The sequence below is a fragment of the Bradyrhizobium sp. 132 genome (assembly GCF_023074185.1).
Lineage (GTDB): Bacteria > Pseudomonadota > Alphaproteobacteria > Rhizobiales > Xanthobacteraceae > Bradyrhizobium.
In genome coordinates this window covers 1-41186 of record NZ_JADPKY010000086.1, presented here as the reverse complement: position 1 = coordinate 41186, position 41186 = coordinate 1, and the positions used below count along the sequence as shown (strand labels likewise).

Annotated in this window: 37 protein-coding genes, 1 tRNA gene and 4 pseudogenes; 27 read left to right on the top strand and 15 right to left on the bottom strand. The window is 59.6% G+C overall.

From position 1 onward, the window contains the following. Positions 1-257 (bottom strand): annotated as a pseudogene (locus tag IVA74_RS14775) (IS110 family transposase); the annotation flags it as partial. A gap of 248 nt (positions 258-505) precedes the next feature. Between IVA74_RS14775 and IVA74_RS14770 the strand changes: the two are divergent. The 3 pseudogenes from IVA74_RS14770 to IVA74_RS14760 all read left to right on the top strand — a co-directional run. Next, positions 506-748: pseudogene (locus tag IVA74_RS14770) on the top strand (IS256 family transposase); the annotation flags it as partial. A 34-nt stretch (positions 749-782) separates the two neighbouring features. Further along, positions 783-1378: pseudogene (locus IVA74_RS14765) on the top strand (ISNCY family transposase); the annotation flags it as partial. Positions 1379-2060: 682 nt separating this feature from the next. Further along, a pseudogene (locus IVA74_RS14760) lies at positions 2061-2324 on the top strand (IS5/IS1182 family transposase); the annotation flags it as partial. A gap of 501 nt (positions 2325-2825) precedes the next feature. Here the strand turns inward: IVA74_RS14760 and IVA74_RS14755 are convergent. After that, positions 2826-3635 carry an effector protein NopP gene (locus IVA74_RS14755; protein WP_247290864.1) on the bottom strand — a complete coding sequence of 270 codons (810 nt, stop codon included), beginning with the start codon at positions 3633-3635 and terminating at the stop codon, positions 2826-2828. Between the two features lie 1401 nt (positions 3636-5036). On the opposite strand from IVA74_RS14755, the gene IVA74_RS14750 reads away from it, so the two are divergent. Then, the gene (locus tag IVA74_RS14750; protein WP_247344799.1) at positions 5037-5300 is read left to right on the top strand and encodes a hypothetical protein; all 264 of its coding nucleotides are present in this window, start codon (positions 5037-5039) and stop codon (positions 5298-5300) included. Positions 5301-5424: 124 nt separating this feature from the next. Then, complete coding sequence (locus IVA74_RS14745; protein WP_247344797.1) at positions 5425-5844, top strand: IS110 family transposase; 420 nt, start codon at positions 5425-5427, stop codon at positions 5842-5844. Between the two features lie 40 nt (positions 5845-5884). Here the strand turns inward: IVA74_RS14745 and IVA74_RS14740 are convergent, their stop codons facing one another. Further along, positions 5885-7840 (bottom strand): HrpF/NolX family T3SS translocon protein, encoded by a 1956-nt coding sequence (locus IVA74_RS14740; protein WP_276577015.1) that lies wholly within the window; start codon positions 7838-7840, stop codon positions 5885-5887. Positions 7841-8424: 584 nt separating this feature from the next. Here IVA74_RS14740 and IVA74_RS14735 point away from each other — a divergent pair. The 6 genes from IVA74_RS14735 (at position 8425) to sctV (ending at position 13101) form a co-directional block, all read left to right on the top strand. Beyond that, entirely contained in the window at positions 8425-8610 is a 186-nt protein-coding gene (locus IVA74_RS14735; RefSeq protein ID WP_247290861.1) for a hypothetical protein, read from the top strand. A 66-nt stretch (positions 8611-8676) separates the two neighbouring features. Next, complete coding sequence (locus tag IVA74_RS14730; protein WP_247344795.1) at positions 8677-8961, top strand: hypothetical protein; 285 nt, start codon at positions 8677-8679, stop codon at positions 8959-8961. Between the two features lie 126 nt (positions 8962-9087). Further along, positions 9088-9978: a hypothetical protein gene (locus tag IVA74_RS14725; protein WP_018458379.1), complete on the top strand. Its 891-nt coding sequence runs from the start codon at positions 9088-9090 to the stop codon at positions 9976-9978. A gap of 36 nt (positions 9979-10014) precedes the next feature. After that, a complete protein-coding gene (locus IVA74_RS14720; protein ID WP_247344792.1) occupies positions 10015-10551 on the top strand; it encodes a hypothetical protein in 537 nt (178 codons plus the stop codon). Positions 10552-10553: 2 nt separating this feature from the next. Then, complete coding sequence (locus IVA74_RS14715; protein ID WP_018458377.1) at positions 10554-10997, top strand: hypothetical protein; 444 nt, start codon at positions 10554-10556, stop codon at positions 10995-10997. Further along, positions 10978-13101: a type III secretion system export apparatus subunit SctV gene (gene sctV / locus IVA74_RS14710; protein ID WP_247344790.1), complete on the top strand. Its 2124-nt coding sequence runs from the start codon at positions 10978-10980 to the stop codon at positions 13099-13101. The genes IVA74_RS14715 and sctV overlap by 20 nt, the downstream gene beginning before the upstream one ends. 973 nt (positions 13102-14074) lie before the next feature. On the opposite strand, the gene IVA74_RS41055 is transcribed toward sctV, so the two are convergent. From IVA74_RS41055 to IVA74_RS14690, 4 genes are all read right to left on the bottom strand, one after another. Then, positions 14075-14539 (bottom strand): ATP-binding protein, encoded by a 465-nt coding sequence (locus IVA74_RS41055; RefSeq protein ID WP_346730948.1) that lies wholly within the window; start codon positions 14537-14539, stop codon positions 14075-14077. 991 nt (positions 14540-15530) lie between these two features. After that, positions 15531-15812 (bottom strand): transposase, encoded by a 282-nt coding sequence (locus tag IVA74_RS14700; protein ID WP_247344788.1) that lies wholly within the window; start codon positions 15810-15812, stop codon positions 15531-15533. Between the two features lie 37 nt (positions 15813-15849). Continuing rightward, positions 15850-16056 carry a transposase gene (locus IVA74_RS14695; RefSeq protein ID WP_247344786.1) on the bottom strand — a complete coding sequence of 69 codons (207 nt, stop codon included), beginning with the start codon at positions 16054-16056 and terminating at the stop codon, positions 15850-15852. 349 nt (positions 16057-16405) lie between these two features. Continuing rightward, positions 16406-17101: a nodulation protein NolW gene (locus tag IVA74_RS14690; protein ID WP_247344785.1), complete on the bottom strand. Its 696-nt coding sequence runs from the start codon at positions 17099-17101 to the stop codon at positions 16406-16408. 185 nt (positions 17102-17286) lie between these two features. On the opposite strand from IVA74_RS14690, the gene IVA74_RS14685 reads away from it, so the two are divergent. Genes IVA74_RS14685 through IVA74_RS14635 form a run of 11 tightly spaced genes read left to right on the top strand, consistent with a single transcriptional unit; the run spans position 17287 to position 25696 of the window. Next, positions 17287-17766: a nodulation protein NolB gene (locus tag IVA74_RS14685; protein ID WP_247344784.1), complete on the top strand. Its 480-nt coding sequence runs from the start codon at positions 17287-17289 to the stop codon at positions 17764-17766. A 9-nt stretch (positions 17767-17775) separates the two neighbouring features. Beyond that, the gene (sctJ, locus tag IVA74_RS14680) at positions 17776-18642 is read left to right on the top strand and encodes a type III secretion inner membrane ring lipoprotein SctJ (RefSeq protein WP_247344783.1); all 867 of its coding nucleotides are present in this window, start codon (positions 17776-17778) and stop codon (positions 18640-18642) included. Positions 18643-18655: 13 nt separating this feature from the next. After that, complete coding sequence (locus IVA74_RS14675) at positions 18656-19288, top strand: nodulation protein NolU (RefSeq protein WP_247344782.1); 633 nt, start codon at positions 18656-18658, stop codon at positions 19286-19288. After that, a complete protein-coding gene (gene sctL, locus IVA74_RS14670; protein WP_247344781.1) occupies positions 19285-19905 on the top strand; it encodes a type III secretion system stator protein SctL in 621 nt (206 codons plus the stop codon). The genes IVA74_RS14675 and sctL overlap by 4 nt, the downstream gene beginning before the upstream one ends. Positions 19906-19952: 47 nt before the next feature. Next, a complete protein-coding gene (sctN, locus tag IVA74_RS14665; protein WP_247344804.1) occupies positions 19953-21263 on the top strand; it encodes a type III secretion system ATPase SctN in 1311 nt (436 codons plus the stop codon). Beyond that, on the top strand, positions 21239-21772 hold the full coding sequence (locus IVA74_RS14660; protein WP_247344780.1) for a hypothetical protein: 534 nt from the start codon (positions 21239-21241) through the stop codon (positions 21770-21772). The genes sctN and IVA74_RS14660 overlap by 25 nt, the downstream gene beginning before the upstream one ends. A 26-nt stretch (positions 21773-21798) precedes the next feature. After that, positions 21799-22884 (top strand): type III secretion system cytoplasmic ring protein SctQ, encoded by a 1086-nt coding sequence (gene sctQ / locus IVA74_RS14655; protein WP_247344779.1) that lies wholly within the window; start codon positions 21799-21801, stop codon positions 22882-22884. Next, positions 22877-23542 carry a type III secretion system export apparatus subunit SctR gene (gene sctR / locus IVA74_RS14650; RefSeq protein ID WP_247300634.1) on the top strand — a complete coding sequence of 222 codons (666 nt, stop codon included), beginning with the start codon at positions 22877-22879 and terminating at the stop codon, positions 23540-23542. The genes sctQ and sctR overlap by 8 nt, the downstream gene beginning before the upstream one ends. A gap of 2 nt (positions 23543-23544) precedes the next feature. Continuing rightward, positions 23545-23820: an EscS/YscS/HrcS family type III secretion system export apparatus protein gene (locus IVA74_RS14645; RefSeq protein WP_018458364.1), complete on the top strand. Its 276-nt coding sequence runs from the start codon at positions 23545-23547 to the stop codon at positions 23818-23820. Positions 23821-23831: 11 nt separating this feature from the next. After that, a complete protein-coding gene (gene sctT, locus IVA74_RS14640) occupies positions 23832-24662 on the top strand; it encodes a type III secretion system export apparatus subunit SctT (RefSeq protein WP_247344778.1) in 831 nt (276 codons plus the stop codon). Beyond that, positions 24659-25696 (top strand): EscU/YscU/HrcU family type III secretion system export apparatus switch protein, encoded by a 1038-nt coding sequence (locus IVA74_RS14635; RefSeq protein WP_247344777.1) that lies wholly within the window; start codon positions 24659-24661, stop codon positions 25694-25696. The genes sctT and IVA74_RS14635 overlap by 4 nt, the downstream gene beginning before the upstream one ends. A gap of 43 nt (positions 25697-25739) precedes the next feature. On the opposite strand, the gene IVA74_RS14630 is transcribed toward IVA74_RS14635, so the two are convergent. From IVA74_RS14630 to IVA74_RS14620, 3 genes are all read right to left on the bottom strand, one after another. Further along, positions 25740-26402 carry a CpaD family pilus assembly lipoprotein gene (locus IVA74_RS14630; protein WP_018458361.1) on the bottom strand — a complete coding sequence of 221 codons (663 nt, stop codon included), beginning with the start codon at positions 26400-26402 and terminating at the stop codon, positions 25740-25742. Positions 26403-26412: 10 nt separating this feature from the next. Further along, positions 26413-27834, bottom strand: a complete 1422-nt coding sequence (locus IVA74_RS14625) for a type II and III secretion system protein family protein (RefSeq protein ID WP_247282082.1) — start codon at positions 27832-27834, stop codon at positions 26413-26415. Between the two features lie 73 nt (positions 27835-27907). After that, positions 27908-28597: a response regulator transcription factor gene (locus tag IVA74_RS14620; protein ID WP_247344776.1), complete on the bottom strand. Its 690-nt coding sequence runs from the start codon at positions 28595-28597 to the stop codon at positions 27908-27910. A 3077-nt stretch (positions 28598-31674) separates the two neighbouring features. Between IVA74_RS14620 and IVA74_RS14615 the strand changes: the two genes are divergently transcribed. Together IVA74_RS14615 and IVA74_RS14610 are read left to right on the top strand one after the other, a co-directional pair. After that, positions 31675-34053 carry a hypothetical protein gene (locus IVA74_RS14615; protein WP_346730947.1) on the top strand — a complete coding sequence of 793 codons (2379 nt, stop codon included), beginning with the start codon at positions 31675-31677 and terminating at the stop codon, positions 34051-34053. A 729-nt stretch (positions 34054-34782) separates the two neighbouring features. Beyond that, entirely contained in the window at positions 34783-34944 is a 162-nt protein-coding gene (locus IVA74_RS14610; protein WP_247300649.1) for a hypothetical protein, read from the top strand. Here IVA74_RS14610 and IVA74_RS14605 read toward each other — a convergent pair. Beyond that, entirely contained in the window at positions 34931-35272 is a 342-nt protein-coding gene (locus IVA74_RS14605; protein WP_247344772.1) for a chorismate-binding protein, read from the bottom strand. The two genes, IVA74_RS14610 and IVA74_RS14605, sit on opposite strands and share 14 nt — an antisense overlap. 136 nt (positions 35273-35408) lie before the next feature. Here IVA74_RS14605 and IVA74_RS14600 point away from each other — a divergent pair, with 136 nt between their 5' ends. After that, on the top strand, positions 35409-35606 hold the full coding sequence (locus IVA74_RS14600) for a Dabb family protein (RefSeq protein ID WP_083926520.1): 198 nt from the start codon (positions 35409-35411) through the stop codon (positions 35604-35606). A gap of 762 nt (positions 35607-36368) precedes the next feature. Here the strand turns inward: IVA74_RS14600 and IVA74_RS14595 are convergent. The 3 genes from IVA74_RS14595 to IVA74_RS14585 all read right to left on the bottom strand — a co-directional run bounded on the left by IVA74_RS14595 (position 36369) and on the right by IVA74_RS14585 (position 38621). Next, positions 36369-36443: transfer RNA gene (locus IVA74_RS14595), tRNA-Val, on the bottom strand. A gap of 155 nt (positions 36444-36598) precedes the next feature. Next, positions 36599-37897, bottom strand: coding sequence for a hypothetical protein (locus tag IVA74_RS14590; RefSeq protein ID WP_247344769.1), 1299 nt, complete (start codon positions 37895-37897; stop codon positions 36599-36601). Positions 37898-38015: 118 nt separating this feature from the next. Next, positions 38016-38621 (bottom strand): DUF1134 domain-containing protein, encoded by a 606-nt coding sequence (locus tag IVA74_RS14585; protein ID WP_247344767.1) that lies wholly within the window; start codon positions 38619-38621, stop codon positions 38016-38018. Between the two features lie 139 nt (positions 38622-38760). Between IVA74_RS14585 and IVA74_RS14580 the strand changes: the two genes are divergently transcribed. Then, a complete protein-coding gene (locus tag IVA74_RS14580) occupies positions 38761-39246 on the top strand; it encodes a YHS domain-containing (seleno)protein (protein ID WP_247344802.1) in 486 nt (161 codons plus the stop codon). Here the strand turns inward: IVA74_RS14580 and IVA74_RS14575 are convergent. Beyond that, positions 39236-40069 (bottom strand): 3'(2'),5'-bisphosphate nucleotidase CysQ, encoded by an 834-nt coding sequence (locus tag IVA74_RS14575; protein WP_247344764.1) that lies wholly within the window; start codon positions 40067-40069, stop codon positions 39236-39238. The genes IVA74_RS14580 and IVA74_RS14575 overlap by 11 nt on opposite strands. A gap of 171 nt (positions 40070-40240) precedes the next feature. Between IVA74_RS14575 and IVA74_RS14570 the strand changes: the two genes are divergently transcribed. Beyond that, the gene (locus tag IVA74_RS14570; protein WP_247344761.1) at positions 40241-40894 is read left to right on the top strand and encodes a histidine phosphotransferase family protein; all 654 of its coding nucleotides are present in this window, start codon (positions 40241-40243) and stop codon (positions 40892-40894) included. Positions 40895-41186 lie beyond the last annotated feature (292 nt).

Here is a 41186-nt window from a genome sequence, read left to right as displayed (position 1 = left end):
GCCTGGGCGATCGCCTTCACCTGCAGCGGATTGGCGATAATCACCCGTGCCACGAACGGTGCCAGAACCCGCGATACCGCCATGCTGTTGCCGGTCGCTTCGACCACCACCTCATCACTGGCCAGCAGGGTCTTGCCAAATCCCTCCAACGCAGTCCGCGTCATATCAACCCGGCCCGCATGTCGGAGCCTGCCATCCTCCCAAATCACCACCTCCCCGAAAGTTCGGTGGACCTCGATGCCAATCACCCGTCGCATTCGCACCTCCTGCCAATCAGACCACATGACGGGAGCTACGGGCGACACGACAACTACGGATTCGCGCTCTCAGCGCAACCGGGCGAGTCGCAGAGGCGGCCAGCTACTAACTCGAGCTCGCGGCTCATCGAATGCATCGGCCTGCCCGCACATCGTGCTCCCGGTGCCTCTGTCCCGATGGTCGCACCATACGCCACGACGCAGAACACCGCAGCGGAACGTTGGCACCGAGAAATCTCATACCGATTACCAACCCCATCGAAAGCACCTTCGCCACCGTTCGCCACCGCACCATCCGATCGAAGGGCTGCCTGTCCAACAAGACGGCACTCGCGATGGTCTTCAAACTGCTCGAGGCCGCGCAGAGAAGCTGGCCTCGTCTCGATGGCCACAACCAGTTGCCAAAACTCGTTGTCGGTGTGACATTCAATGATGGGATCGAGGTCATCGCCAAGCCGACCGACCGTCAGCCCATAACCGCCGCCGCCTGACCGGCTCCGGCCGTCACCAAAATTTGGCGATAGCTCGGCTGCGTTGCTCGCAGAACTCTATCGCTCAGTGCGCCTGTTCGTGAACTTCTTACAGCCGTCATTCAAGCTGATAGCGCGATGGCGCACGCGTCCGTAAATCTAATAGTGGCACCGACGCCGCCGCATGAGCGGCTGACAGCTAACCCACATACCTCCGATGCGGTTCTGGCCCGACTGCAGGAAATCTGCTTCAGCTTGGACCCGGTCGCGTTGCTCCGTAACATTCGGTCTGCGCAGCAACGTCTGGCCGACCTTGCCGACGTGAAGTCGTCGGGCGATTCCATTACTGCGGCCCCGCCCATCGACTTCTTCCTCGACAGCTTGCGAACGGCTTGGAAAGAGGGCGCATCTCGACGGACGGACCGTCCGATCCTCAAAGCGAAGCGAGGTCGTCGTCCCCTGATCCGCTCGTTTAGGCGACCCCACAGCTGCAGGAGTGGTTCAAGGCCGAGCCGTGGCGAAACGGCGCCGAGCTCCTGATAAGGCTGCAGGCGGAATATCTGCTATCCGGATAAGTTGCTGCGAACGCTTCAGCGCCGCGTCAAATCCTGGCGCAGCGAGGAGGCAAGCGCGCTGCTGTTTGGATCGGAAGATCATCCAGGGCGGTTCGATGAGGAGGGAGGCCGGTCGTTGCGCAACCCGGCCAGCTGGACCGGCCTCCCAGGTACCGGCCGTCCGTCTTCTCGGGAGCAAAATAAATGAGCCAACGATCGCTTCTTCGGGAACACTCCTCCATGAGGCATACGGCAGTACCGCTTCATTGTCGCGCAGTGTCAATCAGCGCTTGCCAAGCCGGCGGCCAGCGTCAATTATCGCTTAACTTGGCCGCCTTGTCTCAAGTTGATTGACGCGCCACAAAGTCCGGACATGGGGCCAGGAGCGTTGTTAACGCCGGCGCTCCGCGCGGGCTTTCCATGTGGACAACAACGGGATCTCTCAGGTTTCCTGGTGACCCATCCCGCACCTTTCCCCTGATCCGAGACCCCGGCCGAAGTCGATGAGCCTGGCCATAGCGGCTTTCCCGGTGCTGCCCCCAGATCGAACACGGCGAAGGCTTCAGCACGACCATTGATTTCGAGGCGTCCGGTCGAAAATCCGGGCCAGACCGTGGATCGCATGGCGTCCGAGCTGCAGATGGAGGCGTTCCGTTGAGCCGCACCGGGCCAGGCTTCGGCCTCGCCCGATTTTCGTTCGCCATTCAGGGCCCATCCCTCCGAGGACCGGCCTTTCGCGGTCGTGGCAAGCATCGTGTCGATCACAGGCGGAGCATGGCCGCTCCGGCGTCTTCGGCGTCATCGAGCGCGAGCTCCGGCGCCGTTCAGCCATCGAGCCCATCATTGCCCACATGAAGAGCGACGGCCACCTCGGCCGCTGCGATCCCAAGGGGCGTGTGTGCGATGCCAGCAACGTCATCCTCACCGCCGTCAGCCACAACCTCCGCCGCGTGATCGCCTGGCTGAGGGATTTGCTGACATCAATCCTGATCATCCTGTGGCAAGCAGGTGTCCGGTCGCAGGCGCTCAAACCGCCTTCTTAGCGGCGACGATTCCACGATGCTTGGCGGCAGCGAGTCAGTCCGAGCCTGATGAGATTTCCGCCGATCAGGCTAGCTTGGCTCCGAAGCCGCCGCACACAAGCTTGTCGAGATCGCATCTGGCATTAAGCCGGTTCAGGACGGGCCACATCGCGCCGGTCAACACGTCCGTCCTTTAAGGTCGGCGGCAGCGGCGCAGAGCTTAGCGCCAGGATCAGAGCGCATGGCTGCTGTGGCTCAATTCGCTCGACATCTCTCCTGATTTGGTGTCTTCGACCGAATTGGCCGAGACACCCTATCTCCCTCAGATTGGCGCATCAAACGGCGAAATCACTTCGGACGGGCCTGATGGTGAACATTGGTGCCTTGTTACAAAGTACCTCGCGGATCCAGTCGAATTGTCGGTTTCGCTCGGCTGAGGCTTGACCTTTGCCGCAGCTCTCCGTTTGCCTGCGCTCCTTGCTCCACCGCCTGCCCAAACATGAATGCCTGCGGATCTGGGCATTACATAAAGTCACCATCCTCTTCGGAATCTGCTGCAACCTCAGTATCACTATCGACCTTGGAGAGATAAAGCTGAGATTTAGTTGCCCGCTGCCATTCACCGAGGCTGTTTTTTGTCCACTGGGCGGACTGAGTGGGGTCAAGTACCATGTCGTCCTCGTCCACTTCAACGAAGCCCATTGTCTCTGCGCGGGCCTTCGCTTCTGCATTAGCAGGACGCCAGTTCACCAATGGTCGTTCGCCGTCTTGCCGAAGTTGATGTTCGAGCAGAATATCGCCGGCGTTCGCGACAAGCGGATGAGCAACCTGAAAATCAACAATTGAGGTGACTTCACTTCGTCCAGGGAACTGTTTTCGCCACTTATCGCTTTCGAACTCAGTCATGTTGAATCCGGCCTCCGTTCTTTGGAGGCCAACGCTCACATTTCCTAATTGGTAGCTGTAATATCGGGCGTCTTCTGAATCTCTTCTGATACCGTATTCCTTAGCGACCTCTGCTGTGCGCTTAGCTCTTGCGGATACAAATTCCGAGTACTCGTGTGGATTGTTGGCGATGCGGTTGATTGCGTCGCCATGAAAGGTCCTCACTTCTGTCCTGAAGGTAGCTCTGTCGATCTCGACCACAGGAGGTTTTCGAACGAGGGAATAACTCGGTTGCGAAGGTGAGCTGCCAGCGGACTCCTGCAATCGCGTTCTAGCGAACGCATCCGCGAAGCCCTGGCTTTCGGCACCCGCTTCCTCAGCGTTTGCTGCCCGATGATATCTTTCTTCGGCCGGAATATCGGGCCAATTGTTAACTCGACCGTACATGACGACTGCACCTGGATCATACGTCTTGCATTGCTTCAGGTCGTTAGACCTTACCCGCTTGATAGACAGCTTAGCTGTCCGTAAGCTGACGCCAGCGCATAAAGGGAAAATCCGACCCCTTTGGGCAGCTCGACCGCGTATCGTCGAGGCGTTGCGCGATGCAGGCTTCCACGTTGTCCACCCAGCACGAGGCGAGGAGGTGCTGGACTGGTGCAAGCGGCACGTCGCAAGGGGAACATGATGCGGGGCACTCGGACCCGCCGAGGCGTCGAGCTCGCCGCGAGGAAAGCGACTTCCACCGCCGCCCGAGCGTCTCGTGCGCTGGATGGCTTGCTCGACCTGGTGGCACTCCCAGTCCGAGGCAGCGAACTGCACGCAGTGTCGACTGGATATTCGGGTGGGCGCGTGGCGCGCAACGCGATCGCGAGAGTGACTCCGGATGACGTCGCCTACTACGTGGCACTGCCGTTCGACGAGCGCCTGAACGGCGGTTGGCGTAGGAAGGGGCGCGCCGTGCTCGAACTCATGGAAGCTCCGCCTTCCGAAGCCGAGTCGAGAAGACAGGCAGCCGGAGCTGAGCCATCGACTACCACGCCCGCGGCTCGTCTTCCGGTCTCGAGCCAGCTCTGCTGGATCAGTGGCGGACGACGGTCTGGCCGCCGGCGAAGTGGTAGATTACCTGAGCGCAAACGCAGCTCTTGTGCTCGCCGAAACGCTCTCGCGGAAGCCGCGCACTGCTCGTGGCGATCGCCTTCGCGACCAAGATGGCTCGGACGATTTGGGCCATGGCCACCCGGAAGGTGGATTATCGGAACCCAGCGCAGGAGGTGACGGCATCATGACGAATGCAGCACGAAATAGCCTGACGTTGGTGAAGGGTGTGAGAAGGGGACGACCCTAATGGGCGGAACGATCGAACAGATCTGGATCAGGAAAACCAGTTAGAGCTGAAGAGTCGAGGTGCTCGGAGATGAGAATTGGACTTGATCCGCGGATCACCATACCGGCCAGCGGCTTCTGAGGACGCCGTAAAGGAAGGCCTGACAGAAGAGCGCATCGTCCACACGCCGAACGGGTCAGAAACTTCTTGCATCACGGGCGGCAACGACAGAAGGCTCTACACGAAGTACCGTCAGCCCGCCAGTGGCCGCCGCCAAGGCGTCGTTTAGTCCGTCAACCGCGTATCGGACCCAGAACAACCCCGCCTACCATCGCAGAAGAAGGGTGGCGCGGCCGTCGCCGGCCGGACCGGTTGGCCGATGTGTTTTGAGTCAGAAGTGGTGCCGATGCTCGAGGCAGCCCGATATCACCGATGCGCAGTGGCTGCAGCGGCTCCATTCGTTTGGGCTGTCGCGAGCCAGCTTTCGGCCCAAAGGACAGATTGCGGAGCTGCGAGCCTACGTGCGCCAGCGCGAGCGTCTGATTGGGTACGCGGCCTCCCACATCAAGCATATGCACAAGGCCTTGACGGAGATAATCTTCAACTCCCAGGTCTCGCCGACATCACCGGCGCCACCGGCTGCGCCTCATCCGCGCGATCCTGAGGCGCTGGCGTGCTTGCGCCATTACAGTTGCCACGCTAGCGCGGAGACGATCGTGAACGCGCTCACCGGAAGCTATCGCGCCGAGCGCCTGTTTGCGCTCGAGCAGGCACTTGCGCTTTAGGACCCCTACCACGAGAAAGCATCTGTCTGCGACGCCCCGGATCGAAGCCGTGTTGAAGGCGCGTCGGAATCGAACCGATCAGGCGAACGCTCTAGCTTACGAACGTCCGCGTGGCGCTGTTCCGTTGCTCGGAAAGGACATCACCACGCTCGACGGCCTCGGTCCTTACCTCTCGCTGAAGCTGATCGCTGAATGGGGCGACGACCTCTCCTCGTGGCGAAGTGCAAAGCATTTTACCTCCTGGCTGGGACTGGCGCCGAACGACAAGGTGTCCGGCGGCAGAATGCTCTCGTCCCGAACGCGCGGATCCGGCGCTAGGGCGGCGGCACTTCTTCGCCTTGCTGCCGTAACCGTGGGCCGTACAAACACCGCGCTCGGCGGCTTTTACAGGCGACTTTCATCGCGCGTGGGGTGCGCCTCGAGTGCAGCGCGCGTTCTTCCGCCGCTTGCCGAGCGGCGGCTTCGCCCTGATGACGTGGCACATACCGACTTTCTCGAGGCCGTACTGTCGAGCGGCGCAGAAGTTGCAAGCGTCCGTCCCTGAAAAGGTAGATACGAATCGCACCTTACCCGCAACTGGCCTTTCAGGCCTCCTTCTGAGACGACGGCGGCGTAGCGACCTGACTCGGAACGCCTGCGGCCTGCATGGGCTCGCTAAGGCGTGCCTTCAGGTCGTCCAAATGGTCCTCGGCATAGGACTGCACTTTCGAGATCGCCGTATCGAGGCCGAACTGCACGGTCTGTTCGAGCATCTCCTTTGCGAGGCCCTCGCGCAGCGCGAATTTGACCTCGGGCCCAGCGACAAAGCTAATGGCCTGCCCCGCAAGATTAAGGCCAACCTCTTTCAGAGCCTGTTTCATATCACCTCCGCTAATGCCCGTATGCAGAAGGCTCAATGCTTGCGACTCGAGCTCGAGCACCATCGATATGCCATCGGCCAACTCGCCCAGTCCCGGAACGACGCCGAGCAGGCCTACTGCCGTGGCCTCCCAGTCGAGCACCTTCGAGCCCACCTTGGCTACGTCGTCGACCGCATGCATGAGGACCCCGCCATTCTTCTTCGGAGACGCGACATCGGGTTGGTCGGATACCCCCATCAACATGTCTGTGACTGCATTTTGTTCAGCGGCGGTCTTGGTGACATGGGTCTTGATCTGCTGAACGGTATGGTTCGCAGGTGACATGTTGCTATAGAAGTGCCTGAAGTCGTTGTTGCTGATATTACCGGAGTCGACCGTATGCCCGCCGCCTAAATCGAAGAACTCCTGATGGGTCTTGTAGCCCGTAATCGAATTGTTTAGCAAACGGAACAAGATCGGGTCCGAAAGCAGTTGCGATGCCGCTTCTCGTATCTTCGGGTCGAGAGTCTTGTCCTCGACCATACTCGCCAACTTGTGTCGTGTCAGGTCACCGTCCCCGAAGAAGGCGTTCTGATTCTTGTTGATCGTGTCGAGCGTGTTCAGCTCGCTTTGCGTGGAATTCATCGACGAGGAGGCGACTTGCAAGAAGTCTTCCTTGTGGATTTTATCAGTCGCACCACCGCACAACTGCTTCCAGGCGTCCGGGTGCTCGAGGAAGTGTTGAGCCGCCGCGATCAGCTGAGGCGGACACTTACCGATGTCGGCTTTGCCGTCGACGATCCGCTTGAAATCGCCCAGGCTCAAATTCTTGGGCAGGTAGTCAGAATACTTGTAAAGCTCGCGCAATGCATCATTCAACGTCATGACCGATGCTTGTCCATTCGAGGTGCCGTCGGATGGAATATAGTTCTGCTCGTAGCTTTGCGCTTGCTGCTCCTGGAATGTAGCAACCTGCGAATGGCTGGCGGAAAACTCTGACAGATCCTTGGCCTTGATCTTGCCGCCGCAGCGCCCGTCCCCTTGGGAGCCAATCGCATAGAAGAGCTCTGGATCGCGTCGCAATCCTTCGATCGCCTCCTTCAGATCCGGGGGCGTCGACGGATCGCTGGCCTTGGCTGCCATCGAGTCCCAGCTGAGTGGGCATTGGTCCTTGTGCCGGTTCAGCACTGCCACGATCTGCAACTCGGCATTGGTGAGCGTGCCGCCGTTCCACGTGATCCTAGAGCTTGGGATTGGAGTGCTCGGTACGTCAGGCGATGGAGCAGCCGTCGACGATGCGTCTGCACCAGGGGTGTCGACCGAAGAGGAATCGACCGAGGAGGAATCGACCGAGGAAGAAAAAACCGGATCCTTCATCACCGCCTCGATCGCCGCCTTCGAGTGCGCTGACAACTGGTCCAGCGAATCCTGCGGGATCTGTCGCTCTGATTGCAGTAGATCCGGTGGCGTGGAGGGAACGTCGGATTTCTCTTCCCGCGAGCAGATGGATACCATCGCCTCGAACATCGAAGGTTCGCCTTCCCGAATCTGGCCGGGGGTCTGCGCGGATGATCCCAAGGCCGACGAAGCCCCCGGAACAAGCCCGAACAGAGCTGGATCTGCACTGGCGGGCAGCGAAACGCTGTTGAGCTGCATTAGGTTCATTTCCATTCCATTGCGGTAAATACTTGGCATCGACATCGTAAGATCGAGGCTTTCAGGTTAAGGGGGCGAGCTTTCGAGAAGCTGACGACTTTTAGACGGAGCAGGACGAGCCAATGTCGGTCGTCTTAACATCCCGGAGAGGCGTCATCGTGCTCATGAAACTCATCTCCGGCTCAGAGCATGTGCAGGCACGACGCTGCTCCGACGCTTTCGCAAAGCAGGTGCCTGCGGTCGTGAGTCCCGAGTGACGATCGCTGTGGGGCCACGAAACAACATCACCACCGATTCCCGCGGTAGCATTTCCAACTGCGCGCGGTTTTGCCTCTGACTTGCCATCACACCATTGCTGATCGAGCAATGTGATGAGGTGCGTTGGGCCGGCGCCGCGATCTGGCGCTCGTCGGCATTATGTAGAGATTGAAAGTGGGGCCGAGAAATTGGCGCGGTGGCAGTCGCGGCATGTACCTGCGAATGCGCGCTCTCAGCTGGGTTCACTTGACGATAGTGAGGTTGTTCTCATTCTCGTCAGCTTCTCGACAGCTAGTCCCAGTAGCGTGAGCAATGTGAATCGCTCGGTGGTGATACCACCGTTTTGGCGGAACTGAAGTGAGAGGCACCAGATGGCCGGGGCAATCGAAGGCGTGATCCATACCAATTCTGACACTGGCAGCTCGCAGTCGGTAGCTGATCGTCAGAAGTTCGAATCGGCGTTCGGTTCGGTTCTTGCCAACGTCGCGATGCAGGCGATGGAGCGAAACATGTCAAATCTTCGCGAAGCTATAGCTGAAACAGAAGAGGATACCTGACGCCGGTTCTTCGACGTCAGTGGAGTGTTGCCATTGATGGCAGCAAAAAACGGAAGGTGAAGCGATATGACCAAAACAAGCTCTACTAGCCCTTCTACTGGTGGTGTCCACGACTCCCATGATAGCAAGACTGATGGCAAGACTGCTAGCAAGACTGATACCAAGTCCGCGGGTCCCGGCGTCGGTAACTCGGCGACCGATAACGTTGGTGGGACGGGTACCTTCGAGAAACTGATCGACGAATTGAAGGCGGTTAACCAGCAGGCCATGGTGCAGGACATAAAGTTGCGTGCACTGACGACCGAGCTCTCGAGTGAGAGGAAGGCGGCCAGCGAGCGCGTCAACGGATAACGGTGAAAGGCGGGGCGAATCTCGCCCCGCCGTTCCGGTCGTCGGGGTGATGTGAGTGGTGCGGCCTAGGAATGAGTCGTGCGACCAATCGCCCTGCCGTGCTCCTCATAGTTCGGAGAATTGTCCGTGAATGAGGCCGCCTCCTTACATTTCGAGGTACTGTCGGGACCTTATGCTGGGCTAAGCGGGAAGGCGGCTGTCGGAACGAGCCTTATCGGTAGCGGCCTCGACGCGGATATGGTTTTCGTCGAACAAGGGCTTGAGCCGCATCACCTACGTATCACCCTCGTTGGCAATTCAATCGAGCTTGAAGCTCTTGCGACCGTAAGCACCCCAGAGGGCGAAGGGGATATCGCCGCAGGTGAGCGTGTTGTTCTTTTTCTTCCCGCCGTCATTCGTGCGGGCGCCATGTCTATTCGCTGGTCGATGCAGAATGCGATTGAGGCTCGGTCGATCAGCCTCTCGCGCGTTTGGATTTCAGCTCTCGCCCTCGTGCTCCTCAGCTTTCTTGGCGTAGGCAGTCTCTCGACGATTTTCTTCAAAGCCAGCGGAAGTGCACCGACCGGCATTGCTCCGCCTGCCGCAGAGCTTGTACCCAAGCTGGGTATGAACCGGCCTGACGATCGGCGAGCTCAGGCTGCGGCCGAAGTGCTGAAACAGGAAATTGATAAGGCGGGCCTGCTCGATATCAGGGTTGGTTCGGGGCCGGGTTTTGTTAGCGCTGAGGGAAAAGTCACGCCTGCAACCGTTGCGAAATGGCAGGAGCTCCAGCAATGGTTCGATGGTCGTACATACGGTGCGGTGACACTGGTGAACGGAGTGATCGTCAAGGAGGAAAAGCAGCCATCCTCAATCGCGATCGAAGCTGTTTCGCGCGGACCCCAGCCCTATCTCCTTGTCGGTGGGCAGAAGTATTTCGTCGGCGCTCTCTTGGCCGACGGATGGGCGGTCACTCGAATCGAGGATGGGCGTGTGCTGCTAAGCCGCAATGGCCGCGTTGTTGCCGTTCCGTATTAGGGTTTCCGGGCCCGAAGGAAGGATAAGGAGATCGTCATGTCAAAGGTGTCCCGCTACGATGTCGGGCCTGGCACTGCTTCGCAGAGACTCAGCGAGCACCATCATCAACCAGTGATAGGGCCGACCATCCAACCCAATAAAGGTGAGGCGGACGGTGCTCGTGCAAACGGCGAGAAGGAGCTGGCGTCGATCTGGGGCGATCTGAACACGCGCTATATGCCGCTGGATCTAGCGATCGAAGCCGCATCGGAGGCCAAAGATATTGATGCAGTCGGGCGTGTCAGTCTCAACGAGATGCGCACTCGCATTTATGAGCTCGAGCAACGCGCTGGGATGGCATCGCTCTACGGGCGCGATATCGCGCACGATCTACTCTCCTTCGTCACGCCAAGCCTTCGTCATCCGGACATGCTGCGGGCGGAGCGGTATAGCATTGTTCTGGAAGGTCTCGTCCATAAGCTGGCGGCCGCGCCTGCGGATCCGATAGCTGGGGGCGGTATCGTCGTCCTACGGCAGGGACTGCACTGGCTAGCGCTGCTCCGCCGGAATCGGAATAGCTTGATCGAAGCCTAACAATGTTCAACTCCGATGGAGCGCAACGGACGACCAACGTTTCCAAATCCGATAACGACTCACTGAGTTCCGGGCAGGAGCGCGATTTGCTCTGTACACTTTCGTATCTTCACCTTGCATGTGGGCAGAGCGCAGAATGCGTGGCTCTCTTACGACTCATCGTCGGCAAGGACTCGCGAGATGTCGATCTATTACGGATTCTCGCCTATGCCCTCATCTTGGAAGGTCTCGGAGGTGAGGCGTTGCAGGTCATAGATAGGCTGAACACACTTGATGACGAACCCTCGGCGCGTATCTCTTTGATGCTGTTGCGTAGCCACGCCCTGCGGCGGGCCGGCCTCATAGACGAGGCGCTCGCCGCTTTCCAACGCTATGTCTCGTTGCGTGACGGCACTGGCCTGATCAATCAACGATCGGAAGGTCCCCATGACCAGCGTCCTGCGTAAGATCATTGCGCGCGCGTCGGCCAGCTCCGATTTGATGGTCGCGTTGATGCTGCTTCTGACGGTCGGCATGATGATCATGCCGATCCCGATAGTGGCGATCGATACGCTCGTCGGCTTCAATCTGGGCTTCGCCATATTGCTGCTGATGGTCGCTCTCTATATTAGCACTCCACTTGATTTCTCGTCCTTGCCAGGCGTCATTCTGATTTCCACGGTATTCCGTCTGGCGCTCACCGTATCAACGACGCGGCTGATCTTGGCTGAGGGGGATGCGGGCAGCATCATTCGCACGTTCGGTGATTTCGTCATATCGGGGAATATCGTCGTTGGTATTGTCATATTTTTAGTCGTGACCATGGTGCAGTTCATCGTCGTGGCCAAGGGGGCTGAACGCGTGGCGGAGGTGGCGGCGCGGTTCACGCTCGATGCTCTGCCAGGCAAGCAGATGGGAATCGATGCGGAATTGCGCAATGGCCATATCGATCAGAACGAAGCCCGCAGCCGGCGCGCTACATTGGAGAAAGAAAGCCAGCTTTACGGGGCTATGGATGGCGCCATGAAATTCGTAAAGGGCGACGCCATCGCAGGATTGGTGGTTATCTGCGTCAACATGCTGGGCGGGATCACCATCGGCCTGCTCTCCAAGGGCATGTCTTTCCAGGCGGCGCTGCATCAATATACCCTGCTGACCATAGGTGATGCGTTAATCTCACAAATTCCCTCGCTGCTGCTCTCGATTACAGCTGCGACAATCATCACTCGTGTAAATGGGGTCGTAAGGCTCAATCTTGGGACCGACATCGTTAACCAGCTCACAGCAAACTCGCACGCATTGCGGCTGTCTGCCTGCGTCCTCGTTGTAATGGGGGCTATTCCGGGTTTTCCGCTCCCTGTCTTTCTCGTCTTGGCTGCAGTCTTTGCGGCAGCGAGCTTTGCCGACGGTGGGACCCAAAGCGGCAAGAAAAGCGCTGATGTCTCTCGCCCGGCTCCCACAGAGTCTAACAAGGAAATCGTGCCTGCGGAGGCGCTTCCCATCGCGTTGTTCCTTGCGTCAAGTCTGACACGGGCGATCGACAAAGAAGAATTGCAACAGCACATTGCACGCGTTTCGGGACTGATCTCGTCTGATCTCGGCATCACAATTCCGCGCATCCCCATCGAGGTCGACGAGCGCTTGCCAGACCTGCAGTACAGGGTGGATGTCGAGGGCGTGCCCGTCGAGCAGGAGTTAATTGATCCAACCCAGCTCGCACTCCACGACGATCCGGCCAACATTGAATTGAGTGGCATCCCGTTTCGGCATGACCGGGAGACGGATCAAATCTGGATTGAACAGAGCAATGCACCGGCTCTCAAAGCAGCCGGCATCGGGCACCACCGTCCCATTGAAATCCTGGCCTTGCGCGTCCATTCGGCGTTGACCCGCTATGCACAGTGCTTGGTGGGTATCCAGGAGACGCGCCAGTTGCTGGGCCGCATGGAGACGGAATATTCCGATCTGGTCAAGGAGGTGTTGCGTACGACGCCGATCCCTAAAGTAGCCGACGTCTTGCGGCGCCTCCTGGAGGAGGGTATTCCGATCCGGAACACACGGCTGGTTTTGGAGGCATTGGCCGAATGGAGCGGACGTGAACAAAACGTCGTCTTGCTCACGGAACATGTTCGCTCCGGTCTGAGACGGCAAATCTGCCACCGGTATGCCAACGCACACCGCGTCGTGCCGGTCTTTGTCATCGAACGTCAAACCGAGGATATCGTGCGCAGCGCGGTTCGAGAGACTGCCAAAGGACCCTACTTGGTTTTGAGCGACGGGCAAAGCGAGGCGCTGCTTTCAAAAATGCGTCACATCCATTCGAACGTAGTTCGGGCGCAGATCAAGCCGGTTATCCTTGCTTCGATGGATATTCGACGCTTTGTCCGCGGCTTTCTCACCCGTAATGGGATCGATCTTGCTGTTCTATCCTATCAGGACCTTGCCTCGGACTTCACAATCCAGCCTGTTGGATCCATTACACTCGCAGCTGCAAAGGACGACGACGCCCCGTCCGAGGAACTCAGCAACACGCTCCTTGCGCCCGATTCACAGGCGCAGCAGTCAATTTAAGAAGGACCGCATGAATTCACCTCGTAAGGCAGCGCGGTGGCGCTTGGGTTCATTTTGTCTGCTTTCGTGCTCGGCTCTCTTCGCCACTCTGGGGCTCTGCAGTTGCGCTAGCTGGGATAGACCAGCTCTTCAAATGCAAGAGCGGCCGGCGCCAAAGTTGCTCGGCGCCAAAGATATCGATCCAGCTATGCGCGAACGCATTGAGTGCGCGATCGGCCGGACTCCTGACCAGGAGCTTTGCGCGACGCGTTGAAGCAAAAAAGCTCGGAAGATCAACGCAGCGGATCGGTCTTGCGTGTCGATGCGAAAGCGCCTCGCATTGATTGCTCGTCAACGTCTGCCTGGACCTGCGACCTATATGCGCTCAAGACTAAATGCGTTAACTTGAGAACGTGGGACGCTTCGTGAGCCACAACCGCAATACAAGCAATCGCGTCAGCGCAGCGTATTCCGATTGCGCGGACCAAATCACGTTGTCCGCAACGATCGGTGCACGATATCGCGCAATGCAAGCACCCGCCCGCTGCGCTGGCGCTGCCGCCCTACACAAGTGACCCGGGCATACCTAATAGTAGCGGACGTATTGGTTCTGTTGTCTCTTGCTCGAGGTCTCGCCGGCCGGCTATCACGCCTGGCGCGAGCGTCCGGACAGAGCACGCACGACGACCAATGCTGCGCTCTCGACTGATATCTCATCAGGACAGCGGCGCTCGGGGACGGCAACCCACGGGTCTATGCCGCGCTGCGGGCACAAGGACCTGGCGCCAGCCATGGCCGGATCGAATGCCTAATGCATCGGCAAGGCATCGGCGCCATGATGGCCCGGCCGCACCGCGTTGCCGACAGCCGTCATGGCCTGCCGATCGCGCCAAACCTCATCGATCGCAACTTTAGGGCCGCAGCAGCGAACCGGATCTGGCTCGCCGACATCACTTACGTTTCGACTGCAGATGGCTGTTGTACCTGGTGGCGATCATGGACCTCTGTCAACGGGCAGCGAACTTTCCGTGAGAATGTCCAGATTTCCCTGGGTGACGGCGATTGTGCTTCGGGGATCAGCCGCTAAGTCATTGGTCCTTCCAGGCGGGCGGCCGCGGCGCTTGGGCTGCGGCGGGTTGGCGAGCGGACGTTTTCCGAGACGAGAGCGGCGTGCTGGCGGAGCCGATAGCTCGATCCCTCGATGTGATAACAATTGCGTGGGGAAGCAGTCCATCAAGCACTGCTGTGGCCAGTTTGAATTGAGGATCATCGCGCCCTTGTCATAGCGGGCGTCTTCCAACTGGAAGAACAGATTGCCGCCGCCAGGCGCGACCGGGAGGTAACCGATTTCGTCGACGACAAGGAGGGAGGCGCGGGCGAGGAACCGCAGGTGCTGGCGCACGGTGGTCGTCACGATGTCCGCGATCGTGGCGAACGCGACGCTCTTTCCCGCCTTCACGGCCTCGACCGCGAGTGCCGGCGTGAGATCGCTCTTGCCGGTGTCGCAAGCAGATGAATTTCAATTGGGCAAGCGCCAGAATGCGATTGCGATCGAGCTGGAATGCGAAGTCGAAGCCAGCGAGCCTTTTTGACCGTGGTCAGGCGAGACATTCTCAGCGCGGTGCTGACACCGCGACTGTCGCGCACGGTCAGCTCCTCGATAAGCGTTTCGAGCGCCTCAATCCAGGTGACCTCACCCTCTTTCAATCCGCCGCAGCGTGGTGTCCAGCATTCTGAGCGCACCTGGCATGTTGAGTGCGACTAGGCCTTTCTTGACGCTGTCGATCGCTGCCGGCTGCGCGTGGATGGTTATGGCCGGCCTTCCGATTGGGGGAGGCGCTTGCGACACCTCGGTAACACCCAGCGACCGCCTTGGCATGTGATCGCCTGCCCGATCGACGAGGGCTTCGGATACGCCTGGTCGCGACCTAGACCGGTTGACCGCCTGTCGATGCTCGGGCGCGACGCGAGTTCGCCGGCGGCCTTCTCTAGAACGGGATGGACGGCAACGATTGCGCTTGATCGAGAATGGGATTACATCGGGCAATTGCTGCACCTCGACACTGCGCCGCGTATGGTCGGGTATGCTGTAATAGTTCCCACTGATCCACACGAGCCCGTCGTGGCTGACACGGGTGGCGTTCGGCATTGGACTGGACCCCCGATCGGCATCCAAAAGGGGCTCTGACTCATGTGTGGAACGGCCCGGGCTGCAAGATCGTTCTCTGGTCGAACAAGGGATGACGGTGCGGTCATAAACGCGGCGCCCGGCCGCTGGCCACGATGATATCCGCGGAAGCAATCGGCCAATCAATTTCTCGCGCTCGAAGCGCAGTAAGCCAGGCGGTCTGATTGCGACCGGGAATGTCGTCATTCGGGGTTCATCCAGATTTGAACCTTGCCTCCTCGGCAGCTTTCTTCTTCCGCCGGAGACTTCTTAAGATTAGGTTTCAGCATTGCACGCGACGCATGATAGATGCCGCCTCTGACCAGCAAGGCCCATATGGTGCGCGCAAGCTATTGGCGAACTCCACCGCTATGAGCTTGACGGCCCGTCTTTGCAGCATGGTCCGAATCCAGAGCGGGACTTTCGAGCCTCGCTTGCCAAGCTTGATGATTGAGGTCGCACCAACGATCAAGTGCGTCCGTAGTTGCCGATTTTCAGGCTTTGATACTGCCCCGAGCCTTTCTTTCCCGCCGCTCGACTGTGCCCTCGGTGTTAACCCGTCCAAGCCGCAAAATGCGGTGCAGTCGCAAAACCGGGGCCATTCAAGACTGCTGTCCGAACGCCAGCGCCGCTACCAGTGCCTTCTCCGAGCGCTGATAGCGTTGAACAGCTTGGTCGAGAACCGCCCCTGACGGTCCTGCGGCACCTTCACCCGGGGTGATCAGCGAGCGGGTATAGTAGCCGGAGCGATAGCCCAGCCGCGCCTCGCCCAGCGCCTCCGCCATCGTGGCTTCGAGAGCTTCCTGCACCGCACCCCGGATTAGCGGTTTCAGGATCCCTTTCCGACGCAATAAGCTGTTTGACGGTAGAGCCATCCGTCCTAATCTTCGTCACGGTCTTGGTGGCCTTGCTCCGCTAGGGGCGGTGATCTTCGCAAGCACCGGATTTACTATGACCGCTTCAGCCGCTAGCTTTTGCAGAACCTCCCGCACACTACCACCGGATATCCCGATACTGGTGGACAAGGTCGCGCAGCGACAATTCTCGTGTTCTGGAGCCGATTTACGACACGTTCGTCTCGCCCTGCTTGTGCGGCGTCTGATCAGACGATCGGTCCAGCCTCCTTGCACACCCCGCGTAACGGCTGATTGAGCGGTATCATCTTGGGCCCGGCCCTTGCGCAGGCAAGGTACCCTCCTGACGCGGCAGGTCTGAAGAGTACGGGGCTTCAGTTCGCCCATCCCGAACGATCGTCGCGGAGGCGCCGCGATATAACATCAGCACAGATTCCCGAGACGGCATCTCGATGGAGCGAGGTCGCGCCTGCGCCTCCGCCACGAGACCATTGAGCGTCTGATCCACGAGTGCGATGAAGCGTGGTGGACCGGACGCAAGGACTAGGCCATTTCCCGGAGCCGATCTCATGATGTAGCGTTCGTCGGAAATGGCGAGCGCATCGAGGGTTGCCTTGAGCGCGTCGCAGCTGATTGAAGTTAGCAGAAGCAGACGAGTTTGCGCTTCCTTTGCGGTAGAGACGTAAAGCACGAGCCCATCGTAATACCATTGAAGATTGTAGACTTGAGTCAGATGATCAAGGAACTCGCGCGGTGGCAGGTCCGGCATGTGCCCGCGAATCCGACCCTTCACCTCGGCGCTGATGGTGACTTTAATATTGAGGTTGTTGCCGAATTCCTGCAGCGCGGCAGAAAGCTCCTGATCCAGAACCGTATATCGATAAGGGGTCGAGGGCAGCGACAGGGGAGCGCCGCGCGCGATCTGTGTTCCGCCGGAAACGAAAACGGCGACACACAGAACTCCGTTCAAAACGTGCGGGATTATGGATCGGATGAGCATTCATGGTTCTCTTTGACTTAAACTAACAGGAGTACGTTCGGTACGTGAACGCGAAACGTGATCTTTAGATGGCGATGTGCGGGCGAACTCGTCAGCTTGTCGTCAGCTGGCCTGTCTAGGACATTGAGCCGCTAATCGGCTTGAACGGCTGGTCGTATCACATCTCGATGAGAGCGAGTCTTTCCATGATGATGTTAGGCGCTGCGCCGATCTCTCACAATCTAGAAGGCCTGTCCAAGGCCTGTTCGGCAACAGCGGTCGACGAGCAGGTCCAGTTTCAGCAGAGTCTCTTGCAAGCGGCTTCGGTTCAAGACCTTGCGCCTCCAGTAACGGGAGCGGCGGCGGTTCCGCCGACATCCGAGGTATCGCGTGCAACAACACAGGCGAGCCCGCTGGGCGATCGCATCCTCCAGAATCTTTCTGCGATGTATCCGGTCAATGCAGTTCCAAAAGGTGCGGAGACCGGGTCGACGTCGGAGCCCCTTTTGCTGCAACCGGGCAAAGCGGAAGCAGGTGTGCCGGGCGCCCCCAGTGGCGCAGGTGACTTCGAGGCGATGTTGGCGAATCTGAAGGATGTTTCTGACAGCGTCATCCAGGTAACACTCATTTCAAATGGCATCGGTAGCCTCGGTTCATCTCTGAATAAGCTGATATCGGCGGGCTGAGTGGGGCGAATGATTGGTTTAATCGATCGCGAAAGCGATCAGGCGCGCCCATTCCGCAAGCGGCTTCAACTTGTGGCTCTGCTGCCGCTCCTGCTTGCCCTGGTTGGTTGCAAAGCCGATCTCTACACGAAAGTTCAGGAGCGTGAGGCCAATGAGATGCTTGCGGTCCTCCTCAAGAACGGGGTCGATGCCCTCCGCGTTGCTGCTAAGGACGGGACTATCACGATCCAGGTCGAGCAGACTCAGATTGCTTCCGCAATCGACCTGCTGAATGGCGAAGGGTTGCCGCGCCACGCTTTCAAGAGTCTAGGCGAAGTGTTCAGCGCGGCGGGTCTGATTGCTTCGCCAATCGAGGAGCGCGCCCGTTACGTCTATGCGCTGAGCGAGGAATTATCTCGCACGATCAGTGATATCGATGGTGTCCTCTCGGCGCGCGTCCACGTTGTTCTGCCAAAGAACGACCTGTTGCGACGTGACACCACGCCATCTTCGGCGTCGGTTTTCATCCGACATGACTCGAGGGCAAATCTCTCAATCTTGCTGCCGCAGATTAAAATGCTCGTCGCCAACAGCATCGAGGGCTTATCCTATGACAAGGTGGCTGTTGTTTTCGTCTCAGTCGAGCGGCCCGCACTAGAGCCGCGACCGGCGGCTGCGGCTGGTCTCGCCCAAGCATCTGGAGTCATTTCGACGCCATTGGTTGCGGTTGGCATGGGTCTCGGCGGCTCTGTATTCGGCGTGCTGTCCTGCGTCTTGCTGAGCGCTCGTGGGCGTCAGCGCAGGCAATCATCTCAGAAAGTTAGCGCTGTTGGTGGGCGCTCGGCTGTCTCTGCTATGGAGATGATTCGCAAAGCGATTAAGCGTAATGCGGCGTAGTGTGGTATCCGACATGACGAGACCGAATCCGTCTGCCGAGCGGCATGATCCGCTGAAACTAGCCTCTGTAGGTATTCGTAAGCTTGCTGCCACGATTCATCCGACCCGCCTTGCCGCGCGACTTGACGCGAACCTCTCGTCCGCGACGTTGGTGCGACTGCAGAAGAGTCCTAGGCTGCAGATAAGACTGCAAGCGTTGCTGCTTGAAGATGAAATGGGCTTGAACGGAGGTGACTTCGGGCCAGACCTTCTCCTCGGGCATGATCCGAGCAGGGCTGCCCTCCTCGCCGGCGGCATTTGGCATGCCCGTTCGCTGACAAGGCTGGTTTCAAAGCATGATGTCGCCGTTCTGGTCGAGCACGTCGGCACCGAGGTGCTGGCTTTCGGGATCCGACATGCAGCGCATGCGGTTTCGACCAGATTAATTGCTGATCCTCAACAACTCGCGCTAGGGATTGAAGACGATGGACATGCCTGCCTCGGCGCTTGGCTCGATGAAGCGTCAACGCTTGATTGCCGCCGCGTGCTTCTACGCCTAGCTGTCGGAACGGCCGCCGACAATCCGGCGACTGAACACCGCGATGCCGCGGGCCAATTGTTTTCGCCGGTGTTGGCCCATTTGGCGAGGGAGGCCCCAGCGGGATGACAGACGACGAAACTGCGCCGCCCGTCGCTCCGCACATCCGCCCCCTTGGGCCACTCATAGCGGCGAGGGATCTCGAGATTTGGCACAGCGCCCTCGAGGCGCGTGCCGTGGCCGAGCGCAATCTGAAGCGCGTTCGCGGCTGGGCGCGCAGAGCTTATCAGAAGGAGCGTGCGCGCGGCCATGCTGAGGGGGTGAGGGCCGGCGCCGAGGAAATGGCACAGCTGGTCGCGCAGGCTGCCTCGGAAGTGGCACGACGAAAGGCCGTTTTGGAGCAGGAACTGTCAACGCTCGTGATGGACATCGTAACTGATCTACTGGGCGATTTCGATCCCGGCGAGATGTTGGTGAGGACGGTTCGTCACACGATTTCGCACAGATATGGCGGGCCGAAACTGTCCCTTCATGCGTCCCCCATGGATGCTGATGCGCTTACGCGCGAATTTGCTGCCTGCGACGGACGGGAGGACCGGCCGGAAGTCCGAATTATTCCGGACCCGGCGCTGTCAGCGAACGAATGCGTGCTGTGGAGCGAATTTGGCAATATCCATCTCGGACTTGACGCGCAGCTCCGCGCATTGCGTTTGGGGCTTGGGTTAGATCATGAGGCAGACGAATAGTGACGGCGCCGAGACCAGACCATAGCTGTCCTGATGGAGATGGGACTCTGCACGCGGCGCTGGCGCGTCTGCGAACTACGGCAAGCCATGTGGACACGCGTGCCGTACGCGGGCGGATCACGCGTGCGATCGGCACGTTGATCCATGCAGTTTTGCCGGATGCTTGTATTGGAGAAGTTTGTGTGCTCAAGGATCCGCGCACCGGATGGTCGCTTGAGGCCGAGGTGATCGGTCTGTTGCAGGACGGCGTATTGCTGACGCCGATCGGTGACCTGCAAGGCATGTCCGGCCGCGCAGAAGTCGTTGCCACTGGCCGAATGCACGAAGTGCCGGTCGGCCCCAATTTGCTTGGTCGGGTGATCGACAGCTTCGGCCGTCCACTCGATGGCAAGGGCGCAGTCAAAGCCATGGAGACGCGCCCGCTGCGCGGCAAAGCGCCAAATCCAATGACGAGGTGCATCATCGCTCGCCCTCTGCCACTCGGTGTTCGCGTCTTGGATGGTCTTCTGACATGCGGCGAGGGCCAACGCATCGGCATTTATGGAGAGCCTGGTGGCGGCAAGTCGACGTTACTGTCGCAGATCGTAAAAGGCGCGGCCGCTGACGTGACCGTGGTTGCGCTGATAGGCGAGCGTGGACGCGAAGTGCGTGAATTCATCGAGCGGCATCTTGGGGAGACTGCCCTCCGCCGCACGGTCGTCGTCGTTGAGACCTCCGATCGCTCAGCGACGGAGCGGGCGCAATGTGCTTATACGGCAACCGCGCTCGCCGAATATTTTCGCGATCAAGGCCTGCGCGTCGTTCTGATGATGGATTCATTGACGCGATTTAGCCGCGCTATGCGGGAGATCGGGCTTGCTGCCGGTGAGCCACCGACTCGCCGGGGCTTTCCTCCCTCTGTCTTTGCAATGTTGCCAGGTTTGCTGGAGCGCGCTGGTATGAGTGAGCGTGGCTCAATCACCGCCTTCTATACCGTGCTTGTGGAAGGTGACGGCACGGGCGATCCAATCGCCGAGGAAACGCGTGGCATTCTCGATGGTCATATCGTTCTTTCACGCTCTCTCGCGGCGCGGGCGCATTTCCCCGCCATCGACGTACTGTCGAGCCGCAGCCGCGTCATGGATGCCGTCGTATCTGCACCGCATCGCAAGGCAGCATCCCTCTTCCGTGATCTTATCTCCCGTCATGCGGAGGCCGAATTTTTGATCAAGGTTGGCGAATACAAGCAAGGCAGCGATCCGCTGACGGACCGAGCTGTCGCTTCGATCGATGATCTGCGCGAGTTTTTACGCCAGGGTGAAAACGATGCGTCCACTTTTGAGGAAACCGTCACATGGATGTGCCGTCTGACCGCATGAGTTGCATACACGTTTCGAGCTTGCGGCAAGTGAAGGATATGCGCGAGCGTAGTGCACGTAGTGAGTTGTCCAATATGGAAGCCAAGCGTCATATCGCGACCTCGGCCGCGGAGCACGCATGGCAGGAACTTGGAATTGCTGAAAAGCATCATACAGAGGCCCAGGCGGAGGTTTACCAGCAGTTGATGTCGGTCGGTACCTTGTCCGTCGTTGAACTCGATCATTGCCAGCTCACCCTTGAGAGGCTAGCGATTGAGATCACCTCGAAACGCCGCACACTTGAGGAGGCGCGTATCACTCAAAAGCAGGCCGAGACAGCGGCATCCGAGAGGCGTGCGCACTGGGCGAAGCGTTCCGCAGCGACTCATAAATGGCGACAAATCGAGACCGACGTCCGGCGTGCGGCCGATACCCATTCGGAAGTAACAGCCGAGCTAGAGGCTGATGATGAAGTCTTGCTTCGCCATGGGAGGGGTTTGCCCACGCTGGTGGCGGGCGGTTCAATTTGATGACCGCTAGTCCAGTTGGGAATCAAATGCGCTGCCCTGTACAGTCGCCTCCTGCAACTCGCGCGAACGCATACGCGAAGTACGAGCCGAGCCAGCGTCTAACCCAGAGTCTCGTCTCATGGCTCAACAGAGACGTGCGGCCCTCCGCCTCTTTGCGGAGTAACCTTTGCGACAAGCCGCTATCGGTGCGACTGGAACGACTTGTGTGGCAGGAGGAACCTCCGGCTCTGTCGATGCTCGATTGCGTTTGGCGCCTCGGCGATGATGCGCTCGTGTTGTCGATACCGCATGCGCTTGCGGAGGTCTTGATCTCGACAGTACAGAGTGGCCTAGCTTTACTTTCCGAGCCAAGTCGTTCGCTGGTTCTCGAACTTGCACTTGAACCGTTGCTCGCGCACCTGGAGACTGAGACAGAGCAGCAACTGCGACTCCTTCATGTTGGAAAGGCCGAGAAGAACGGGCCTTATATCGAACTCGACATCATCTACGGTCCGGTCAGGGGCAAAGGTCGCCTATTTCTTTTCTCGCCTCTTGACGGACCGATACCGCCGGCGTTCCGCGCCTTAGGCGAGCTGCTCGGCCAATTGCCGCGACATTTGTGTGAGGTCCCCGCACAGCTACCCGTTACAGTTGCAGGAGAGATCGGCTCCCTCCGGGCGTCAGCCGCGCTTCTTCGCAAAACACGTAAGGGCGACGCTTTGTTGCCGGATGTAATGCCATTCGCCCGCGGTCAGATCATCCTCACTGCCGGCCCGTTATGGGCCGCGGCAGATGTCACTGGCAACCGCCTGATCCTGCACGGACCGTTTCGCTTGCGGCCGCGCCCTCTGGAGTATGCGCATATGACGACACTGCCCGGTTTACAGCTGCCGCCTTCGGAAGCCGATCTCGACGATATTGAGATTTCGCTTGTCTTTGAATGCGGCCGCTGGCCCATCACGCTGGGAGCCCTGAGAAGCATCAGCAAAGGATACGTATTCGAACTTGGCCGGCCGGTCGACGGCCCGGTCGATATCCTAGCAAACGGCGTACGTATCGGGAGTGGCGACATAGTACGTATTGGAGACGAGCTCGGCGTTAGACTGCGTGGCGGGTTAGCGGGCAATGACTAACATTGAACCAGCGATACTGCCGCTTCTTGCGGTCACGGCCGCGCTCGGCTTGTTGGTCTTCGCTGTCGTCACGACCACGGCGTTCGTAAAGGTATCTGTCGTTCTCTTCCTCGTTCGCAATGCGCTTGGGACCCAATCGATTCCACCGAACATCGTTCTATACGGCGCAGCATTGATGCTCACCGCTTTCACGAGCGCCCCGGTCTTTGAGCAGAGCTACAATAGAGTCGCCGATCTGCAGCTCCGCTATCAAACGCTCGAGGATTGGGTAGCCGCTGCGAAAGTGGGGCAGGAGCCGCTGCGAGGCTATCTCAAGAACTTCACCAATGAAGAACAGCGAGGCTTCTTCCTGTCCTCGACCGAGCGTGTCTGGCCGGAAGAGATGCGCGGCAGAGCGACAGCCGATGATTTTGTCATTCTCGTCCCATCTTTTCTAATCTCAGAACTCAAGCGTGCCTTCGAAATCGGGTTTTTACTATACCTTCCGTTTATCACTATCGATCTGATCGTAACGACCATTCTGATGGCCATGGGCATGTCAATGGTGTCTCCGACAGTGATCTCAGTTCCTTTCAAGCTGTTTCTGTTCGTGGCGATTGACGGCTGGTCGCGGCTTATGCACGGGCTGGTGCTGAGCTATACAACACCTGGAGGGTGAGCATGGATGAGGCCACTATTCTCCCTTTTATGAGCCGATCACTGGTGCTTTTCATGACCTGGGTTCTGCCTCCGCTCATTGCAGCGGCGGTCGCCGAAACCATCATCGGCATCATCCAGGCGGCAACGCAGATCCAGGATCAGACATTGCCACTGACTGTGAAGCTTTTGGTCATTGTTGGGATTATAGGTTTGTTTGCTCCGGTGCTGAGCGCCCCGCTCATCGAACAAGCCAAGCAGATCTTTACTGATTTTCCCGCGCTCACGACGGGCTACTAGCAGCAGCCGTCATGTATGATCTGTCAACCGCCGACACGCAAAGTCTGATCCAGGCGACCATCGAACTCGTCGTTGCTGCCGGCCTTGGTGCGGCCCGCCCCGTGGGCATCATGCTGGTGCTTCCGGTATTTACGCGTCCGCAGATCGGCGGCCTGATCCGCGGTTGCCTTGCCGTCGCGCTCGAACTACCATACTTGGCGCACATCGCCGATGGCCTGAAGGAGCTAGATCCGGACACTCGTCTGCTCAAGATCGCGCTACTCGGTCTTAAGGAGACGTGTGTCGGCCTACTGATCGGCGCCCTCCTCAGTATTCCCCTCTGGAGTCTTCAGGCCGTCGGCGAGTTCATCGACGCGCAACGGGGCATCAGCAGCGTGGTCACTCCCGCCGATCCCGCGACACGCAGTCAGGCTTCGGCGACGGGACTTCTTATCGGGACCACCGCGACCACGATCTTCGTCGTATCGGGGGGCCTGCAAACCATGATCAGCGGGCTTTACGGCAGCTATCTGGTTTGGCCGGCTTATCAGCTTGGACCCACGCTGAGCATGCGAGGGACGCTGGAGTTGTGGGGCGTGCTCGACAGCATCATACGTACCGCCGTCCTGGTCTCTGGACCTGTGGTAGCTTTCCTCTTGCTGGCCGACATATCAGCGCTTCTGCTAGGGCGCTTTGCGCCGCAATTCAACCCGCGGGACCTATCGTTGACGATCAAGAATATAGGTTTTGCGATCGTCATGGTGACTTATACGCTCTACCTCATCGAATACATGCAAGCGGAAATCATGCAGTCGAGCCGAGAGCTGGAGAGGCTTGAGAGGCTTGAGAGGAAACTGAAGTGAGCGACACGAGCGAAGAGAAAACGCTCGCCCCCACTGAAAAGAAGCTAAGCGACTCGCGCAAGAAAGGCGTGGTTCCGCATAGCACGGATCTAGTCAGGGCCCTCAGCGCTTGCGCCGGTCTCGGTTATCTCTGGTTAGAAGCGAGTTCCATCTACGACAAATGTCGTGAAGCGCTCATGCTGACTGACAAGCTGCTTGATAAGCCGTTCAATATTGCGGTCGATCTTGCGCTCGGCGTCTTGCCCGAACTTGCACTGGGAATTGTTGGCCCGCTTCTTGGGAGTATGGTCACCTGCGCAATTCTGACGACGGTCCTAGCCAATGGTGGATTAGTGTTCTCCTCCGAGCCGATGACGCCGAAATTCGAGAACATTGATCCCATCAACGGACTGAAGCGCATCGCCTCTTTGCGTTCCCTGATCGAGCTTGGCAAGACCTTGTTCAAGGTCTTCTGCCTCGGCGCGATCTTTGTCCTCGTCGTTGTCGGCGCGTGGAAGACACTGGTCTATCTGCCGGTTTGCGGCACGGGCTGCTTCGAGTTCGTGTTCATTCAAGTGAAACTGTTGATCGGGATTGCAAGTGGTGCATTTCTTATCGGCGGATTGGTCGATCTCCTCATCCAGCGTTGGTTGTTCTTGCGCGGCATGCGCATGACTAAGAGCGATATGAAGCGCGAGGACAAGGAGCAGCAAGGCAATCCGGAGGTCAAACGCGAACACCGACGCCTTCGGCGGGAGCAGGCGAGCGAGTCTCCTCTCGGCGTGAGTCGCGCGACATTGATCTTGACTGGGCGCGAGCTGCTGGTCGGGGTACGCTACATCCGTGGCGAAACGGGCGTCCCGGTCCTGGTTTGCCGCGGCGACGGGGAGGCGGCTTCACGGCTCTTTGATGAAGCGAGGCGCCTTCGTCTCAGTATCGTCGAAGATCACGTCCTGGTCCGTGAGCTAATCCGCAACACTAGCCTTGGCAATTCCATTCCTGTCCAGTACTTCGAGGCTGTCGCAAAAGCACTCTTTGCCGCCGGCCAAATCTAGTTCGTGTTGTGAATGAGGTCGCATCGAATGACTGATGTTCTCGCTATCGAGAGGGCTGCACGGTCTGGGTGCCGGCAGACGTGGGATCTGACGGCAGCTTGTTGTTAGCCATACCCAAGTTGCTGTTATTGCCGGTCGCGAAGGTTTTGTATGTGGCAACGGGAATGGCCGCACGATTGCCATCACTCGGCACAACGGCCTGATTGTCAATCAAGTCGCGCGGATCGTTGACCATGCCGGCCAAGTTGTTGCGGATCGAGCAGCCAAGCGTCGGATCGAAAGAATTGTCGTTCACTGAAGGGCCGACGATCGCAATCGACGGACAAACTGGAGGGCGCGCCTCGTACGTAATCGCCTCGATTCGGGCGGCAGAGCCATCACGCCTATCGATGAATGGACCGTACAGGCGGATGTTGTGAGCGTCGACGCCCACTGCGCGGGCCTCAGCTGCTATCTGCGCCCCGAGCCGACGTGAGCCGACGATATCAAGATGGAGCGTGTCGTACCGACCGCGACTGGTACTCGCTATGAAGTAACGCAGACGCTGCCGTTCGGGCCCTCCAAGGGTCTGTAACAGTAAGACGTTCTTCTCTTGTTCAACCAGGATCGCTTGCGCGGTCGGCTCGAGGTAAGTCGGCGCGGTGCTTGCGCAGCCACCTAGACTGGCCGTCAGACCGATGAAGGGGCGCACGAATCGTAATCTCATTGGTCGATCCTCATTCGATGGTGTGGCCGGTGCCCCTTGTCGCGCCTGGTACGCTTATCGGGGGAGCACCGCGAACAGGCGAGCGCGTTGCCAATGTGTTCGTCAGACTGCGCGCGAGGTCTGAGGGCGGAGCGATGCGGTCGGTGGGCGCACTCATCTGCTTCGAGTTCGATCTTGGCCGCACGACGTAAGGCGTGACGATGATCACGAGTTCCGTCTCATCCTGTTGAAATGACGATGAGCGAAATAGCGCACCAAGAATCGGAACATCGCCGAGCCAAGGGAAAGTCGTGATCTCAGTGCTGAAGTTGCGCCGGATAAGCCCACCAATTGCAAAGCTCTGGCCGCTGGCGAGCTCGACAACCGTGTTTGCACGCCGGGTGGAGAGAGCCGGCACGGAGATGCCGTTGATGTTGACAGCACCTTGTGACGATAGTTCGCTGACTTCAGGCTTCACGCGGATATTGATCTGATTGTTACTGAGAACGGTCGGCACAAACTCCAGGCTGACGCCGAAGTGACGGAACTCGACAGAGACCTGCCTATTGTCCTGCAACACCGGAATGGGAAATTCGCCGCCGGCGAGGAAGCTGGCGGATTCGCCTGACATTGCGGTGAGGTTCGGTTCAGCAAGTACGGAAGCGAGGCGCTCGTGAGCCAGTGCATCGAGCATAGCGCTGACGTTCACATGGCCGGTGTTGACCCCCATCTTCGCCGTACCGCCGCCCTGCGCTGCGCCGTATCCACCACCACTGCCACTGACCAAGCCGAGAGTGAAAGGGCCAGCTTGACCGGAAGCGGAGAGGTTGACGCCGAGCTCCTTCATGGCGCTCCGGGAGACCTCCGCCACCCGCACGCTCAGATTCACCTGCAATGACCCCGCCACCTGAATCTTGTTGACGACGAGCGCACCAGACCCGAGAAACTGCTCGGTCACTTTCATCGCTATATCGACGATCTCCGCATTGGGCGCCGTACCGCTAAGGATGGCCCCGCGCGGGGTGTAGCTTACCTGGATGGGATAGTCGCCGACCTGGGCTTTCAGCGTGGCGCGCAGATCCTCGATCGGCTGGGTGACGACAACACGCAGCTCAGCGAGAGCCTCCCCGGCCTCGTTCAGTGCGAACAAGGTGGTCCGACCGGATTTTTTGCCGAAAACAAAGATGGTCCTGTTCGAAGGTGCCTGATAGTCCGCGACCGTAGGATCTGCGACAAAGATGCTCGCGGCTGGCGCTGGCAGGTGAATCGTCTTACCTAGCGAAGAGGAAAGGGTCAGCGTCGCGCTAATGCCGTCGGCAGCCGTACGCTGCGGCCCACTTCCATCATCCCGCTTGATCTGAGCTACGGCCGCAGCCGGGAATAGCAGGATGACCACGCACAAAAGCTGCCAAAGACAAGGAAGAAATGTGGACGAAAGGCCGTTGGCGGCGATCGATCCTCGAGTGACGCCAGCATGCTTGTCAAGAATGTTGCTCAAGATGGTCTTTTCTCTCAAGTTCAATTAACTACGCGGTCGATGCCGCGCCTTTCAATTCAAGGACGTAGCCGATGCCGCGCGCGGTTTTGATCCGTAGCGTCGCACCGGACCGACTCAAATGACCGCGCAAACGATAGATTCCGACCTCAAGCGCATTGGTTGAGACCTCGTCGTCAAATGCATAGAGGCTATCTTGCAATGACGCACGAGCCACGGTGCGGCCGGCGCGGCTGAGCAGATGTTCGAGAATGCACACCTCGCGGCGGGCAATCTTCAGTGGTCGACCATTGACCGTCGCTTGCCGACCGATCGAATCGAATCGTAGATTGCCAAAGGTAACAATGGGGGCCGTCATTTGCGTTGACCGGCGCAGAGTAGCGCGCATTCGTGCGATGAGTTCATCAGTAGATACGGGCTTGGGCAGGAAGTCGTCCGCACCGCCATTAAATAGCGCTATCCGCCTACCGAGCTCATTGAAGTTACTCATCATCATGGCAGGCATCGAATGTCCGTCACGTCTCAACTGCTTCAGCCAATCCAAGCCGTCTCCATCCGGTAGAACCAACTCGAGCAAGAGAATGTCATAGCTGGCGCAAGAAAAAGCGGCGGCGGCCTCGTCCAGGGTGCACGCTACGTCAACGGCAAAACCGCAATCGGAGAGCGCATCTTGTACAACGCGCGCGGGGTCCCTCTCATGATCAACGAGTAGCGTTCGCATTCCAGGACCTCCTATCAAGTCACGCCAAGACACCCACCACGTCACGCCACCCCCGAGCGGAATTGAACAGTCCGGCCTCCGCGTAAGCATTGGAATCCGGAATAGACGAAGAGCTGCGGTACTGGCGAATCGCATATTGGATCGGGATTCCATTGTGAGCTCGACTGGCGTTGTTCACTGTCTCACGTGGCGCGCCTGAATCTTGGTGACGTCGAATGTGCTCTTTCCACCGGGGCGTAGGCGGCAATCAATACAATGCATCGATAGGCGGGCAGCACCCGCTCAGCACCGGAACAATCGCGGCAGTTGTCGCCGACATCGTGAAGTCGAGATAATTGCCGAGAACACATTGATTGGTGAAATCGATGGTTTGGTTCGATGCATTCACATGGCGGATTAGTGACAATGCCGTTCCATGGTCTGGATCTAAATCTCCTCATCACGATCGATGCTTCCGATGGCGAGCGCAGCCGCACGGCCGCAGGTTTGATGGGGGAGCAGCGATGATATGCGATTTGCATCGCGGCCCTCAATTTGCAAAGCCTCACACGCCGGCAGGCGTTCCGTGCTTGAGCAACGAACTTCCTCATTCGGCCAAAAAGGTGAGCCTCCTTCGTGCTCCGATCACCGGAGCGACAGTGATGGCCAAGCGCGGCTACGCTCAGCTGGAGAACGCCATAACGAGGCCCTCCTGCCGCGCCTTCCTATTTTTGACTTTTATAAAATCACCGAGACGCTTTGGAAAGAACTGCTCAACGGCCGGACAATCCAAAGACGGGGGGTGACATGAACTTGGCCGCACCGGGCAAAACCGTGCCTACAATCCGATCGCGGTGTCCATGATCACGTACTCATCGCAGCTTTGCCGACAGCAAACCTACGATGTTGCGTGATGCACGGCGCTTTCCCTACCCGGCAGCACATGAAGTGTGAAATCAATTCTTTGGATAGATTGCATTCACATCCTGGATAGTGACAAGACGTCTGAGGTCTGTGTCTCAGTCTCCTAGTCGCACCTGATGCTCTGATGACCGAACGCAATCTGTCGCTGACAGCTCTGGTAGGGTGAGCGATGATTTTGGTGATTTTGCATGACGGCGTCTTCCTGCAAGGCTCACATTGGGCACCGACTCTTCTGGACTAGCAAACCCAGTCATGGTCACTCGCCCAGCAATGTCGGTTTTGCTCCATCCGGACGTGAGAAAAATGTTGTTCTGATCGACATTCTACGTCTGATCAGAATGTGCAGCATCTCGGAATCGGTGGGCGACTTGCTCAGGAAATCGCATGGTGCATGACCGCGCGTCTGCAAGTTGTCCCGTCTGAGCCGAAGCGCCCGGTCCTAGAGAGCTTGACGGCCAATAAGTCTTCCGCAGAGTGCTTGGCCGGCGCATTGGAGCGCGGACAGCTGCTTTGGTCACGTTGTGGTCAGCTAAGCTGTATATCCTCCTGGCAAAGCTTGCCGCGCACGAGCTCAATCGCGTGCACTTTGCCAATGCGGGAGCGATCTGATGTATGGCAGAATCGGTGGATCCGTTTTGCGGAAGCGGTTGCCGGCCTGGAGCGAGGTGGGTCGTCGTCGGCAGGCGCGTCGCCATACTCCTTGCGTTCCAATCCGCCCATTATCAAGATCGTCAACCGAGAATCGTTCATGCGCAAAGTGAGACAGTCTTGTCCAGTGACATCATGCACATCGCCAGTAACCCGCAGGAGTATTCGGATTTTTGTCGGAGAAAGCCGAGCGGGCTGCAACTGCCGGTGAAGGCTATTCCAGTACTTACGGTGATCCGGATAAGCCGGCGCGATTTTTCAGCTATCAGGTCGGGTGACGAAACTGTGAGCCGGAGGCTCGGTTCGGATCGAGGGAGACCAGTTTCGTCAACAGTTCGGGCGTAACGTTATCACGTCCGTGGTAGATCTACGCGTTACTCATCCGCTCGACGAGCACGCGGGCGATATCCTGCTGGAGCATGAACTGCGAATGGACGGCGATCATCCGTTGGTCTTATCACGTCCTGGCGTAGGAGGTATGGAACCCCGTCTAGCGGAAATGGGTTTTGTTCATGGCGGGTCGCAAAAACTGGGTGCTTGATCCTCAACAGCATCCCAAAGTGTGGACGGAGAACGAGAACGACCAGTGGCACCGAGTAGACAGCCCTACAAAGTATCTTTCAAAGTCGAGGATAGCGATGGTCAAGAGAGCTGCGAGACGGATTTCGTCTGACGATGATCCCTCGTATTACCTGGAGCGCGCTTTTCGAAGATTGGCTGTGGGACAAGGCGATTCGGAATGATGAAAGCTGGCGGAACCGACTGGTATTTCGCTATTGTAGGGGCCGGTTCAGTAGTGAACTTGAAGGAAGCGCTCGCGCCGAATAGTGCTCCTCGCGCGTGACAGATGCCCGGTTTGGAACGTCAAGTTTGACTTCCTCGGCTACCGCTTCCGACCGCGACGGGCAAAGAACTTACAAAACGCCTCGGCATTTTGCAGTTTTCTGCCTCGGCTCAGCGCTTCGGCGGTGAAGTTTATGCGGGTGGCAATCCGGGATTTGGACCTCCGAAAACGGACCCATGTGTCAATGGTGACATCGCTCGGCAGCTCAATCCACTCCGCGGGCGGGGATTGTGTATTACGGTCGATTCAGGCGGGCGCCTCTGGGGCAATCCTCCGATACGTCAATCAGACAATCGAGGCTTGGATGATGCGGAGGTCCAAACGCTTTATGGGTCGCAAGGCGAAGACCGGCCGCGTTCTCGAACGGCTATCTCGCGAACGTCCCGGTTTTTTGCACAATGCAAGACCGGCATACGCGGCTCGTTCGCCTGATGGGAGCCCAGTGACGGGAGAGTCTCACGCTGGGATCCATGAGAGCCCGGCGGTGAGATTCCGCCGGCCTACTCGCCAAGCCGTCTGCCCGGATGTGTGAGGGCAAAGCCAAATGGCCTCGCTACTCGACCACGATCCACTGCGATGTGGGTTTCCTGTGCAACCGGAAAAACGCCCTTCGTCAGCTACTCGTCAGCCAGCCTGTCTATCCAGACAGGCTACGCATTCTCGACTTGATCGGAGATGGAATATGACGGGCATTGGCCGATCTGGCAGATCGCGCATTGGGGATGCTGGAGCCGGATCGAGCAGTTCACGCTCGCACTCAAGTCTAGCCCCTGGGGAAGGCAGTCAATCGTTCGATTCCGTCGTGGAGCGGATGCGCTCTGGGCCCCAAGATAGAGGGACGCCGTCCGCTAGCACGGCGCGCGGTGCCGACGATGCCCTTGGCGACAGGTCTTCCGGTCCCTCCGTTGGCCCAGATCGAATCCTAGGCGCTGCGGCACGTGCGGCCGCTGCGCCACGTGGAGCCACTGCGCGGCGGCGCGGCTTTCCCTCAGTGTCCGAGGGTGGAGACACGGCGCCGGTCGCCAGCCAGCCGCCAACTTCCGGTGTGGCAGTCCCCATTTCCTCGTCAGAGGAAGAAATCAACGCAACAAGGCGACACATGGACCGCCTGCGTGAGGACTATGCCGCTTGCCGTCAGCCGGGCGAGGATGCCGAGCTGAAGGAGGCGCTAGAGCTGAGCGATCGATTCGTCGAAGCAGGCTCGGCAGTTCTGGAGTACTACGCGAGCCTGCGCCCGGCCGTGGCGCCGAGCATTCTGTCCGACGCCGAGGCCCGTCAATACTGCTATGCCGTGCTCCATGCGGGGCGTCAGGGCAACATGGTGGGCTCGGCGATTATCCTCGCCTTAGAACAGCGCAGACAGGAATCGGCAGGCCTGTTCCAGCGGATTTCGAAATCCAACGCTACCCCCGACCAGCTGAGCCGAGTGGCTTCCAGTATGGTGAAGGACCATGTGCCTGTCATCGAGTGGTGGGGAAAGAAGCTGTTGCGCTCGGAACGGATGCAGTCCGCCTGCGAGGCCACTGCCAACTTGCCAAGCACGACGCCCGAGATGCGGAAGCCCATCGAGGCCGCACTACGCCTGCATACCGGCTCGGCACTTTATGATGGGTGCTTGCATCTGGAATCGCGGATTAAGCTCGCGAAGCTTCTGATTGAGTCTCAGGCGAGCACGTTTGAACAAGCCGTGAGGGACGCCCTCATGGATGAGAATGGGCGGGTGCGTCTGCTCGGGACCTATATCCAGGATGCTTTTCCGGCATTCAACTCGACGAGCAAAGCCGTTCTGAACGAGGACGGAGAACCACTCGACGCAGAGCACTGCGCCGTTCTGGAAGGAGCCATGGAACGGCATTCGGAATTTGCCTCAGGGGTGGAACGCATCGTTGCCAGCCTAAGGGATGCTAGAACGGATGCCGACCTTCCATTGGAACAATTGGACCAGATCGTGGAAGGTGCATGGGTCACCGCGCACCAAGTCACGCGACTTTTGGCAGTGCAGCCAAACAGGCAAGTGGAGCCGCCTGCCCAGACTGCGATATCGGAAAAGACCGACTTAGCGGCTGAGAACCACGCGGCGCGCAGGAAGGGGAAAGGCAAGCGCACACCGGCCGCAGGCGAGGGGAGTTCAACTGCCAGGCTGCGCGAGCCGCAGCTCGCCAGGCCCGACGCTGCCACGGTTGTCGTACTCTCGGATCTGGGTACGAAGAAACTCGCGAGTGCAGAGGAGGCACGCGCGAGGGCGTCGTCATCGGCGACCGGGCACCTGGACATGTGGAAGGCTCCGCCCTCCAGGAACGCAGTGACGGGATTACTCAAGCGATTGGACGAGCTGCTGGAGTTCGATCTGCCGGCTCAGCAAAGCGCCGTCTCGCAAGCGCGCCAGATGAAGCCCGAGGACGCCGACCACGTCGTGGATCTCGTGCTTAAGCGCCTGGAGACGCAGGCCACCGAGATTAAGACCTGTGTAGCCGCGCTGGAGGAGCCCCGCCGACGTGGCCTACTCACGCCTGCGCAACTGACCGAAGTGCACAAAAAAATAGTCCGGCTTAAGGCGATGTTGTCCGAGGTTCAGGGACAGGCAAACTCATTGAACGCGCACAAGGCGGCGATCACGATCGATTGCATGAAGACCTACGCGTTTCCATCGCAGAAGTACCTTGAACAGTTGCGGGCGGCCGAAGAACTTGCGTCTGTGTATCCACCCCACGCATTGAAGATCGAGCCAACGACGCTGTTCGAGGTCGAGCTGCAGCCCAAGGCGCTGCGCAGTGGTAGGATGCCAAATCCGATGTGGGTGCACATCCATACCAAGCTGCCGGTACATGCCTTGCAGTTGGCGACGCTGGGCGTCGCCGACTTCGCCGCTTGCCACGTGAAGTCCAATGAACAGCGCGGCTACAATCGGCAATGGCAGAGCGCTCAAGCCCGCACGGGGCACAAGAACGTCGTGATCCACCGCGGCAAGCTCGCGCCTGCGTTCTGTAAGTCGTTGTTGAGCATCGCCTCCCTTCCCGAGGCGGAGCACGCGTCGATGCAGTTCGCGCGCCTCAGGATGTAGTTACCTGAGTGTCTCGCGCCAGAGCGTCGCTGTGCTGACACCATCAAGCAGACCGTATCACCGAGAGGAAATCCTCGATGCACTCGAAGCCCGCGCGGGCTCCTCGAACAGATCGACAACGGGTCCGACTGAAATTCGATCGGGAGCGTGGAGACCCCGACTTCCGTTCGCTTGAAAAACAGCATCGCGGCCCTTGTCGCCGCGCTTGCGATGGCCGGGTCCGAATAGCCTCGGATCCGGCTATGCTTCAGATCGTGAATGAAACAGTTTTGCGCATTTGTGTTCGAGATCCCATCGCCGATCGCTTCGTAAGTGTCTGCGGCGCCGTGCTTAGCGCCCTACCAATGATTGCGCTTCCCTGCCTGGAGCACCAGAATGCGGTGTAAAGAGACTCGGATCGATAACCAGCTCGGTTCTCTTGGTCGATTAGCCGTCACCTAAATGCAATGCGATCAGCTGCCCGTCGCCGGGGTTAAGGTCCTTTCCGAGATCGCAAGCGCCTCATGATGATGTCCGGATCGGGTGGGTCATCCTCTGCAACGGCGGGCGGGCGAGCTCGCCACCAGTCGATTGACCGAGGTCACCACGACCACCGTCTCAGCGGGACATCGCCGGCCCGGCGGACCGGGCCAGAAACTTGCAAATTAAGGCCGGGCCGGCGCGTGGCCCCAGTCAAACGACGTGCCGTCGACGGAAATGCAGTGGAGGATCACAGAGATATTGTGCGCAATGGCGACGTTGCCTTTTCATACCGACACGCTTCGCGAGCTTTATTCCCAAGGCCTCCGCGTTTCGCTGATGGTGAGCGGCGATTTCAGCGATGGTGAGCAGGCATTTCGCGCGATCGGCCGCGCCTTTGAGCTGATCTGCCGGCGCGTCAAACTTTTGTGAAATGCTCGGGCGAACTCGATGCAATGGTGAGCTTGCCATACCGAAGAAGGTCGGCAAAGGGAGCCGAATTCATTTTCCGCAGCTGACAATAGAAGGCTATCAGATCGAACGAGTTCGCCAGGCGAGCGCTGAAGCGCTGCGCAATGTTGACCTGGAAGGCGTCACCCGACAGATCAATCACGCGTTGTACAGCCGTGACGGCCTGGCCTGGTGTAAAGGAGGGGGCTGAGACTGTAACCAGCCCAACAAATTCTTCGACTGTTCGGCGAGCTCTCTCACGCCGGCGAACCGGATCCTGCTCCGGCCACCCGGTAGAAAGGACCAGCATTTGTCATAGCGGTAATCCAAGCTTATCACGCCTCGTAAAGATATAGGAGTGCCTGAGGCAAGCGATGCCTCCCGACGGTATCGTTCCAGCGTCCTGTTCAGCTCGTAGCCAAAAAAGCCGGCGGCGCCGCCCTGGAATGCCGGGAGATCGGCGCGACGGCCTTTCCGTTCTCGCCAAAATCCCGCACGCACGCCGGCTTGAGCTCGCTCGCAAGCGCAAGAGTGACCGGCTTGGCAACGAAATTGACGTGATCGTCTGCGGTGAATTCGAGGACGAAGTCGAACTCGAAGCCTATAAAGCGCACGAGCTTTACCAGGAGTCGATTCGGCAGTAGCTCTCGGAGCGGACTGACCTGAGCGAAGTCAATCCGCAACTTCGCGATGAACTTTGAGTAGATGCTTCCGTGGAGGTCATTAGCTTCGCGCGGATCGACGCTCGACGACTGGGGCAGAAGACACTCGATGTGCAGGAGATCGAGTGCGGCAACGCGGAAGAAGCTCTTCAGCTTGGCTCTGCCGGGGAGGCAAACCAACCGATCGAAGTCTGGTGTGGCCCACGGCGGCTCGGTCGCTTTGAGCCAGAGCGAAGGTAAGCGAGACCGCTGCCGCCCCTCATTCTTGACCTTGGCCGAGCGTCGCCTTCATCAAGGCGAGCAACACATCAGCCAGCAAGAGACGGTGATAACCTAAACGTCGATCGTTATGGCTGCACGATGTGCCATCGCGGATGGGTGACGAGTACCGCGGATACGCACGGGCAAATGAGAACCCGTCAGCCCTACGTCGCTGGCGGGTTTTTCTTTAGGGACGCAGCCGAAGTCCTGCTGCTCGGCAGAGTGATCGCTTACCGCCTGAGAAGGACTAAAGGCAGAGCGAAACAGTGCAGGAACGTCGCAGGACAAGAGCGCGTCGAGACAAACGAGGTCGCCTACACTGGTTGGGTGGGGAGAACATCGAACGGTCGTACGATGACCAGCCGAGCCGTTCTGTAGACCTCGCACCATCATTGCCCGCTTCGTGCCCCTATTGTGCCCCCGCTTTTTTGGGGCACATACTTGGAGAACCTCGCCGCTAAGTGGCTGATTTAGCTAGGTTAATGGTGGGCGCACAAGGGATCGAACCTTGGACCTCTCCCGTGTGAAGGGAACGCTCTCCCGCTGAGCTATGCACCCGGGACCATCATGCAGGCCGGACTTTCGGCCGGCCGGCGCATTGGAGCCCGCGATTTAGAAGTGCGGGCCGAAGGTGTCAAGTTTTGAGGGCGCCCCAAGGCCCGAAAACCTTCCAGAGACGGCGCAATCCGGCAGTGAGACCGTTTTGGGGCCGCCTACGCGCCCTGCTGGCGGGCGCGGGAGGCGTGGGCCTGGAGCGCGCGGATGCGTTCGGCGAGTGTTCCGCCGCCTTCGGGCAGGGTGCCTGCGGCCGTGCCATTGGTCGCGGCGTCATTGGCCGGGCGCGGCGTCGGCCTCGGCGGCTGGCCGGCCTCGGCCGCAAGCAGTGCCTCGATTGGCGAGTTCGGGCCTTCGAGCTGCATCGCGAGCTTTGCGACCTCGGCTGCGATGTCGTTGATGCGCTCGCGCAGCAGCGCGTTCTCCATCCGCTCGGTCGCCCAGGAGCTCTCAGCCTGCTGCTGGATCGCGTTGATGTCGCGCTGGAGCTTGGCGCGCTCGTCGCGGGCGGTGCGGAGCTGCTCCTCCAGCGCGGTCTTTTCCGCGCGGAGCGATTCCATTGCGGCCGACGATTTGCCGCCGCTCAACGCTGCGATCTCGACGCGCAACTCCTTGACGGTGCGCTCATTGCCCTCATTGGCCTGGCGGAGCTGGTTATTCTCGTAGTCGCGCTCGGCAAGCAGCTTGCCCTGCGTGGCGAGGCGGCCTTCGAGGTCGGTGACGCGGCCCGCCAGCATCTCGGCTTCCTTGACCTGCACGATGAGCTGCCGATCGAGCTCGTTGACGCGCTGGCTCAGATTTTCGACGCGGCCGCGGGCGTCGCCAAGCTCGCGCGAGGCGGTCTCGGATTCGGTGCGTTCCTGCGTCAGCCGCGTCTGCGTTGCGGCAAATTCCTTCTCGGCGTCGCCGACGCGGTTTTTCAGCTCTTCGATCTGCGCACGGACCGCGACCAGCTCGACCTGGCGGCTCTCGGCCATCATCGAGCGGTCGGACAGCTCGGAATTGATTTTTGCCAATTCGCCCCGCTTGTCGGTCAGCGCATTCTCGGCGGCGCGCAGGGCCTCGGTCTTGGTGTTGAATTCCTCTTCGGTGGCGCGGAGCTGCTCCTTCACCGCCTTCTCGCGCGCCTCGAGCGCGAAAATCGTGGCGTTCTTCTCGCCGAGCTCGATCTTCATGCGGTTGATGGCGTCGCTCTTCTTGCCGAGTTCGGCGAGCTGGCTCGTGGTCTTGTTCTTGAGTTGGTCGACGCTCATCTCGAGCCGTCGCGCCGACACGGCGAATTCGGCGCGGAGCTGGTCCTTGTCGGCCTGGATCTCGGCCATCGACAGGGGCGTCGCCGCCTCGAGCCGGCGCGTGGTCAGGCGCACGGCACGGTTATGCACCAGCGGCACGATCGCAAGTCCGCACAGCATCGAGAGCAGGAAACCGATCGCCAGGTACATGATCGGTTCGACCATGGGCCAGAACTCCAGAGCTAAGGAAAAATTTACCAATGACAATGCATGGCGGGCCGGCAAAAAGCCAGCCCCGCCCTGTTGTTAACGTGAATCCGGAACTGGACCGGAGGAGGGAAACCTAGAATGGGTTCCAGGTCGCGCGCGGCGTGAATTTCAAATAGCCGATATTGGCTCCCAGCCGCAGGCCGAGGCCCGAGCGGATCGGCACCAGCACGATGTTGTTGGCGGTGAGCGCCGTCATGCCGAAGCCGCCGATGATGTAGGCCGAGCCGTCGAGGCCGGCGAAGCGCTGATAGATCGCATTGGTGGCGGGCAGATTATAGACCAGCGTCATGGTGCGTGCGCCGTCGCCGCCCCAGTCGAAGCCGAGCGAGGGGCCCTGCCAGTACACGCGCAAATCGCCGGCGTTCTTGGTGTAGAGCGTGCCTTCGCCGTAGCGCAGGCCGGCGACGAAGGCGCCGGAGCCTTCCTCACCGAGGATATAGCCGTTGGGCAGGCCCCATTGGCTGACCGCCTTCTCGATGATCGAGGCAAGACCGCGCGAGACGTTGCCGAAGAAGCGATGGCCGGCGTTCACGAGTTCGTCCGGCCCATAGGTGCTGGGCGTCTGGGTCCGCTGCGGCGGCGGCAAATTGGGTGGCGCCGCCTGCTGGGCGGCGGCCGGCACGATCAAGCCGACCATCGCGGCAAGCGCGAACGCAGCAAGGCGTGATGCGAAAGTCATAAAAGAACCCCTGGTAGCGAAACCGGTCGCTTCCTTAACCTGACGCCAACAGGCGCGGCTCTAGGTTGCGCCGAATGTCCCCTCGACTCGGATGTTATCCGCAGCAACTATGACGGCACAACGGCAGGAAGCCAGCCCTTTGCGCCCCGGAATTGCCTTGATCGGCCTTCTGGTCTGCCTGCTGTCGGGCATCTGGATCATCTGTCCGGGGTTGCCGGCGCGGGCGGCCACCACCGAGCGGATCGTCGTCAATCGTTTCAACGGCGTAGCGATCGAGGGCTTCGACCCCGTGGCCTATTTCGTCGATGGCTCGGCCGTGCAGGGCACGGCGGAGTTCGAAGCGAACCTCTGGGACGCTGTCTGGCGGTTCCGGAACGAGGGCAACCGGGTCTCTTTCCTGGCCCATCCCGAGATCTACGGACCGCAGTTCGGCGGCTATGATCCGGTCGATATCGCCCGCGGCGTGACCGTCGCCGGCAATCCGCGCTTGTTCGTGATCGCGGCGCAGCGGCTTTATCTGTTCAGCCGGGAATCCAATCGCGACGCCTTCGCCGCCAATCCCGAGCGCTTCCTCCATGAGGTGGGCAAGCGCTGGCCGGCCCTCCAGGACAAGCTCAGTCAGTAGCAACCACCGCCTGCGGGTCGCCCCAGGCGATGAACGCCGGGATGATGAAGCCGCCATCGTGCCGCTCGCCGAAGCGGAGTTCGCCACCCCTGTCGTCGGTCACCCTGCCGCCGGCCGCGGTCACGACCGCGCAGCCGGCCCCGACGTCCCACTCACAAGTTGGCCCGAAGCGGGGATAGATGTCGGCGCTGCCCTCCGCGATCCGGCCGAATTTCACGGCCGAGCCGACCGTCTTTCGCACGGCATTGGGCCGGCCATTGATGAATGCCTCGCTTTTGGGATCGCCGTGCGAGCGGCTCACCGCCGCGATCCAGGGCTCGCCCGGCGTCGGCAGCTTGCGGGTATGGATCGGTTCGGCCGCGCCGATGGTCGCGCCGCCAAACCTCACCCGCTCGGCGCCACGGCCGACGATGCCGCGCCAGAGCAGCCCCAGCGCCGGGGCGCTGACGATGCCCAGCAGCGGCACGCCTGATGTCACGAGGGCAAGGTTGACGGTAAACTCGTCGCGTCCGGCGACGAACTCCTTGGTGCCGTCGAGCGGGTCGATCAGGAAGAAACTGTCGTGGAACGGCGGCGAGGAGAGCTGGGTCCGCTCTTCCGAGAGCGTCGGGATATCGCCCGCAAGCTGCGCCAGGCCGTCCGCGATGATGCGGTCGGCGGCAAGATCGGCCTCGGTCACGGGTGAGCCGTCCTGCTTGCCGTCGACCCGCATCGCCGCGCGGTTGACCGCGAGGATGGCCTCGCCGGCCTTCACCACCAGGGCGGTGAGCGGCTCCATCAGGTGGGAGGCGGCCGCGCCGTCGATGATCCGCTTCACCTGCATGCCTCATTCATCGGCGATTCCATCCCTACTCGAGTGATTCGCCGCGGCTTTATGGCCGCTTCGAGCCGATCGCAAGCTAGCTGCCACGGGCTTGCGAATGTTAGAACCCGCGGCATTCGTCAAGCATGCGTGATTCGCCGCGTCCGCGCCGTGCAATTCCAGGAACCCTTTATGTCTGACGCTTCGTCACCCGCCACCGCTACCGCTCCAGATGCGCTCGAACTCGCTGCGCTGCTGTGCTCGCGGGTTTGCCACGATCTCATCAGCCCTGTCGGCGCCATCGTCAATGGGCTCGAAGTGCTCGACGACAACCCTAAGCCCGACGACCGCGAGTTCGCGCTCGACCTGATTCGCAAGAGCGCGAAAACCGCCTCCGCGCGCCTCCAGTTCTGCCGACTCGCCTTCGGGGCGGCCGGCTCGTCCGGCGCGCAGATCGATCTCGGCGATGCCCAGACCATGGCGCGCGGCCACATCGAGGACGGCAAGTGCTCGATCACCTGGAATCTGCCGCGGATCCTGATGCCGAAGAATCGCGTCAAGCTGCTACTCAACATGCTGGTCGTTTCGCAGCACACGATCCCGCGCGGCGGCACGCTGACGATCGACCCGATCGGCGAGGGCGAGACGATGAGCTTCCGCATCACCGCGACCGGACATAATGCGCGCCTGCCGCAGAACATCTCCGAGCTCCTGAGCGGCGAGCGCGGCCCGGCCGCGGATGCGCATGCGATCCAGCCTTATTACACGCGGCTGCTGGCAGAGGCTTGCGGGCTCACCGTGAGGCTTGCGCACGAAGGCGAGGCCATCACCATAATCGCTTCGTAGGCACGAAGCCGCTCTCAAACGTTAATCGAATCTTTACGAGGCGCTTCGGCTTGTCCGGAGCGCCTTATCTCTTTGTTGGTTCCGTTCTTTTGCACATACTCAACCATTATTAAACGCTTTGCGGTGAAGCTGGCCTCATTCCGAAATGGCGCATCACGTCACGTGCGCGCCCTCCCTGTATGAAGGCCTGTTTTCATGGATGATCTGTTGCGGGAGTTTTTGACGGAAACCGGCGAGAGCCTGGACACGGTGGACAATCAGCTTGTGAAGTTCGAGCAGGAGCCGAACAACG

Bases quoted from the DNA above. Each gene is read 5' to 3' on its own strand.
- IVA74_RS14755 (WP_247290864.1), bottom strand. From the start codon at position 3,635: ATGTACGGTCGAGTTAACAATTGGCCCGATATTCCGGCCGAAGAAAGA.
- IVA74_RS14740 (WP_276577015.1), bottom strand. From the start codon at position 7,840: ATGTCGATGCCAAGTATTTACCGCAATGGAATGGAAATGAACCTAATG.
- IVA74_RS14735 (WP_247290861.1), top strand. From the start codon at position 8,425: ATGGCCGGGGCAATCGAAGGCGTGATCCATACCAATTCTGACACTGGC.
- IVA74_RS14730 (WP_247344795.1), top strand. From the start codon at position 8,677: ATGACCAAAACAAGCTCTACTAGCCCTTCTACTGGTGGTGTCCACGAC.
- IVA74_RS14720 (WP_247344792.1), top strand. From the start codon at position 10,015: ATGTCAAAGGTGTCCCGCTACGATGTCGGGCCTGGCACTGCTTCGCAG.
- IVA74_RS14715 (WP_018458377.1), top strand. From the start codon at position 10,554: ATGTTCAACTCCGATGGAGCGCAACGGACGACCAACGTTTCCAAATCC.
- sctV (WP_247344790.1), top strand. From the start codon at position 10,978: ATGACCAGCGTCCTGCGTAAGATCATTGCGCGCGCGTCGGCCAGCTCC.
- IVA74_RS14690 (WP_247344785.1), bottom strand. From the start codon at position 17,101: ATGCTCATCCGATCCATAATCCCGCACGTTTTGAACGGAGTTCTGTGT.
- IVA74_RS14685 (WP_247344784.1), top strand. From the start codon at position 17,287: ATGATGATGTTAGGCGCTGCGCCGATCTCTCACAATCTAGAAGGCCTG.
- sctJ (WP_247344783.1), top strand. From the start codon at position 17,776: ATGATTGGTTTAATCGATCGCGAAAGCGATCAGGCGCGCCCATTCCGC.
- IVA74_RS14675 (WP_247344782.1), top strand. From the start codon at position 18,656: ATGACGAGACCGAATCCGTCTGCCGAGCGGCATGATCCGCTGAAACTA.
- sctL (WP_247344781.1), top strand. From the start codon at position 19,285: ATGACAGACGACGAAACTGCGCCGCCCGTCGCTCCGCACATCCGCCCC.
- IVA74_RS14660 (WP_247344780.1), top strand. From the start codon at position 21,239: ATGGATGTGCCGTCTGACCGCATGAGTTGCATACACGTTTCGAGCTTG.
- sctQ (WP_247344779.1), top strand. From the start codon at position 21,799: ATGCGCTGCCCTGTACAGTCGCCTCCTGCAACTCGCGCGAACGCATAC.
- sctR (WP_247300634.1), top strand. From the start codon at position 22,877: ATGACTAACATTGAACCAGCGATACTGCCGCTTCTTGCGGTCACGGCC.
- IVA74_RS14645 (WP_018458364.1), top strand. From the start codon at position 23,545: ATGGATGAGGCCACTATTCTCCCTTTTATGAGCCGATCACTGGTGCTT.
- sctT (WP_247344778.1), top strand. From the start codon at position 23,832: ATGTATGATCTGTCAACCGCCGACACGCAAAGTCTGATCCAGGCGACC.
- IVA74_RS14630 (WP_018458361.1), bottom strand. From the start codon at position 26,402: ATGAGATTACGATTCGTGCGCCCCTTCATCGGTCTGACGGCCAGTCTA.
- IVA74_RS14620 (WP_247344776.1), bottom strand. From the start codon at position 28,597: ATGCGAACGCTACTCGTTGATCATGAGAGGGACCCCGCGCGCGTTGTA.
- IVA74_RS14615 (WP_346730947.1), top strand. From the start codon at position 31,675: ATGACGGGCATTGGCCGATCTGGCAGATCGCGCATTGGGGATGCTGGA.
- IVA74_RS14610 (WP_247300649.1), top strand. From the start codon at position 34,783: ATGGCGACGTTGCCTTTTCATACCGACACGCTTCGCGAGCTTTATTCC.
- IVA74_RS14605 (WP_247344772.1), bottom strand. From the start codon at position 35,272: ATGCTGGTCCTTTCTACCGGGTGGCCGGAGCAGGATCCGGTTCGCCGG.
- IVA74_RS14600 (WP_083926520.1), top strand. From the start codon at position 35,409: ATGCCGGGAGATCGGCGCGACGGCCTTTCCGTTCTCGCCAAAATCCCG.
- IVA74_RS14590 (WP_247344769.1), bottom strand. From the start codon at position 37,897: ATGGTCGAACCGATCATGTACCTGGCGATCGGTTTCCTGCTCTCGATG.
- IVA74_RS14585 (WP_247344767.1), bottom strand. From the start codon at position 38,621: ATGACTTTCGCATCACGCCTTGCTGCGTTCGCGCTTGCCGCGATGGTC.
- IVA74_RS14575 (WP_247344764.1), bottom strand. From the start codon at position 40,069: ATGCAGGTGAAGCGGATCATCGACGGCGCGGCCGCCTCCCACCTGATG.
- IVA74_RS14570 (WP_247344761.1), top strand. From the start codon at position 40,241: ATGTCTGACGCTTCGTCACCCGCCACCGCTACCGCTCCAGATGCGCTC.